Origin of the sequence: Pseudomonas sp. WS 5503 (assembly GCF_012985385.1) — a bacterium.
GTDB lineage: Bacteria > Pseudomonadota > Gammaproteobacteria > Pseudomonadales > Pseudomonadaceae > Aquipseudomonas > Aquipseudomonas paracarnis.
On the sequence record NZ_JAAQWI010000017.1, the window covers coordinates 57672 to 101969 of the forward strand.

Annotated in this window: 30 protein-coding genes; 23 read left to right on the top strand and 7 right to left on the bottom strand. The window is 60.5% G+C overall.

The features are described 5' to 3' along the window. Positions 1-111 precede the first annotated feature (111 nt). Positions 112-978: a transporter gene (locus tag HBO10_RS30310; RefSeq protein ID WP_034127375.1), complete on the bottom strand. Its 867-nt coding sequence runs from the start codon at positions 976-978 to the stop codon at positions 112-114. A gap of 82 nt (positions 979-1060) precedes the next feature. Next, positions 1061-2119, bottom strand: a complete 1059-nt coding sequence (locus tag HBO10_RS30315; protein ID WP_034127376.1) for a phenylacetaldoxime dehydratase family protein — start codon at positions 2117-2119, stop codon at positions 1061-1063. 586 nt (positions 2120-2705) lie between these two features. Between HBO10_RS30315 and HBO10_RS30320 the strand changes: the two genes are divergently transcribed. Further along, positions 2706-3641 (top strand): helix-turn-helix domain-containing protein, encoded by a 936-nt coding sequence (locus HBO10_RS30320; RefSeq protein ID WP_034127377.1) that lies wholly within the window; start codon positions 2706-2708, stop codon positions 3639-3641. Between the two features lie 529 nt (positions 3642-4170). Then, positions 4171-5076 (top strand): SEL1-like repeat protein, encoded by a 906-nt coding sequence (locus tag HBO10_RS30330; RefSeq protein ID WP_034127378.1) that lies wholly within the window; start codon positions 4171-4173, stop codon positions 5074-5076. Positions 5077-5262: 186 nt separating this feature from the next. On the opposite strand, the gene HBO10_RS30335 is transcribed toward HBO10_RS30330, so the two are convergent. Continuing rightward, positions 5263-6177 carry a LysR substrate-binding domain-containing protein gene (locus HBO10_RS30335; RefSeq protein ID WP_034127379.1) on the bottom strand — a complete coding sequence of 305 codons (915 nt, stop codon included), beginning with the start codon at positions 6175-6177 and terminating at the stop codon, positions 5263-5265. 269 nt (positions 6178-6446) lie between these two features. Between HBO10_RS30335 and HBO10_RS30340 the strand changes: the two genes are divergently transcribed. From HBO10_RS30340 to pgm, 4 genes are all read left to right on the top strand, one after another. Beyond that, entirely contained in the window at positions 6447-7469 is a 1023-nt protein-coding gene (locus tag HBO10_RS30340; protein WP_032891964.1) for a zinc-dependent alcohol dehydrogenase family protein, read from the top strand. Between the two features lie 706 nt (positions 7470-8175). Beyond that, a complete protein-coding gene (locus HBO10_RS30345) occupies positions 8176-9600 on the top strand; it encodes a hypothetical protein (protein ID WP_169922247.1) in 1425 nt (474 codons plus the stop codon). Between the two features lie 36 nt (positions 9601-9636). Next, complete coding sequence (locus HBO10_RS30350) at positions 9637-11040, top strand: PLP-dependent aminotransferase family protein (protein WP_034127380.1); 1404 nt, start codon at positions 9637-9639, stop codon at positions 11038-11040. A gap of 260 nt (positions 11041-11300) precedes the next feature. Then, positions 11301-12944 (top strand): phosphoglucomutase (alpha-D-glucose-1,6-bisphosphate-dependent), encoded by a 1644-nt coding sequence (pgm, locus tag HBO10_RS30355; protein WP_034127381.1) that lies wholly within the window; start codon positions 11301-11303, stop codon positions 12942-12944. 114 nt (positions 12945-13058) lie between these two features. Here pgm and HBO10_RS30360 read toward each other — a convergent pair whose 3' ends face one another. Then, complete coding sequence (locus HBO10_RS30360; RefSeq protein ID WP_034127382.1) at positions 13059-13754, bottom strand: pirin family protein; 696 nt, start codon at positions 13752-13754, stop codon at positions 13059-13061. A 217-nt stretch (positions 13755-13971) separates the two neighbouring features. Between HBO10_RS30360 and HBO10_RS30365 the strand changes: the two genes are divergently transcribed. Further along, positions 13972-16434, top strand: a complete 2463-nt coding sequence (locus HBO10_RS30365) for a UvrD-helicase domain-containing protein (RefSeq protein WP_034127383.1) — start codon at positions 13972-13974, stop codon at positions 16432-16434. A 445-nt stretch (positions 16435-16879) separates the two neighbouring features. Here HBO10_RS30365 and HBO10_RS30370 read toward each other — a convergent pair whose 3' ends face one another. Further along, the gene (locus HBO10_RS30370) at positions 16880-17152 is read right to left on the bottom strand and encodes a DUF1652 domain-containing protein (protein WP_014718395.1); all 273 of its coding nucleotides are present in this window, start codon (positions 17150-17152) and stop codon (positions 16880-16882) included. A gap of 257 nt (positions 17153-17409) precedes the next feature. On the opposite strand from HBO10_RS30370, the gene HBO10_RS30375 reads away from it, so the two are divergent. From HBO10_RS30375 to HBO10_RS30390, 4 genes are read left to right on the top strand one after another with little or no spacing between them, the layout of a single operon-like run. Continuing rightward, a complete protein-coding gene (locus HBO10_RS30375) occupies positions 17410-18219 on the top strand; it encodes a helix-turn-helix domain-containing protein (RefSeq protein ID WP_169922248.1) in 810 nt (269 codons plus the stop codon). A gap of 49 nt (positions 18220-18268) precedes the next feature. Continuing rightward, positions 18269-19675 carry an FAD-dependent oxidoreductase gene (locus HBO10_RS30380; RefSeq protein ID WP_034127702.1) on the top strand — a complete coding sequence of 469 codons (1407 nt, stop codon included), beginning with the start codon at positions 18269-18271 and terminating at the stop codon, positions 19673-19675. A gap of 26 nt (positions 19676-19701) precedes the next feature. Next, on the top strand, positions 19702-20043 hold the full coding sequence (locus HBO10_RS30385) for a cupin domain-containing protein (RefSeq protein WP_034127701.1): 342 nt from the start codon (positions 19702-19704) through the stop codon (positions 20041-20043). A 60-nt stretch (positions 20044-20103) separates the two neighbouring features. Further along, positions 20104-21183 carry a polyamine ABC transporter substrate-binding protein gene (locus HBO10_RS30390; RefSeq protein ID WP_034127700.1) on the top strand — a complete coding sequence of 360 codons (1080 nt, stop codon included), beginning with the start codon at positions 20104-20106 and terminating at the stop codon, positions 21181-21183. A 34-nt stretch (positions 21184-21217) separates the two neighbouring features. Here the strand turns inward: HBO10_RS30390 and HBO10_RS30395 are convergent, their stop codons facing one another. Next, positions 21218-22003 carry a helix-turn-helix transcriptional regulator gene (locus HBO10_RS30395; protein WP_054898104.1) on the bottom strand — a complete coding sequence of 262 codons (786 nt, stop codon included), beginning with the start codon at positions 22001-22003 and terminating at the stop codon, positions 21218-21220. A gap of 199 nt (positions 22004-22202) precedes the next feature. On the opposite strand from HBO10_RS30395, the gene HBO10_RS30400 reads away from it, so the two are divergent. From HBO10_RS30400 to HBO10_RS30445, 10 genes are all read left to right on the top strand, one after another. Continuing rightward, positions 22203-23567: an APC family permease gene (locus tag HBO10_RS30400; RefSeq protein ID WP_034127698.1), complete on the top strand. Its 1365-nt coding sequence runs from the start codon at positions 22203-22205 to the stop codon at positions 23565-23567. A 9-nt stretch (positions 23568-23576) separates the two neighbouring features. Then, on the top strand, positions 23577-24680 hold the full coding sequence (locus HBO10_RS30405; RefSeq protein WP_034127697.1) for a P1 family peptidase: 1104 nt from the start codon (positions 23577-23579) through the stop codon (positions 24678-24680). A 369-nt stretch (positions 24681-25049) separates the two neighbouring features. Further along, complete coding sequence (locus HBO10_RS30410) at positions 25050-26483, top strand: serralysin family metalloprotease (protein ID WP_054898106.1); 1434 nt, start codon at positions 25050-25052, stop codon at positions 26481-26483. Between the two features lie 48 nt (positions 26484-26531). After that, a complete protein-coding gene (locus HBO10_RS30415; RefSeq protein ID WP_034127695.1) occupies positions 26532-26900 on the top strand; it encodes a protease inhibitor Inh/omp19 family protein in 369 nt (122 codons plus the stop codon). Positions 26901-27000: 100 nt separating this feature from the next. Next, positions 27001-28752 carry a type I secretion system permease/ATPase gene (locus HBO10_RS30420; protein WP_034127694.1) on the top strand — a complete coding sequence of 584 codons (1752 nt, stop codon included), beginning with the start codon at positions 27001-27003 and terminating at the stop codon, positions 28750-28752. Further along, a complete protein-coding gene (locus HBO10_RS30425) occupies positions 28749-30062 on the top strand; it encodes an HlyD family type I secretion periplasmic adaptor subunit (RefSeq protein ID WP_034127693.1) in 1314 nt (437 codons plus the stop codon). The genes HBO10_RS30420 and HBO10_RS30425 overlap by 4 nt, the downstream gene beginning before the upstream one ends. A gap of 2 nt (positions 30063-30064) precedes the next feature. Beyond that, the gene (locus tag HBO10_RS30430) at positions 30065-31405 is read left to right on the top strand and encodes a TolC family outer membrane protein (RefSeq protein ID WP_034127692.1); all 1341 of its coding nucleotides are present in this window, start codon (positions 30065-30067) and stop codon (positions 31403-31405) included. Positions 31406-31547: 142 nt separating this feature from the next. After that, entirely contained in the window at positions 31548-34505 is a 2958-nt protein-coding gene (locus HBO10_RS30435) for an autotransporter serine protease (RefSeq protein ID WP_034127691.1), read from the top strand. Positions 34506-34710: 205 nt separating this feature from the next. Then, on the top strand, positions 34711-37818 hold the full coding sequence (locus HBO10_RS30440) for an autotransporter serine protease (protein WP_034127690.1): 3108 nt from the start codon (positions 34711-34713) through the stop codon (positions 37816-37818). A 192-nt stretch (positions 37819-38010) separates the two neighbouring features. Beyond that, complete coding sequence (locus HBO10_RS30445) at positions 38011-39435, top strand: lipase (protein ID WP_034127689.1); 1425 nt, start codon at positions 38011-38013, stop codon at positions 39433-39435. A gap of 120 nt (positions 39436-39555) precedes the next feature. Here HBO10_RS30445 and HBO10_RS30450 read toward each other — a convergent pair whose 3' ends face one another. Then, positions 39556-39780: a YgdI/YgdR family lipoprotein gene (locus tag HBO10_RS30450; RefSeq protein ID WP_003191162.1), complete on the bottom strand. Its 225-nt coding sequence runs from the start codon at positions 39778-39780 to the stop codon at positions 39556-39558. A 189-nt stretch (positions 39781-39969) separates the two neighbouring features. On the opposite strand from HBO10_RS30450, the gene HBO10_RS30455 reads away from it, so the two are divergent. Further along, the gene (locus tag HBO10_RS30455; protein WP_034127688.1) at positions 39970-41616 is read left to right on the top strand and encodes a VRR-NUC domain-containing protein; all 1647 of its coding nucleotides are present in this window, start codon (positions 39970-39972) and stop codon (positions 41614-41616) included. Beyond that, positions 41613-43868, top strand: a complete 2256-nt coding sequence (locus HBO10_RS30460) for an ATP-dependent DNA helicase (protein ID WP_034127687.1) — start codon at positions 41613-41615, stop codon at positions 43866-43868. Before HBO10_RS30455 ends, HBO10_RS30460 begins: the two co-directional genes overlap by 4 nt. Positions 43869-44298: the final 430 nt, after the last annotated feature.

Below are 44298 nucleotides of genomic sequence, written 5' to 3' on the forward strand. Positions count from 1 at the left end.
CTGGGGCTCAAGATAGTCCGCGCATCCAGCCGGCGGCTTGGTTGAGAAAGACATCGACTTGGTTGAGCCGGACACCCAGGCGCCAAGGGCGCGCGGTCGCAGTTTCTGGCGTTAAAAAATGTGCGCGTAGCGCAGGTTCATGCGGAAGTCTTCGCGGGTGCCGTTGTCCACCGAGAGGTCTTTGCCCAATTGCAGTTGCACTTGGTCGGTGGGGCTGACGAACTTGGTGGCCGTGAGACGCAAGTTGGTGGTGCCTAGTTCGTTGTCCTGATTGACATGCTCGACGTTTGTCTCGCCACCCCAGGTACGCCCCAAGCCAATACCAAAGGTGGTGGTGGCGTCCGGCATGTAACGCCCCATGATCTGCGCTGCGTAGGACACGTCCTGCTTCATGCGGTCGGCATTTGCACCGTAATCCGTATTGTCGCCATACCAGGTCGCGCCGCCGACCAGGTCCATCGCCCATTTCTCTGTGAAGTGCTTGACGTAGGCGCTCTGCAGTTCGAATTTCCAGCGGTTCTCCCCTAGGTTAAGCGCGTCGTCCTTGTCATACGTCCCCGAAGGCACATACACATAGGGGGCGATACTGAGGGTGTCGCGGGCTTCGTTGAACCGCCATTTCACCGGCGCGGTGAGGATCAAGTCGCCCACGCCTCGAGTACTGCCCAGTGCTGAGGCGTCACCTGCGCCGGAGACGTGCCCGAAAGGCAAGAGGAATTGCGGGTCGATAGTGACTGTGTCGCTGAGCGCATACACATGGAGCAGACGCAGGATGCCAACGTCGGAGCTCACCCTGAAGTCAGAGCTGACCTTGTGTCCGTTGGCGTAAGCCGAGTTCGTAGTGGCGTGCTGATAATAAATCGCACCGATAGTGGCGCCGACCGGATATTGCTCGTAATCGCCAGGCGCGACTTCACCCGCGTTGGCGTGGAGGGCGGGCAACAGGGTTGAGAGAGTCAGCAGGTGGATCTTGTTCATTGTTTATTCCTCGCACAGGGGACCGGGCCACCCGTGAAGGGTGGCAGGCGGTAGAAGCCGGGTTGTTAAACGCCGCGGGCGCTCAGGCTGTGGGCGGCAAGGCGTCGCGCAACATGCCGGTTTGCGAGTGACAGTTGATGTACTCGAAGACCTGGCTCTTGGCGTCGGACACGGACACCTCGTGGTACAGCCTCAACTTCGTCAAACCCGCGGCCACGCGAAAGAACGTCACGAAAATACGCAGGTGGGTAGGGTGGGATTCAGCCCAGCGTTCGAGTTTCTCCACCGAGCGCCAGTGACCGATGTTGTAGCTCAGGTCGAGAACGTTGCCGTCCAGGTCAATATTGCGCACGAACCTGTTGCTGTAGCAGCCCAGCGGCTGACCGTTGTCACGCAGGAAGTCCATGCCGTCCTGCAACGTCGGTAAAATTTCGTCGAGGTAGAGGGAGCGCTCGTCTGCCTCGGCATCCGCCCAGTCCTGGCCTGAACGAATCAGTGTGAGGTTGTCGTGCCCCAGCACCACGACGCGTCCGCCCTTGGCGGGGTCGCCCGCGACCACTTGCAGCTCGCTCGTGGGCTTCATCCAGTCGGTCTGGGAGATCGGGAAACGGTCGCGCATCGAGCCCCAATAGCCGTGCTCTTCGATCTCGCCACTGGTGGCATCCATGACTGCGCCGACACCGGGCAGGTTTTCCTGGAAGGCGTATAGCGTCTCGAACTGCTCGGCGCGTGGCGCGGTGATTTCGCGGAAGTAACCCAGGCCTTCACCCAGGCGATCCGGTGAACTCCACCAGTCATTCACCTGGGGTGAGCGCAACCAGCGGCAATGGGCGGCAGGGTCTTTCCAGTACCCGACCACAATCAGATTATCAAAGCCGCTGCTGTCGGTGTGCTGGGTCAAATCGTAGTTCTGCGGGCCCTCTGCCAGGCTGAAACTGCCGACGATGTGGCGCATAGCCTGCAAGGCCGCCTCGCGCTGGGCATCTCCTTGATATTGCACGCCCAGATAAGCCATCACCACTTGTTGCAGTTGCTCATCGGCGCGCGCCACCCACATCGGGAACGGCGGTTGATACTCTTCGGGTACACGGCGGGACAGGGTGCGTGGGCATTTCAGATGTGTGTCGATTGCAGATTCCATCTTGAGCTCCTCGTTATCTTCGTTCAGGCCTACGGGTGGGCGTCATCGCGTCGGCGGCAGGGGGCGCTTGGCGACCTGCCGTCGGTGCAGTAGCTGCATGGCCCCCCATTCAATCAACCAATAAGCCGACTCCTCAGGCGCGAGGTCGCGCCGTTGCAGAAGCCAGGAGGAATCAGCCAGTCGTGGTGCAGAGTGTCGATGCATGGCGTGCCTCATCAGCGGGGTATGAGCTGCTGCGAGGTGGAAATTAGGCCGGCAGAGAAGGCCGCGCTTTGTTAGGCGAGACAACCGCTTGGTTGGCAAAGACAGTCCTGCTACGGAGGTTCACCTGTGGTCTGCGCTGGTGCACACGGGCTGATGGCGTGATGTGATGTGCCCTTAAACGGGCATAGGCGCGAGACCTGTGGCGAGGGAGCTTGCTCCCGTGACGGCCTGACAGCCGCCTCCCTCTATCTGACACCCGTCGGTGCAAATGTGGAAGCTGGCTTGCCACTGCATTTGGCGTGTTAATTGCTTCGATGGCTGACAATCGGCCGCACGTTACAACTTCTCGAGCGCCTATTGCATCGTTGTCGAGGTCAGCGTCATGAACCCGAACACTCAGTATTCGACCCTTGCCGTCCCTGCAACACGTCGGTTTGATTATTGGAAAGAAGTGGTCTGTCGTCATTGCCTGGCGGCCGATAGCAAACCCTTGTCCCAGAGCCGCTTTGATGGCTCGCTCACCCTTAATTCAGTCGGCGCGCTGGACATCTGTACGCTGTCTTCGCCGCTGCATTACTGGGAGCGTTCCGAGCAGCACCTGCGCAGCGGTCCGGCCGAAGATTTATGGTTGGGTTTCGCTCGAAAGGGCCATGGGCAAATCGAACAAGGCTCAAGAAAAGCCAACCTGGCGACGGGCAACTTGTTTCTTTATGACGCAACCCAGGCGTTTCGCTTCAGCCTGGGTGGTACCGAAAACCACTTGATCCGTATTCCCAGAGCGTTGCTCACCGAACGCCTGCCGCGTATTGCCGAGTACACCGCGATGGTCCTCGACGACCGGCGCCCAGGCGTCGTGCCCTTGCGTGAAATGCTGTACCAGGCCGCGAGCACGCCTGCGTCGCTGCAGGATGAGCGCATCTCGAATCGTTACTCAAGTGCTGTGCTTGATCTGCTTGTAATCAGCCTGGAACTCCAGGACCTGAAAACCAGCCATCAGGAAATGGACCTCTACGGCCGCATCATGCAGTACATCCAACGCCACCTGACCGAGCCGGACCTGTCGATTGAAGCCATCGCCAAAGCCCACAATGTGTCCACCCGCACCGTTACTCGGGCCTTCGCACGCTACCAGAAAACCCCCGTTGCAGAGATCTGGAAAGAGCGCTTGAATGCCAGCCGAGAAGCAATCGAGCGTGGCCAGGTACGCAGTGTGTCCGAAGCGGCGCTGGACTTTGGGTTTTCTGATTTCTCGCATTTCAGCCATGCCTTTCGCAAGGCGTTTGGCGTGGCACCGAATACGCTTTTACGCCGCGATTGAATTGCAAGAAGGAGCGCTTGTGCCGGGTAGCGAGCCTCTGAAAAGCCAGGAATGAAAGAGGCTATCCGGATCCCCGCAAAGCATTTTGATTGGGCTCCAGGACAATGTTTTCAGGTCGATAACGCTTTTGTTTGCCCTCATTCGCATCGAGTGTGCGATTGATCGCCAATGGCGATTTCCGAAGGACTCCAGTCTGGCAGGCGCTGGTACTCAGTGTTTTTCTCTCGCAGGGATCGTTTTTGTGGTTTGGCCGAGATTCTTGATCTTATCGGTCAGCATCATTCGTTCAGTGCAGCACCGAGTGCAGCCAGCGCTACGGCATTGCGATTCGATATAGCGGGACGAGGTTGCTTCGGCGTGATCGCCACCGTGAGCGCCCCTTCTACGGCAGCTGTAACCGCGTGCGCCTGAGTGCCAGTGGGTGGTTGCACGGGTGTCTTTCCTCCAGCAAAAGCCACTATTTGGGCGATAACCTCTGCTCAAAGGCTGGCATAATGCCTTGCTTTTACCGCAAGGACGCACGGACGCCATGTTAAAACCAGCCTACCTTCTTTTGTTTTTCTTCACCCTCGCGGGCTGTCAAAGCCTGCTTCGACCTGCTGATTACGATTCCCTCCACGTTGGCTTTCGCTGCATGGGCCTTGCTGGTATAGAGCCCTTCAACCGAGACAACTTGCGTTATATCGAACGCTTCGCCGGTTACGGCAACGCCACCTGCATGGCCATGCTGGGCAAGCTGTATCAGGAAGGCGGGCACGGCGTCGATCAGGATTTTCGCAAGGCCCGTGCCTTGTTCGTAGAGTCCGCCAAGATTAAACCGGCCACCAATGTGCTGCTGGGTCAGATGGCCGAACGCGGCGAGGGTGAACCCGTGGACTATGCCAAGGCGCGCCAGTTCTATCGCCTGTCTGGCAACAATGCCGTGCTGGCGCTGGGGCGTTTAATGGAGGAAGGCAAGGGTGGCCCGCAGGATTTGCCGGGCGCCTTGGCACTCTATCTTGACGCAATCCGTTACTGTGGCGACGAAGAGTGGCAAGCCATGAATCGTCTGCGTCTGGCAGGACAACCGCTGACTGAAGACCAAATAAAACGTTATCAGCAAATCTGGCTGACGAGTTTTCTCAAGCTGCAGACTCGGCGGCTGGCTGTCCGGGAAGTGTTTGAAGCGGTCAATGCCACGGGCGAGAAGAAGAGCGTGCGGCTGTCCTATCGCTTCACGTCAGACAGCGGTACGCCGAAAGTAACGATGCTCACAGGTTCGGGCGACGCGAATGTCGACGCATGGGTCATGAAGGCCGCGTCGCAAATCACAATGGGTAACGCCGCGCCGCTGACCGACAGTTCGGGCGTGCGGGAGATCGTGGCGCCGCTGGTCTTCGTGCCTCAAGACACCCAGCGCATGATGGGGTTGTGCGGGAGAAAGCCCTGCGGTTGACGGGTTTCTCGCGATTTGTAGCGCTCATGAATATCTGCACGCTGAGAGTCCAATATGGAGAAGGCCAGGATGCGGTCAACTGCTTCCAAGAGGTCTCGGTGCACCGCGTCGTCGAATGGAGTGGATGAGTTTCCCAGGGATGAGAAGGGGCAGAAATGATCAGCTAAACAGCCTGCCACATGGTCCCTATAAACTTTCCGGATCGCCAAAAAACATCTGAATTCGCGACCTCAACCACCGCTCCCCCGGATCATTATCCTGCGAACCTCGCCACGCCATGTGCAGCTCAAACGAGCGCACCGGCAACGGCGGATCCTCGGCACGCAAACCACCCGCCGAGGTCAGCGCTTCCGCCGCATAATCCGGCACGGTGGCCAGAATGTCCGTACCCGCCAGCAACGTACCCAAGCCATTGAACTGTGGCACCGCGAGCACTACGTGGCGCTTGCGGCCGAGTTTTTCCAGCTCTTCATCGATAAACCCGCTCAAGTCGCCGGCAAAGGACACGAGCGCGTGGGGCCGTGAGCAGAAGTCATCCAGGCTCAGCGAGCCCGGTACGCTGTCGGCGCGCAGCAGTTTGGGCAGGCTGCGGCGCAGTACCTTGCGCTTGGCGTTGGCGGGCAGGTCGGCGGTGTAGCTGACGCCAATGGAGATTTCACCGGAGGCGAGCAGGCCGGGCATCAGGATGTAGTTGACGCGGCGTACTACCAGCACGATGCCGGGGGCTTCGGAGCGCAGGCGTTTGAGCAACTGCGGGAGCAAGGCGAACTCGACGTCGTCGGACAGGCCAATGCGAAACACGGCGGTGCTGGTAGCCGGGTCGAATTCGGCGGCGCGGCTGACGGCGGTGGAGATTGAGTCCAGCGCCGGGGAGAGCAGGGCGAAGATTTCCACGGCGCGGGCCGAGGGCTCCATGCTGCGCCCGGTGCGCACGAACAGGGGATCATCGAACAGCCCGCGCAGGCGCGACAACGCCGCGCTGATGGCCGGCTGGCCGAGGAACAATTTCTCGGCGGCGCGGGTCACACTGCGCTCATGCATCAAGGTTTCGAATACGATCAAGAGGTTAAGGTCGACACGACGCAGGTCGTTACGGTTCATCTTGTGTCCTGGAAGAGTCAGCAAACTTGATGTGAGCGGTCACGTAGCAACCCCCTGAGGTTCGATTCAGAAGGATGACCGGCATGAATCTTACGGGGAAAGGCTGGTACTCTGCACCGGCTAATTGATTTTTCCTACGATAGTTGAGGTGTGTTCCTCGCTCGCGGAATCAATGACAGGCATGTCGACTATTAATGGTGACCGGTGGTCTTACCCCCAAAGCCCAGATAAAGTTCATGGCATTAGAGGTTACTTTGACGAGGTTTGCGATGTCCCGCACGATCCGTTTTCACAAGTTTGGTCCGGCCGAGGTGCTCAAATGCGAAGAGCATGCGGCCGCGCAGCCCGCACCGGGCGAAGTGCAGGTGCGTGTCGACGCGATCGGCATCAGTTGGTACGACATTCTGTGGCGCCAGAACCTGGCGTCTTCTCATGCACGCCTGCCTTCTGGCTTGGGCCATGAGATGGCCGGGGTTGTGGTTGCCCTCGGCGACGGCGTGGATGACTTGGCAGTGGGCGATAAAGTCGCCAGTTTTCCGGCCGAGAGCCCCAATGATTACCCGGTGTATGGCGAGCAAATCGTCTTGCCCCGTTCGGCCCTGACCCGGTACCCGGATGTCTTGAGCCCGATTGAAGCCAGCGTGCATTACACGCCGTTGCTCATCGCGTACTTTGCGTATATGGACCTGGCGCGGGTCAAACCGGGCCAGTTTGCCCTGGTGACCGACGCCAGCCACTGTGCCGGCCCTTCGTTTGTGCAACTGGGCAAAGCCCTGGGTGTGCGGGTGATTGCTGCCACCAAAGACAGTGCTGAACGTGAATACCTGCTGTCCCTCGGGGCGGAAAAGGTCATCGTTACCGAAGAACAGGACCTGCTGATGCAGATCAACAAGTTCACGGACAACCGTGGCGTCGACGTGGTGTTCGATGGCCTGGGTGGCCCGCAGATGTCGCTGCTCGGTGACGTCCTCGCGCCGCGTGGCAGCCTGGTGCTGTATGGCCTGCAAGGTGGCAACCAGACGCCGTTCCCGGCCTGTGCGGCGTTCCAGAAGAACATTCAGTTCTTTGTGCACTGTATCGGCAACTTCACCGGCAAGCCGGAGCTGGGCATTATCCAGGACCAGGTGGCGTTGCAGCGTGCGTTGCGCGATATCAACCAGCTGACAGCCGACCGTGTGCTTGTCCCACTGAAAACCACGGTATTTCCGTTCAGTCAGTTCGTCGAAGCGCACCGATACATGGATGAATGCCCTTGCCGCGAACGGGTGGCGTTGCAGGTTGAAGCTGTTTGAGCTGTAGGAGTATTCGCAAATGAATACTCCGGCGCCTGAGCTGATGAGGCAAATGCGCCATTTGACAGGGCTTAACCCGCACCGGGGTTGAGCCGCCGCACGGGCGCTGCGCCCCGTAAACAATACCGTTATTGCCCTACGCCGCCCTGAAATCCAGTGCGGCGCTGTTGTGTGGGCGTCATTTAAGTTGGGTTGGCAGGCCATCTGAACTGCTTTTCGACGCTGTTCTGTATCTGTTAATCATTGTTTGAGTGCCGATAATTGAGCCTTCTTTGTCATCTCAAGGATTGAGCCATGATTGAATGCCGGGCATTAACATCTCGCGCTTGCGGAACTAACGAAGGTCTGATTTTTTTTTCGAAAAGTACAAAGTGTGCACCCCGTCGTTTTGCAAGAAGCCAGGATGAGTGGATGATTAATATTTGTCGGATGCTTCTCTAATTTCTTAGTTAAAGCAGTGTAGGACGTTGTCAGAGCCTTCCTAAGGCTGGCGGTCTTTGGCGCTGTAAGGCGCGCAGCTACGTGGTTCACGTCCTGGGATAGTCCTCGACTGTTCTTTTGGTTGTACCTGCACTTTTGTTGCAGAGTGCTAATGTTGAATCCATGTCGTGCTGCGCAACGGATGACAAGCCTACAAGTGTAATAGGTCGAGCGCTCCTGTGTGGTAGTTGCTCGAAACTAATATTTCAACTCAGGTAGTAGAACGATGAGCACTATTCACGAACAAGCCATGAGCTATGTTTACCAGCAAGTTTTGCAACGTTTAGTGGGGCACTTTACCCGTGCTGAACGTACGGTGCTTCAATTGCTGATCCAGCGAATCGTGGTGGCCGCCGGTGGCATGGAGCAAGTGGGGAATTACAAAGTACTGATCGGGCACGGCGGCGGCGCAGTCAGCAGCTACACCTTGGCGATGCTGCGCGCTGCGCAACTGACCATTGCTGGGCGCGCACCCAAGACTTTTCATTTGCGCGTGGCCACGTTGCGGCACGCGGGTATGACTCAGGCCACGCTCGATTCGCTGCACCACGGCTACGGCGCGCTATTTTTCCACGATGACCCACGGGTGGAACTGTTGATGGTGGAAAACCAGGAAGTGCTGCCCTTCAATCATCAACGGCCTGCGGCCAGTGCCGGGCGTGAAGTGAGCCGGCGCAACAAGCTGATGATCGGGCACCTGACGTCCGGCGACATTCGCGCCACCCTGTGCAACGACACTTTTTTGGCCCTCGGCGATTTCTACCAGCGGGTCGCCACCTGGAGCGGCGGTGTGCATGCTCTGGTCAGCGGCGACTCGGTGCGCAAGCAAAGCCAATATATCGCGTGGCTGAAAAAAAGCGCCTTGGCAACCGGCCTGACATTCGCACCTGGTAACCCATCGTCGCTCAGTGCATGGTTTGCACGCATGGAGGAATGGAGTGTCGGTTGCTACCGCCACCTGTATGGCGAGCACTACGCAGGCGCTGAGAGTCCTGGCCGGGGCGGGCACCGTCATGTGGCATATATCGGCATTGCCGACCTGCTTGACGACGTGGACGTTGCCCACGCGCCACTGCTCACTCAATTCCTCGCCCACAAGCGGGACCCATTCGAGTTCCACTTCAGCCATCCTGCTTACCCCAACCCTTTGCTCATTGCGCATTTGCATGGGTTGCAGGCCCAGTGCCTGCGCGAACTCTCCTACGAACATGGCGTCGAAGGGTTCCTGCGTCAGGCGGCGGACTACCTGCATCGAAGACAGGTGCCTGTTGCGTTGATCACCGAAGCGTGTGCTCTGCAGGGCCAGCTATTGGCTACAGCTTGTGCTCAGGCGTTCTCTGGCCTGGACGAAAGCCAATTGACCTGCCTGGTGTTCGCGCCCTTCGTCCAGCATGGCGAACGTCTGGAGGGTTACCTGCGTCAATGCCATCCCGGCATGCTGGTAGCGCTCCCCGAGCTCCACAAGGCCCTGCAGGGCAAGCCCGTCGCGGACATGCTGCACCAGTGGCTGACGGATATCAGTGGGTTGTCGCTGCCGTTGTTGCAGCATCTGTACCGCAAATGCCCGCTGCCGGGCAAACGCAGTGCGCGTGTATGTGAACCTCGTTTCAAGCGGTCCAAGGCTCGTATCACTCAAATGTCGGGACGCTAGTCGCGTGTATTCACCTATGGAAACTGGTGATCAGCGATGAACCTGAGGGGAGAGCGACAGGCAGACTTTGCCTATCAGGCGGTGTATCGCTACATGATCAACCTGATCAATGAAGTCAGCCGGGAAGCACCGGTCAAGCTACCGTCCCTGCGCCAGTTGGCGACGCGGTTGAACGTGTCAATCTCGACGATTCAGTACGCTTACTCGCTGTTGGAAAAAGAAGGGCGAGTGTACTCGGTGGCCAAGTCCGGCTACTTCGCCTGGCCCGTGGCCGCAACCATGCCCATCATGGCGGGTACGGACTTGCTCGAGCGCTTGTATACAGCCGCCCGGCGCCCGGCGATGGTTGTGCTCAGCAATGATGAACCGGCGCTGTTGGGGTCCCTCGATGGCGCGTTGCTGGCGCTGGAGCGCCAACTGGTGCGCCGGTATCCCCATCATCTGCAACCGTCGCAACCTTGTGGCGTGTGGGAGTTGCGTGCTGCATTGGCAGCCCGTTATACCGCGTCGCCCACCCATTGTTGGCAAGCTGATGAGGTGTATATCGGTGCCGACCTTCAGGGCGTCCTGGAAATCCTCGTTGACGCCCTGGACCTTAAAGGCACGGTGGTGGTAGTTGAATCGCCGTGCGATTACCTGGTCCTGCGCCTGCTACAGGCCGCTGGCGTGCGGGTCATTGAATGGCCCTGGCGTGCCGACGGTCGCCCGGACTTGACCACATTGGAGCACCTGCTGCGTCATGAACCGGTGCACCTCGTGCTGCTCTCATCCGTGGTCAGCATGCCTTCGGGTAACGCCATGACCGACCCCGAGCGGCTGCACGTAGCGCGTCTGCTCGACCAGCACGGCTGCTGGTTGCTGGAGAACGATACCTTTGGTGACCTGAGCTTTGCGCCGCCCGGATCGGCCTTGCGCAGCCTGGTCAACCCAGAGCGGCTGATCGTGTTTTCTTCGTTCGAAAAGGTTTTGGGCCCGGAAGCGCCCTTTGGTTACCTGCTGGCGCGGCAGATGAGCAATGAATTGCAACGCCAGTTCTTGCTGCGTTCGTTTCGACTGTCCGCCATTCGTCAACGCGCCATTGCGCGGCTGTACGAAAGCGGTCGGTTCGACCAGCACCTTCACACGCTGCGCCAGCGCCTGCATGAGCAGGCGCACGCCATGAGTCACCGCTTGGATGCGCGTATGCAAGGGTGTGTGCATTACCGCATGCCCGTGGCCGGGGCGAGTTTTTGGTTGCAGTCGACGGCGCCGGTGGATATGCGCCTGGTGTTTCAGCGCATGCTCGCCCAGCAGGTGGTGATTGCCCCAGGCGAACTGTTCAGCCTCAGTGGTTTGCATCACCAGCATATGCGCTTGAGCCATACCTTCAGCGGCCATCCCAACCTGGACATCGCCCTGGATACGCTGGCGCAGACGCTCCTGCAGGCGCAGACCGAGTAGGAGCGAGCTTGCTCGCGAAAAACGTCAACGATAACGCGCGCTGCCTGAATAAACGCGGCGCCTGTGAGTTTTTCGCGAGCAAGCTCGCTCCTACAACTATCCAATGTGTGAGCCGGCTTGCCTGCGATAGCGGCCTGACAGCCGATCAGGATGTAGCGTATGAAATTTCTCTTCAGACCGTCGGATCGATACCGTCGCGCAGTAGTCCAAGTCCCAGTAAACTGTCATTTTTTCCGAATCCTTCTTTGCGAGGTTTATGCATGACTATCAGTCCTTTTGCGGGCAAGCCGGCACCAGCCCAGTTGCTGGTGGATATCCCGCGACTGGTCACGGCCTATTACACCGGCCAGCCTGATGCAGCGATCTCCACTCAGCGCGTGGCTTTTGGTACCTCCGGGCACCGTGGCAGTTCGTTCGAACTGAGTTTCAACGAGTGGCATGTGCTGGCTATCAGCCAGGCCATCTGCCTGTACCGCGAAGCGCAGGGCATTACCGGCCCGTTGTTTGTCGGCCTGGATACCCATGCATTGTCGACGCCAGCCGGTGCCAGCGCCTTGGAAGTACTGGCGGCCAACGGCGTGCACGTCATGCTGGCCGAGGGCGACGAGTACACGCCGACGCCGGCGATTTCCCACGCCATCATCTGCTACAACCGTGGCCGTACCAGCGGCCTGGCGGACGGTATTGTGATTACACCGTCCCACAACCCGCCGCAAAGTGGCGGCTACAAGTACAACCCGCCTAACGGTGGCCCGGCTGATACCCATGTCACCAAGTGGATCGAAGCCAAGGCCAACGAACTGCTTGCCAACAAGCTGGCCGGGGTCAAGCGCATCACTCACGCCCAGGCGCTCAAGGCCGACACCACCCATCGCCATGACTACCTCAACAGCTATGTGGCCGACCTGATCAATGTGATCGACATGGACGCGATCCGCAGCGCCGACCTGCGCTTGGGCGTGGACCCACTGGGCGGAGCAGGGGTGCGCTACTGGTCGGCGATTGCCGAGCACTACCGCTTGAACCTGGAGGTGGTGAATACCGAGGTCGACGCAACCTTCCGCTTCATGAGCGTCGACTGGGACGGCCAGATTCGCATGGACCCGTCTTCCAGCTATGCCATGCAAAGCCTGATCGGTCTCAAGGAGCGTTTCGACGTTGCCTTCGCCTGCGACCCGGACCACGACCGCCACGGCATCGTCACGCCTTCCGGTGGGTTGCTGGCGCCCAACAACTACCTGGCGGTGTCCATCGACTACCTGTTCCAGAACCGCCCGGACTGGCGTGTCGATGCGGCCGTGGGCAAGACCGTGGTCAGCAGCGGCCTGATCGACCGCGTCGCGGCGCGCATCGGCCGTCGCCTGTACGAAGTGCCGGTAGGCTTCAAATGGTTTGCCGATGGCTTGTTTGAAGGTTCGTTGGGGTTTGGCGGCGAAGAAAGCGCCGGTGCCTCGTTCCTGCGCAAGGACGGCAGCGTGTGGAGTACCGACAAGGACGGCCTGATTCCGGCCTTGCTGGCCGCGGAAATGACCTCGCGCAAAGGCCAGGACCCAAGCCAGATCTACCGTGGCTTGACCGATGCCCTGGGTGAGCCGTTCGCCATTCGCGTCGATGCCAAGGCCACTCCCGCGCAAAAAGCCCTGTTGGGCAAACTGTCACCGGAGCAGGTGACGTCCACGCAATTGGCCGGGGAGAGCATTCAACAGATCCTCAGCCATGCGCCGGGCAACAACCAGGCAATTGGCGGTTTGAAAGTCATGACCGAAAACGGCTGGTTTGCCGCACGGCCCTCGGGCACGGAGGACATCTACAAGATCTACGCCGAGAGCTTCATTGGCGAAGAACACCTCAAGCAACTGGTGGAGGAGGCGCAGGTGTTGGTTGACGGCGCGATCAGCCAATAACTCACACTGTATGTAGGAGCGAGCTTGCTCGCGAAAAACGTCAACGATAACGCGTGCTTCCTGAGTGAACGCGGTGCCGGTGAGTTCTTCGCGAGCAAGCTCGCTCCTACATGATCAGGCCAGGTCCACCAGCACGATTTCGCTGTCCTCGATTGCGGTCACCCGCAACACTTGTTCATCCTCAACCGCCACACCGTCTCGTGCCTGTGCCCGCACACCATTGACGTCAATCACGCCCGTGGCTGGCACCAAGTAGGCACGGCGACCGCTGTCCAACCGGTACTCCGCGCTTTCCCCGGCCTTCAGGTTCGCGGCCACCAAGCGTGCATCGGCACGAATCCGCAAGCTTTCACTGTCGCCAGCCTTGCCGCTGGCCAGCGTCACAAAGCCCTCGCGGTTGCCTTGCGGAAACGGTTTGGCGCCCCAGGACGGTGGCAAGCCGGCTTCATTGGGAATGATCCAGATCTGAAAGATCTTGGTTGGCGTGGCCTCCAGGTTGTATTCGCTGTGGGCAATGCCGGTTCCCGCGCTCATTACCTGCACATCGCCGGCTTCGGTGCGGCCTTTATTGCCCAGATTGTCGGCATGGCTGATGGCGCCTTCGCGCACATAAGTGATGATTTCCATGTCGCGGTGCGGATGTTGGGGAAAGCCGCTGCCGGGGGCGATGATGTCGTCGTTCCACACCCGCAGGTTGCCCCAGTGCATGCGCTGGGGGTCGTGGTATTCGGCAAAGGAAAAGTGGTGATGAGCGTCAAGCCAGCCATGGTGGGCGCCGCCCAGGCTGGTGAAAGGTCGAAGTTCAAGCATGATCGTCTCCTGTTGATGAGCCCATCATCCCGCAGCGCATGATCGATAAAAAGCGTAAAAAATGCCGGTTTATGATCCGTTTTTTCGATGATTATTCCCGGTGTTCACTTTCACTTCATCGCCTAACTGCATGACAGCAAAGCAATTGGCTGGAACTGAGCGGCGTTTCCGGCGACCATGGCGCCTTGGTCAAAACAAGCTCACCGCAGGAGTCCGCGTGTCGCAACAACAGCCTGATCTGCCCCCCGAACTGCGCCCCTTGGCTGAAATGCCGCTGTTGAAACGGCTGGCCGCGCGCCTGTTCGGCCATGGCCTCACCCGTTTGCGCGCGCAGCACAGGTTTTCCTGGTTACATGGCCAGGCCGACGGTTTTCGCAGTGGGCATGAGGCGGGCGTTGAATACGGTTACCGCGAGGGTAAGGCTGATGGCATCGAGGAAGGCCGGCAAGTCCTGCTGATTCGTGACTTTCGCCCTGATGAGCACAGCGCACCAGGCATAGATGACAGCCTGTTCGACGACTGGCGATTGCCGCTCACTGCAGAGGTGAAGAAGCGCATGAAGGCCGATGTCGCGCGCCTGCTGCCAGCCCATGCGCAGCCAAGCGCGGCGCAATGGAAGATGATCTTCAGCGACACCCCCTCGACCTCAGTGATTGCGGGTGCCGGCGCCGGCAAGTCGACGTCCTTGGTGCTGCGCATCCTGCTGCTCAGCCATTACCTGGGCTTTGAACTGAGTTCGATGACGGTGGTGACGTTCACCCGCGAGTCGCGCAAGGACTTCATCAACAAACTTATGGAAATTCTCAGCCTGTGGGGCCAACCCCTTGGCAGCAAGGAAGCCCAGGCGGTGGTGCGCACCTTTCACTCGCGCATCCTGCCCATGGTGCGCAGCCTGCCGGGCTTTGAACGGCTGCAGGCTTTTGAGAACCTCAGCGATGGTTTTGAAGACGCCGACAGCAACGCCTTCGACCTGCGTATCAGTGACGCCCAGCGGCAGCAGATGAACGCTTGTTATCACCGCTTGTATGGTCGCCATCAGCGTTTTCGCGAGTTGATTGCCCCCTTGGCCCGTCATGGTCTCCAGCTCAAAGAGCTAGAACGCGATCATCCGGACGTGCAAAAGCGCATGGCCGTGACTGAATTGGCGGCCAAGCGCGATGAAGAACTCTGTGATGTGATCGAAGACCTATGGTTTCGCGCCGGTGCCTGGCCGATCAAGGGCATCGAACCCAGCCGTCAGACCTTTGAAATCAACGGCGGGCAATTTCATTGCCACGGCTACATCCGGGAGCTGGATGCCTGGGTGGTGCTGGGGTTCGATGGGCGCGAAAATTCTCAAATCAGTCGGCCGAACTCGAAACTCTCGGTGCGCGCGGAATGGGCGGTAAAGCGCACGTTGTTTCAAGCTTTCTGTAATAAGCCACTGATATGGCTGGATAATTACGAATCTTCAAAGCGTCTTTTGAGCAGCCTGGGTGGCGATGCCACGGCCGGGCCGGGCTTTGATTACAAGGTTAAAGGTGAACTCGCTTCGGCCCCCCTGTTGGACAGTTTTGTCATGGCGGCCGGGTTTATCGAGAACCTCGGCCTGGATGTGCCTACGGCGGTTGGCCAGATGAGCTTCGCCAAGGACGACCCGGACCGGCTGTTCTTCGAGGCCCTGAGCATCTTCTGGAAGGCGCTGGAAGATCACCTGCTGGAGCAGTCGCCGCCGATCATGACCTACAACCGGATGTTTTCCCTGTTTGGTGAAAACACCCCTGAGAACCTCAAGCTGCTGAGTGATCCCTTGCTGCGGCCGATGTCGCACCTGATGATCGATGAATTCCAGGACGTATCGCCGCAGATCGTGTCCTGGATCCGCGCCAGCCTGCGGGAAATTCGCAGCCGTGGGCCGGCCATGCACGTCGGGCGCGGTGCGCAACGCTCATCGTTGCTGTGCGTGGGGGACGACTGGCAATCCATCTACGGCTGGCGTGGCAGTTCGCCCAAGTACTTCATGGAGTTCAACAAGGAGTTCGTTTCGCCCAGCACCACCCGCGTGATGCTGGGGGAGAACTACCGCAGCCACCAGCACATCATCGACGCTGCCGAACATATCGTCCGTAGCGCGCCGGCCATCCCCGGCAAAAAGGCCAGGGCCAGTGGCGAGCCCAAGGCGCTGGTGCCCGTAACGGTGTTGGAACGTGACGACGCGGCACTGGCGCAGCGGTTGCTGGAGCATTATCAGCGGGGCGATTCAATCCTGATGCTTTATCGAAGAAGTAGCGATAAGTTATTGATTGGCGAGCATATTCAGTCTGTAGTTAATGTGGATTCTAGCTTGGCGCCTCAGGCGCGCAGGTTGAAACAGCTGACGTATCACAGTGCCAAGGGGCTGCAGGCGGACGCGGTATTTTTGCTGGGCGATTGTCAGCATGTCACCAGCTCGCCGTACAAGAACCAGGTGTATCGCATGGCGGGCTTGGGTAAGGATGGCGACAGCGAGCCTTATGACAATGCCCAGAGAGACGAAGTGTTGCGACTGGCCTATGTGGGGATTACCCGGGCGGTCAGCCATTGTTATTGGTATGTGGAAAAGCCGGAAGGCCAGGGTGTGAATGTGCCCAGGGCGTCTGAGCGGGTGGATGGCAGGAAGGTGTTTTTTGATGATCAGCGTGCAGTGAAGGGGGCTGGCTGACCTTCGATGAAGGCCCGACGCCGACGCGTCTCTACCTGACAACACGGGGTCGAACATGTGGGAGCTGGCTTGCCTGCGATTGCGGCCTGACAGTCAGCACAATTGGATTGTGTACATATCCATTCCTGCGGTAACGGCCACTTAGGGTTCCGCTCAACAGCGGGTCACTTTTGGAAAGGCCCAAAAGTAACCAAAAGGCCTTCGCCCCACCACTCGGCACCTCGCCTAGGCTCGGTGTGCCCGAACGCAGGCTTGAATCCGTGGGCCGCCGCCACGCGCCATCCATGGCGCGGGGCGGCTAACCCGGCGTCCTGCCGGGTTACCCACGAATTCAAGCCTGCGTTCGGCCAGCGTGGTTTAACGGGGTGCCTGAGATCAAGATCAAGAGCGGCTCGCTTCGCATCGTGGTTACCGTCAAAGTGGGCGTTATTACGCTATTGCCGCCTCACGCCCGCAACGAAACCGGCGGCACGAAACTCTCCAATTCATCCTCCACGGCCTCGATGATGCGCTCCACATCAGCCGCGTTCATCACCGTAGCGCACGGGATCCCCGCGATGGCGATCAATGTCTCGCCGCTGGCCCGGTCGAACAGGCGGGCGATCATGCTGCCGGGGGCGTCCATGCTGCCCTCGAAGCCCATCGGGTGAAAATGCCAGCGCATCAGCTGGCAGGCGTTGGGAAATGTCACTTTGTTCATGTTGCCCACCTTGTTCATTGAGCGCTTCCTTTAGCTCGCGGCAGGGGCCAGGACCTTCACTGGTCATGACAGCTAAGGGCTTAAAAATAGCATTCGTTCGCAACTGCAAGGTGACTTTTTTCGGCCCGTTCGGCGGTTCTTTCGCCTGGTTTTGATATAGATCATGTCCTACAAAGGAATAGGCAAAAGGCCATTAGTCAGACGCTCGATCTGACCATTGAAGGGAAGGGTAAAGTTCGGCATTCTCGAGCATTTTCTCCGCCGTAGAGCCCGATATGTCCGACATCGCTCCAGACGATGAGTGTCACAATTCCCACGCTACCGGCGCGCTGGTGCTGCGCCATCACCTGTGCTGGCGACATCGCGATCTGGACGGGGTGATGGCTTACTACCACCCCGAGATCCAGTACCACGATTTCTTCCAGAACCGTGTGGTGGGCTATGCCGAGTTGCGCGAGTACTTGCAGGCCAGCATGCCCCGTGAGGCAGATGAAGCGATTGAGCACACTGATCGCATCCGAGCCGATGGCGATACCGCGTTTATCCAGTACCGCATTACCTTGCGTGGCGGCCAGGGCCTGGTGTCGTTTCGTACCAGTGAGGCCATTACGGTGCGCGACGGGTTGATCTGGCGGGTGCATGAATATGCGTCCCTGGTGCACGAGCAACCGACCCAGGCGCTGCGTACCACGGTCAGCCGCCTGGGTTTGTCGCCCCAGCAGTTGGGTTATATGGCCAATGACCTGCAACAATATTTCGAGCGTCAGCAGCCGTACCTGGACCCGGACTTGGACCTGCAGCGGGTCGCCAAGGCCTGTGGCTACAGTCGCAACCAGATGTCCTACCTGCTGAACCAGGTGCTGGGGCAGAGCTTCTATCGCTACGTCAACCAGGCGCGACTCCAGCATGTACTGGCCGCGCTGGATCACGCCACCGCGCCGGTCAAAGTCGATGAGTTGGCCTTTGCCGCCGGTTTCAATTCACTCTCGGCGTTCTACAGCGTTTTTCGCCAGCACACCGGGCAATCGCCCAAGGCGTACCTCAAACAAATTTCTGTGCGTGCACGCGCGCAAGACAGCCCCTGACGCTGCACTCTAGGATCGGCCCTATCGAACCGAGGTAGGGGAACCTGGCATGCCGGCATGGCGCAGTATCAGTTTATGGATGGACCAGTTGGACGACCCGCTGGTAGCGCGCCCGTCGCTGGAGCACGACCTGGACGTCAATGTGGCGATTATCGGCGCCGGCTATACCGGCCTGTGGACCGCCTATTACCTGAAGCGCCAGGCCCCTGAGCTGAAAATTGCAATCATCGAGGCGCAAACGGCCGGTTTCGGTGCATCCGGGCGCAATGGTGGCTGGTTGATGGGCAACCTCTTGGGAGAAGACCGTCTGCTGGCTGAGCTTGCCCCCCAGCAGCGTCGCGCTTCGTTTGACCTCTTGCATGGCATTCCTGATGAAGTGGCACAGGTGCTGGTCCGCGAAGGCATTGACTGCGACTACCGCAAAGGCGGCGCCTTGTATTGCGCCGCACGCTACCCCGAGCAGGAAGGCAGCCTGCGCCGCTATCTGGACAAGCTGTACGCCCAGGGCCTCACCGAAGACGACTACCGCTGGCTCAGCCCGCAGCAATTGGCCGAGCAGGTCCGCATTGCCAAGCCTTATGGCGGCATCTATGCCCCCCACGTCGCGACGATCAACCCGGCGAAGCTGGTGCGTGGCCTGGCGCGGGCGGTTGAAAGCCTGGGCGTGACCATTTACGAAAACAGCCCCGTGACCCATTGGCAGTCCGGCAGCCTGCGCACTGCCAAGGCCTGCGTGCGCGCCGCCTGGGTGGTGCCTGCTGTCGAGGGTTACGCCAATACCTTGCCGCCGTTGGGCCGCTACCAGTTACCGGTGCAGAGCTTGATCGTCGCCACCGAACCGCTGCCGGCCAGCACCTGGGAGGGCATCGGGCTCAGCCAGGGCCAGGCCTTTGGCGAGAGCAGCCGACAAGTCACCTACGGCCAGCGTACGGCCGACAATCGCCTGGTGTTCGGCGCCCGTGGTGGCTATCAATTTGCCGGCAAGTTACGGCACAACTTCGACCTGACGGACAGCGAAGTAGAGTTGCGTCGCTACCTGTTTGGTGAACTCTTCCCACAGCTGAAAAAGGCCAGGATTACCCACTCCTGGGGCGGCAACCTGGGCATGTCGCGCCGTTTTCGTCCGCACATGCTCTGTGACCACGCCACTGGCATCGCATTGTCCGGCGGTTATGGCGGGGAGGGCGTGGGCGCCACCAACCTCGGCGGCCGTACCCTGGCCGACTTGATCCTGGGCCGCGACACCCCGTTGACCCGACAACCCTGGGTGATTCGCGAAGGCGGACTCCAGGCGCTCAAGGCCTGGGAGCCGGAGCCGTGCCGCTGGCTGGGTTACAACGCGATCATTCGCAGTTTTGTCCATGAAGACCAGGTGTTGGCCAACCCCAACACCCCGCCCTGGCGCCGCAAGCTGGCAACCGGCGTTGCCGGTTTCATGGAAGGCTTCATGCACTGACTCGTTCCACCCACAGGGGAAAACCCATGAGCATTACGCAATTCAAAGACACGCTGAACACCGCTCTGCCAGATTCATCACCGGTGGCGGTGCCCCTGGGCGCGCCCATCGCCGTGGCCTCGACCCTGAGCGTGGAGCGCAACGACGGGGTCGAGACCGGCATCTGGGCCTGCACCCCGGGGCGCTGGCGTCGGCAGATCAAGTCCCAGGAGTTTTGCCATTTCATCCAAGGGCGCTGCACCTTCACGCCTGACAACGGGGAAACCCTGCACATACAAGCCGGTGACGCACTGATGTTGCCAGCCAATAGCACCGGTATCTGGGATATCCAGGAAACCGTGCGCAAGACCTACGTCCTGATTCTGTAACGCTTTGATCCTTGATCGCCTGCCATAAAAACAGCCCTAAAACCGCCAGGAAATCGAACCATGAAAGCCATTGCCCTGTTGCCCTTGATGTTGCTGGCTACTATCAGCCAGGCTGCCGAGACCGTGAAGATCTATAACTGGTCGGACTACATCGCACCGGACACCACCAGGAATTTCCAAAAAGACACCGGCATCGGTTTCACCTATGACCTGTACGACAGCAACGAAACCCTCGATGGCAAGCTGATGACCGGTAAATCGGGTTACGACGTGGTGTTTCCCTCCAACCATTTCATGGCTCGGCAGATCCAGGGCGGCGCCCTTAAAAAGCTCGACAAGAGCCAGCTGCCCAACTGGAAAAATCTCAACCCGGTGCTGCTCAAGGCCGTAGAAAACAACGACCCTGGCAATGCTCACGGCTTTCCGTACCTGTGGGGCAGCACCGGCATTGGCTACAACATCGACAAGGTCAAGGCGGTACTCGGCGACAACGCCCCGGTGGACTCCTGGGACTTGATCTTCAAGCCGGAAAACATGGCCAAGCTGCAAAAGTGCGGGGTCGCCATCCTCGACAACGGCCCCGAATTGCTGCCGGCCGCGCTCAATTACCTGGGCTTGCCGCACCACAGCAAAAAAGCCGAGGACTACAAGAAGGCCGAAGCCCTGCTGATGCAAGTGCGGCCTTACGTGGCGTATTTTCATTCCTCGAAATACACCGCCGACCTGGCCAATGGCGATATCTGTGTAGCCGTCGGTTTCTCCGGCGACATCCTGCAGGCCGAAAGCCGCGCCAAGGAAGCCAGGAACGGCGTGAATATCGGCTACAACATTCCCAAGGAAGGCGCGGCGATCTGGTTTGACATGGTCGCCATGCCCGCCGACGCGCCGGATGAGAAAGCCGGCTATGCCTTCATGAACTATCTGCTGCGCCCCGACGTGATGGCGAGTGTCACCAACTACGTGCACTACGCTAACGGCAACGCGGCGGCCGACAGCCTGGTAGACCCGGCGATCAAGGCCGACACCAAGGTGTATCCGAGCCCGGAGATGATGGGCAAGCTGTTTGCACTGCAAGCCATGCCGTTGAATATCGACCGGGTGCGTACTCGGGTATGGAATACCATACGGACGGGGCGTTGACAGGCGCCAACCACGCTTTCAGCTCGAATGAGGTTTATGGGTTCTCCAGGTCATGCCCCAATGACTGGATGAATAGTGAAAACAACTCGGGCTGCGACGAAATGTCCAGCTTGGCGTACAGATGCCTGCGGTGCACTTTTACGGTGTCCGGCGAGATCTTCAAGCGTTCGGCCATGGCCTTGGAGGAGAACCCTCGCAACACCAGCCGGGCGATTTCCAGCTCGCGGTCCGACAGCACACCGCTGCCGAAATGACTCAGGGCATCGCGAATCTGGCTGTCCATGGCCGGTGCCCGCTGGGTGCTTTGCTGCCAATGCTGGTGCATGAGCGGCAACACCCACGCCGACAGCGTGGTCAACAGCCCGGTTTCTTCGAAGCTGAAGCGCCGCTGCATGCCCAGCGACAGCGACAGCGTGCCCACGCCGGGCAGTTGCAGGATCACTTGCACTTCGTCTTCCAGCACATTGTCGTGGAAGTAATTGAGGAAGTACTCACTCTGGCGAAAATGGTCCGGCGCCACTTCCTCCAGGCGGTATACGCCGCTGGCATAGTTTTCGCGGCAAGCCTGGTAAAACGGGTCGAGCAGGTACAGGCCGTTGAGGTACACCAGCATTGACGCCGGCTTGCTGCTGGGTTGGGCGTCGTACTCCTCCAGGGCCTGGGGCGGGCCATCCAGCGGGTAGAAAATCGCCAGGGCATTATCGAAGGGCAAGCACTGGTGCAATAACAGCACCAGTTGCTTCCAGAACCGCTCGGTGCCGATCTGTGACAGGGTGCGGCCCAACCCCGCGTGCATACCGATTTCCCGGAACAGGCTCATCTCAACATCCCCACCCTCAAATGATCGGCCAAGGGTTAGGCTTCTGCAGGGCACCGTCAAGGGGAGTACGCCAATAGGGGAATTGGCCGGCAGCCCCACCAGCCGATAACGTCGACACTGTCCAACGGGAAGCATATCCCGAGGAACAATCATTTTTCGTTTCTGCCTCACACCAAAAACAACGACAGAGGATAACGATATGAGTGCCACCCCCGCGCCCGATGGCGTGCTCAAGCCCACCCTGAGCGTCTTTGATGTCGTGGCGATTACCGTTTCAGCGGTAACGCCGGCCAGTTCCGTCTTCGTGATCGCCCCGTTTGCCATCCAGCAGGCGGGCAGTGGCGTGTTCCTGGCGTTTGTGATGGCGGCGTTGCTCGCGTTGATGTTCGCCTTCTGTTACGCCGAACTCGGCCGCGCCCATAACAGCGCCGGTGGCGAGTATGTGTATGCCAAGCGCGTGTTTGGTGGCATGGCCGGTTACGCCACCTTCCTGACGGTGTTGGTGATGTTGCTGTTTATCCCGCCGGTATTGGCGACCGGTGCGGCGACTTACCTGAATAACGCTCTCGGCACGACATTCGATTCGCAAACCGTCGCCCTGGTGATCGTGGTGTGCAGCTACGCCCTGGGCATCCTCAACATCAAGCTCAACGCCTGGATCACCGGCACCTGCCTGCTATTGGAAGTGGCGGCGTTGCTGGTGATTGTGGTGATCGGCTTCGGTAACCCGGTGCAACCGGCCAGTGTGTTGTTGCAGCCGCAGATCGTCGAAAACGGCGTGTTGCACCTGGCACCCTGGGCCTTGGTGATCGGCGCCGTCGGCATCGGCCTGTTCTCGTTCAACGGCTACGGCCCGGCGGTGTTGCTGGCCGAAGACATGAAGTGCGGCGGCAAGGGCGTGCACAAGGCGGTGCTATGGTCGTTGGGGTTGGTGGTGGTCATCGAGTTGGTGCCGATCACTGCGCTGTTGATCGGCGCGCCGTCCCTGAGCGCAATGATCAGCAGCCCCGACCCGATCGGCTATCTGTTGACCAGTCATGGCAATGAAACCTTGTCGCGGCTGGTGAGTGCCGGGATTTTCCTGTCGGTGTTCAACGCCATCGTTGCCATCGTGATCCAGATTGGCCGCGTGGTGTTCAGCAGCGGTCGCGATGCGCTGTGGACGCCGAGTATCAACAAGCTGTTCACGCGTATTCACCCGCGCTGGGACTCGCCGTGGCTGGCGACGCTGTTCCTGGCGATACCCTCGGCGCTGTTGAGCTTCAGTTCTAACCTGGCCGACCTGACCTCGTTCAGCGTGTTGCTGATCATGCTGGTGTACCTGGTAGTGGCGCTGAGCGCGCTGATGAGCCGGGTGCTGCTGCGTGATCGCGAGCATCCCTATCGCATGCCGTTATGGCCGCTGCCGGCATTGCTGGCGGTACTGGGTGCCGGTTACCTGCTGGTCACCTTGATCCTGGAGGCCTCGGTACGCGACATCATGATTATCATCGGCTTGCTGGCCCTGTCGGTGATCTTGTATTGCATCAGTGGCCGGTTGAGTCCGGCGTTCCAGAAACTGTAAGGAGTGGGTATGCGTGCACGTCAATTGGGCATTACGTTGGGGTTGGGCATGCCCGGCGAATTGAATGCCATCACCGATGTTCCCGGGGTTCGCGTCGGTCACTCGACGGTCAAGGCCTGTGTTGACGGTAAGCAGGTGCGCACCGGCGTCACGCTGGTCCAGCCGCGAGCCGGGGAAGCGCGGCAGCAACCGTGTTTTGCCGGCTACCACGTGCTCAACGGTAACGGCGACGCCACGGGCCTTGAGTGGATCAGCGAGGCGGGGCTGTTGACCACGCCGATGGCCATCACCAACACCCACAGTATCGGGGTGGTGCGCGACAGCCTGATCGCCCTGGAGCGCGAGCGCCTGGCGGACCCTGCGGTGTACTGGTGCATGCCGGTGGTCATGGAAACCTACGATGGCCTGCTCAACGATATCTGGGGCCAGCACGTGCGCCCAGAGCATGTGCGCCAGGCTCTGGACCAGGCCGAAAGCGGCCCGGTGCAGGAAGGCGCGGTGGGCGGTGGTACCGGCATGATTTGCCACGAGTTCAAGGGCGGCATCGGCACGGCGTCACGGCGGTTGCCAGCAGAGCAGGGCGGCTGGACTGTCGGCGTACTGGTGCAGGCCAACCATGGCAAGCGCCAGGAGCTGCGGGTCGATGGCTACCCGGTGGGCCGTCACTTGATGGGCATTGCTTCGCCCTTTGCCGAGCGAGGCACCCCTGGCATGGGCTCCATTGTGGTGATCATCGCCACGGACGCCCCCTTGCTGCCCCACCAATGCCAGCGCCTGGCACAGCGCGCGTCCATCGGCATTGCGCGCACCGGTGGCGGCACCGAGGATTCCAGCGGCGACCTGTTCCTGGCGTTTGCCACCGGCAACCGTGATTTGCCGCCAGCCGACTATGGGCGCAAGGACCTGCCCCTCAGCACCGGGTTGCAGATGGTCAACAACGACCATATTTCGCCGCTGTTCAGCGCGGCGGCAGAGGCGGTGGAGGAGGCGATCATCAACGCCATTCTGGCAGGTGAAGACATGACCACCCAAGACGGCGTCGAGGTGCCGGGCCTGGCTGGCGAAACCCTCTTGGCAGCCCTGCAACAGTGTGGCTGGAGTATGTCCCGGTAATGGGGGACAGCGCACTTTAATAGTGCGAATAGTGGCTCTTTAATGTTGCTAATGACACCGTGACAATATATTGGATCCATTAATCAAGTGAGCCGTTCGCTTAGAGCGGCTTTACTTGTATTTAATATTTAAATAGTGGTGTGCGCCGATTCGGCCACATAAACGCAACGGCCCCCAATAAACACTGCGTGGGACTTCCGCAACTTGAACCTGCGTCACAATTGTGCGATGGAAATAGATGTAGACGAAAGATTTCAAGTTGTGTCAGTTTTCTTACGCCTTCAAAAGAGGTGAGTGATAGGACTATCCTCGCCCGCGAGGTTCCTATCGAACAAAGACTGATGCACTTGCAAACAAGGAAGTACGTTTATGTCAAAAGTAAAAGACAAGGCTATTGTATCTGCCGCGCAAGCCAGCACTGCTTACTCGCAAATCGATAGCTTCAGCCATTTGTATGACCGTGGCGGTAATCTCACGGTCAATGGCAAACCGTCCTACACCGTGGACCAGGCAGCGACCCAGCTGCTGCGGGATGGTGCTGCGTACCGGGACTTTGATGGCAACGGCAAGATCGATCTGACCTACACCTTCCTCACCTCGGCTACCCAGAGCACCATGAACAAACATGGCATCTCGGGGTTCAGCCAATTCAACACCCAGCAGAAAGCACAGGCCGCACTGGCCATGCAATCCTGGGCGGATGTTGCCAACGTGACCTTTACCGAAAAGGCTTCCGGCGGTGACGGCCACATGACCTTCGGCAACTACAGCAGCGGCCAGGACGGCGCCGCGGCCTTCGCTTACCTGCCCGGTACCGGTGCAGGCTACGACGGCACTTCGTGGTACCTGACCAACAATAGCTACACGCCGAACAAGACCCCGGACCTGAACAACTATGGCCGGCAGACCCTGACCCACGAAATCGGCCACACCCTGGGCCTGGCTCACCCTGGCGACTACAACGCCGGGAACGGCAACCCGACCTATAACGACGCAACCTATGGACAGGACACGCGTGGCTATAGCCTCATGAGTTACTGGAGCGAGAGCAACACCAACCAGAACTTCAGCAAAGGCGGCGTCGAGGCTTACGCTTCCGGCCCGCTGATCGACGACATTGCGGCGATCCAGAAGCTCTACGGTGCCAACTTCAACACCCGCGCCACTGACACCACCTACGGGTTCAACTCCAACACCGGGCGTGATTTCCTCAGCGCCACTTCCAATGCCGACAAGCTGGTGTTTTCGGTATGGGACGGTGGCGGCAACGACACCCTGGACTTCTCCGGTTTCACCCAGAACCAGAAGATCAACCTCACTGCCACCTCGTTCTCTGATGTGGGCGGCCTGGTGGGCAACGTGTCCATCGCCAAGGGCGTCACCATCGAGAACGCGTTCGGCGGTTCGGGTAACGACCTGATCATTGGTAACCAGGTTGCCAACACCATCAAGGGCGGGGCCGGCAACGACCTCATCTACGGCGGCGGCGGTGCAGACCAGCTGTGGGGCGGCGCTGGCAGCGACACTTTCGTGTACGGTGCCAGTTCCGACTCCAAGCCAGGGGCTGCGGACAAGATCTTCGACTTCACCTCCGGTTCGGACAAGATCGACCTGTCCGGTATCACCAAGGGTGCGGGCGTGACCTTCGTCAACGCATTTACCGGGCATGCCGGCGATGCTGTACTGACCTATGCCTCAGGTACCAACCTGGGCACCTTGGCAGTGGACTTCTCCGGGCACGGCGTGGCGGATTTCCTCGTCACCACCGTTGGCCAGGCGGCTGCCAGTGACATCGTAGCCTGATGCAAAGCGCGCGGTGCTTCGGCACCGCGCTCCAGGCTGGAGTTGGATATGCCACGGTTTTCCCCTTTGATCGCCTGTGTTGTGCAGGTGTTGTTCGTGTCGGCAGGAGCCCACGCAATGGCTAGCAGTCTTGTATTACCCACCTCCGCGCAGCTTGCCGGGCAGTGGGAACTGAAGCAGCAGGATCAGGTGTGCGCGCTGAAGTTAGTGGAGCAAGCCAACGCCCTGGAGGGCGATATTGCCTGTGCCGAGCAATGGCTGGGCGACAAGCCGCAGACATGGTCACCCACGCCGGATGGTATCTGGCTGTTTAACGCTGATGGCTCTGGGATCACCCATTTGAATCGCCAGAAAGAGGGCGACTATCAAGCCCGCACTAAAGCAGGCGAAGTTGTAACCCTGCAACGAAAACTTTAATTAAAAGTTATAAGCATATAACTCGATTTGTTAGGCGGCCGTACCCTACTCGGTAGGGGTGACCCTTTTGCGTAATTCGCTGCAAGGAAAAACAATTAATATGGCGAAGTCCCATGGGGTGGCGCCCTTATTCAGGGCGCTGGGTGAATACAAAAGTATTTTGATCAGCGTTGGCTGTTTCACGGCATTGATTAACCTGTTAATGCTGGTGCCCTCGATTTACATGCTGCAAGTGTATGACCGTGTGCTGTCCTCCCAGAATGAAACCACCCTGGTGATGTTGACGCTGATGGTCGTGGGCTTCTTTGCGTTTATCGGCCTGCTGGAAGTGGTGCGCAGCTTCATCGTGATCCGCATTGGCAGCCAGTTGGAGCGACGTTTCAACTTGCGCGTGTACAAGGCCGCCTTCGAGCGCAACTTGCAGCGTGGCCAGGGGCATGCCGGGCAATCCTTGGGCGACCTGACTGCTTTGCGCCAATTCATCACGGGGCCTGCGCTGTTCGCATTCTTTGATGCGCCATGGTTCCCGATCTACCTGTTCGTGATTTTCCTGTTCAACGTGTGGCTCGGCGTGCTGGCCACGGCCGGCGCGGTACTGTTGATTGGCCTGGCGTGCCTTAACGAATACCTGACCAAAAAGCCATTGGGCGAGGCCAGCGGTTTTTCGCAGCAGTCGACCCAACTGGCCACCAGCCATTTGCACAACGCCGAAACCATCCAGGCCATGGGCATGCTTGGTGCGCTGCGCCAACGCTGGTTTGGCGTGCATTCGCAGTTCCTGGGTTTGCAGAACAAGGCTAGCGACACCGGTTCGATCATCACCTCGTTGAGCAAATCCCTGCGCCTGTGCCTGCAATCCTTGGTGCTGGGCCTGGGCGCCTACCTGGTGATCAAAGGTGACATGACCGCCGGGATGATGATCGCAGGCTCCATCTTGATGGGCCGCGTACTCAGCCCCATCGACCAATTGATTGCAGTGTGGAAGCAATGGAGCTCGGCCAAGCTGGCCTACCAGCGCCTCGACGAACTGCTGCGCGAATTCCCGCCAGAGGTCGAGCACATGGCTTTGCCTGCGCCCCACGGCCAGGTCAGTTTCGAGCAGGTCAGCGCCGGCCCGCCGGGGCGACGCATGGCGACCCTGCATCAGGTCAGCTTCAACCTGGCTGCCGGCGAAGTGCTGGGCGTGCTGGGCGCGTCGGGCTCCGGCAAGTCCACCCTGGCTCGCGTGCTGGTGGGCGTATGGCCGACCCTGGCCGGCACCGTGCGCTTGGACGGCGCGGATATTCACCGCTGGAACCGCGACGACCTCGGCCCGCATATCGGCTATTTGCCCCAGGACATCGAGCTGTTCAGCGGCAGCATCGCCGACAACATCGCGCGCTTTCGCGAGGCCGACCCGGAGCTGGTGGTCAAGGCCGCACAACAGGCCGGTGTGCATGAATTGATCCTGCGCCTGCCTCAGGGTTACGACACCGTGCTGGGCGACAACGGCGGTGGCTTGTCCGGCGGCCAGAAACAGCGGGTCGCCCTGGCTCGCGCCCTGTACGGCGGGCCGCGGCTAATCGTACTGGACGAACCCAACTCCAACCTCGACACCGTCGGCGAAGCCGCATTGGCCAGCGCCATCATGCAAATGAAAGCCCAGGGCAGCAGCGTGGTGCTGGTCACCCATCGTTCCTCGGCATTGGCCCAGGCCGACAAATTGCTGGTGCTCGGCGAAGGCCAACTGCAAGCGTTCGGGCCCAGCCAGGAGGTGCTGCGGGCGTTGTCCGGGCAGCAGGAAGCGCCGAAAGAAAAAACCGGTGTCAGTTTCAGTCGTCAGTACCAGGCCGGAAGGAATCCAGGCGCATGAGCAGCCTTACCGTTGAACCTCAAATCAAAGAACGCGATGCCGGCTTTTTCGTAAAAATGGGCTGGGTGATGACCATTGTCGGTGCCGGTGGGTTTTTCCTCTGGGCCAGCCTTGCACCGTTGGACCAAGGCATCCCGGTACAAGGCACCGTGGTGGTGTCGGGCAAGCGCAAGGCGGTACAAACCTTCAGCCCCGGTGTGGTCAGCCGCATCCTGGTAAAAGAGGGCGAACTGGTCAAGCAAGGCCAGCCGCTGTTCCGTCTTGACCAGACCCAGAACCAGGCCGATGTGCAATCGCTGCAAGCCCAGTACCGCATGGCCTGGGCCAGCGTGGCGCGCTGGCAGAGCGAGCGTGACAACCTGCCCGGTATTACCTTTCCTGCTGAGCTGAGCGCCAATCCCGATTCGGCCCTGATGCTGGTGCTGGAAGGTCAGCGCCAGTTGTTCAGCAGCCGTCGCGACGCGTTTGCCCGTGAACAAGCCGGGATCCGCGCCAGTATCGAGGGGGCTACCTCTCAGTTAAGTGGTATGCGCCGTGCCCGCAGTGACTTGACCGCCCAGGCCCAATCCCTGCGTGCGCAACTGAGCAACCTGCAACCTTTGGCTGACAACGGCTATATCCCGCGCAACCGGCTGATGGACTATCAGCGCCAGTTGTCCCAGGTGCAGCAGGACCTGGCGCAAAACGCCGGGGAAAGCGGCCGGATAGAGCAGGGCATTGTCGAATCGCGCCTCAAGTTACAGCAGCACAGCGAGGAGTATCAGAAGGAAGTGCGCAGCCAACTGGCCGACGCGCAACTGCGCGCCCTGACCCTTGAGCAACAACTGACCTCCGCCGGCTTCAATCTGCAACACAGCGAAATCAACGCGCCGGCCGATGGCATCGCGGTCAACCTCAGCGTGCATACCGAAGGCGCCGTGGTGCGCGCCGGTGAAACCTTGTTGGAGATCGTGCCCCAGGGCACACGCCTGGAAGTGGAAGGGCACCTGCCGGTGCATTTGGTGGACAAGGTCGGCACGCACTTGCCGGTCGACATCCTCTTCACCGCCTTCAACCAGAGCCGCACGCCACGGGTGCCGGGCGAAGTCAGCCTGATCTCCGCCGACCAGATGCTCGATGAAAAAACCGGGGCGCCGTATTACGTGCTGCGCACCAGCGTCAGCGAAGCGGCCATGGAAAAACTCAACGGCCTGGTGATCAAGCCCGGCATGCCCGCCGAGATGTTCGTGCGTACTGGCGAGCGTTCCTTGCTCAATTACCTGTTCAAGCCGCTGCTGGACCGCGCCGGCTCCGCGTTGACCGAGGAATGAGCATGAAGCCAGTGTTCATTTCGCTGTTGCTGGTGTGTGGCAGTGCCCAGGCAGCCATGGGGCCCTTCGATGTGTATGAGCAGGCGCTGCGCAACGACCCGGTGTTCCTGGGCGCCATCAAGGAGCGCGACGCCGGCCTGGAAAACCGCACCATTGGCCGCGCCGGCTTGCTGCCGCGGCTGTCCTACAACTACAACAAGGGCCGCAACAACTCCGAAGCGCACCTGCCTGACGGGCGCGGCGGCAGTTACCGCGACGACCGCAACTACAACAGCTACGGCTCGACCTTCAGCCTGCAACAGCCGCTGTTCGATTACGAAGCCTATGCCAACTACCGCAAGGGCGTAGCCCAGGCGCTGTTTGCCGATGAAAGCTTTCGCGACAAGAGCCAGGCGTTGCTGGTGCGGGTGTTGAGCTATTACACCCAGGCGCTCTTTGCCCAGGACCAGATCGACATCGCCAGGGCCAAGAAGAAGGCGTTCGAACAACAGTTCCAGCAGAACCGGCATCTGTTCCAGCAAGGCGAGGGCACTCGCACCGATATCCTGGAAGCCGAGTCGCGCTACGAGTTGGCCACCGCCGAAGAGATCCAGGCCCTGGATGAGCAGGACGCCTCGCTCCGGGAGCTGGGCGCGTTGATCGGCGTGCAAAGCGTCAACATCAGCGATCTGGCACCCCTGAACCAGAGCTTCGCCGCGTTCACCCTGACCCCGGCCAACTACGACACCTGGCATGAGTTGGCGCTGACCAACAACCCTGTGCTGGCGTCGCAACGCCAGTCCCTGGAAGTGGCGCGCTATGAAGTGGAACGCAACCGCGCCGGGCATTTGCCGCGAATCACCGCGTATGCCACCTCGCGCAAGCAGGAGTCCGACAGCGGCAACACTTATAACCAGCGCTACGACACCAACACCATCGGCGTCGAAGTAAGCATGCCGCTGTATGCCGGTGGCGGTATCTCGGCTTCCACCCGCCAGGCCAGCCGCGCGATGGAGCAGGCCGAGTACGAGCTGGAGGGCAAGACCCGCGAAACCCTGATCGAACTGCGTCGCCAGTTCAGCGCGTGCTTGTCAGGCGTGAGCAAGTTGCGCGCCTATCAGAAAGCGCTGGCATCCGCGGAGGCGCTGGTGGTGTCGACCAAGCAAAGCATCCTCGGCGGCGAGCGCGTCAACCTCGACGCACTGAACGCCGAACAGCAGTTGTACAGCACCCGCCGCGACCTGGCCCAGGCCCGTTATGACTACTTGATGGCCTGGACCAAATTGCACTACTACGCGGGCAACTTGCGCGATACCGACTTGGCCAAAGTGGACGAAGCCTTCGGCCCGGATGGAAAACTGTAGGAGCGCGTGTTTTGTGGCGAGGGAGCTTGCTCCCGCTCGACAGCGAAGCTGGAGCCGGCTTTTTTAGGGAGCGCTTCGCACTCCAGCGGGAGCAAGCTCCCTCGCCACAGGGCAGGGAATAACAATAATAGGGAGTGTGCACATGATCACCGATTCACCGCGTTTCAAACCCTTCACCGCAGGTTCCTTGCTCTTGCTGTCCGTTGCGGCACAGGCGCAATACACCGAGACCGGCCAGCCGGGTAACCCCGCCAGTTGGCGCTCGGCCGAGTACCAGAGCGACTGGGGCCTGGGCCGCATGAAAGCCGATGAAGCCTACGCCGCCGGGATCAGCGGCCAAGGCGTGAAAATCGGCGCGCTGGACTCAGGGTTCGATGCCAATCACCCCGAAGCCTCCAAAGACCGTTTCCACCCGGTCACCGCCACTGGCACCTATGTCGATGGCAGCGCCTTCAGCACCACGGGCGCGCTCAACCCGAACAATGATTCCCACGGCACCCACGTCACCGGCACCATGGGCGCCGCCCGCGACGGCGTGGGCATGCATGGCGTGGCCTACAACGCGCAAGTTTTTGTGGGCAACACCAACGCCAACGACAGCTTCCTGTTCGGCCCGACGCCAGACCCCAAATACTTCAAGACCGTGTACACCGCTTTGGTGGACTCCGGCGTGCGCGCCATCAACAACAGCTGGGGCAGCCAGCCAAAGGACGTCAGCTACCAGACCCTGGACAACATGCACGCGGCGTACGCCCAGCATTACAACCGTGGCACCTGGCTGGACGCGGCAGCGGACGTGGCCAAGGCTGGCGTGATCAATGTGTTCAGCGCCGGCAACAGCGGCTATGCCAACGCGAGCGTGCGCTCGGCCTTGCCGTATTTCCAGCCGGAACTGGAAGGCCACTGGCTTGCCGTGTCCGGGCTGGACAAGGCCAATAACCAGAAATACAACAAGTGCGGCATTGCCAAGTACTGGTGTATTTCTACCCCCGGCGCGCTGATCAACAGCACCATTCCCGACGGTGGTTACGGGGTCAAGTCCGGCACCTCGATGGCAGCGCCCCATGCCACCGGCGCGTTGGCGCTGGTGATGGAACGTTATCCCTACATGACCAACGAGCAAGCCTTGCAGGTGCTGCTGACCACCGCCACGCAGCTCGACGGCTCGATCACCCAGGCGCCCAATGCGATTGTCGGCTGGGGTGTGCCTGACCTGGGCCGGGCGATGCATGGCCCGGGGCAATTGCTCGGGCCTATGGAGGTGAACCTGGCCGCCGGGCAGGGCGATGTGTGGAGCAATGGCATCTCCGACCAGGCGCTGCTTCAGCGCCAGGCCGAGGACCGCGCCGAACACACTGCCTGGCAGCAAACCCTGATCGACAAGGGCTGGCAAAACGGCGTGGGCGCCACTGCCAGCCAGCAGGACCAGACCGATTACGCCATTGGCAGCGCCCGCGACCAGGCCGCTGCCAACCGCGTGTACGAGGGCAGCCTGATCAAGGCCGGTGCCGGCAGCCTGCTGCTCAGCGGCGACAGCACCTATCGCGGTGCGACCCTCGTCAACGGTGGTCTGTTGGCCGTCAATGGCTCGCTGGCTTCGGCAGTGACGGTGAATGACAGCGGCACCCTCGGCGGTTCCGGGCGTATCGCCGCGTTGTCGGTAAACAACGGCGGCCGTGTGGCCCCGGGCAATTCCGTGGGCACCTTGCAAGTGGCAGGGGACGTAAACCTCGGCGCCGGCTCTACCTATGCCGTGGAGCTGACGCCTACCAGCAGCGACCGTATTGTCGCGGGCGGCAAGGCGGTCTTGGGCGGCGGCACCGTCACCTTGGCGCTGGAAAACAGCCCGACCTTGCTCAGCCAGAGCCAGGCCCAAAGCCTGATTGGCCGGCAGTACTCGATTCTCGAGGCGGCGGGCGGTATCCAGGGCCAGTTCGGGCAAGTGCTGCCCAACTACCTGTTCCTCGGTGGCACCCTCGACTACGCCGCCAATGCCGTGCAACTGAATGTTGGGCGCAATGGCGCCAGCTTCGCCAGCGTCGGCGCCACCCGCAACCAGCGCAACGTTGCGGCGGCGGCCGAGCAATTGGGCGCTGGCAACCCAGTGTATGAAAGCCTGCTGCAGTCGCAGTCAGCCGCCACCGCCCAGCAGGGTTTGCAGCAACTGTCCGGGGAAATCTACCCCGCCGTGGGTGCGATGCTGATCAACGACAGCCTGCAACTGCGTAATGCCGTGGGCGAGCGCCTGCGCCATGTGCCAGTGACCGGTGAAAGCAACCTGTGGTTCAAGGCGCTGGGCGCCTGGGGCAAGACCGACAGCCGCACTGAAACGGCGGGTTCCACCACCTCCATCGGTGGCCTGTTGGCCGGCGTGGATGGCGCGCTGGATGAGCAGACCCGCGTGGGTGTGGTCGCCGGCTACAGCGACAGCTCGCTGAATATGGGCAGCGGTACCCATTCATCGGCGTCCATCGACAGCTACCACTTTGGCGCGTACGCCGGGCGCGAGCTGGGTGACTGGCGCCTGAGCGTCGGCGGTGCCTACAGCTGGCATCGCGGCGACGTGAAGCGTGACCTGCAATGGGGTGATGTCAGCGGCAAGCAAAAAACCAAGCTGGACGCGACCACGGCGCAAGTCTTCACCGAAGCCGCGTACCGCATCCGCCTGCAAGCGGTGGCCCTGGAGCCGTTTGCCAACCTGGCCTATGTGCATCTGAACAGCGAGTCCTTTCACGAAAAAGGCGACGGCGCTGCCCTGGAACGCGGCAGCGACCGGCGTGATGCAGTGCTTAGCACCCTTGGCGTGCGTGCCTTGAAAACCCTGGCCCTCAATGACCACCAGCAACTGGACCTATCCGGTTCGTTGGGCTGGCAACACAGCCTGACGGCGGTGGAGTCCGAAGAGCACCTGGCGTTTGTCGCAGGCGGGCCTTCATTCGCGGTGCGCAGTGCACCGTTGCTGCGCGATGCCGCCCTGGTGGGCGTGCAGGCCAGCCTGGCGCTGAATGCATCGACACGGGTCAACCTGGACTACAACGGCCAACTGGGTGGGCGCGCGAAAACCCAGGGCGTGGGCTTGAGCCTGAACTGGCAGTTCTGAATACACCGCGAACCTGATCGTTCCCACGCTCCGCTGATCGTTCCCACGCTCCGCGTGGTAACGCCTCTTGTAACGCTCCGCGTCACGCTTTGGGACGCAGAGCGTCCGGGGCCGCATTGCCACGCGGAGCGTGGGAACGATCAGCGGCGGTGTTCTGGAGAAAGTGATTTACACACGTGCAATAAGAAAACTAAGGAAGGTCACCGTGAAAAAACGCAAGTCAGGGTTAACTACCGCCATCCACACAGGCCCGGGCTATCCGCTCAAGGCGCTGAGCTGCGTGCCATACGGCGCGTTGCTGTGTTGCCTGGCAAGCCTGGGGACCGCCCAGGCTGCACCCTATGTGGAAACCGGCAAACTGGGCGACGCCGCCAGCTGGCGCAGCAATGAGTTCAAGGCCGACTGGGGCCTGGGTGCCGTGCACGCCGACACCGCCTATGCGGCCGGCTATACCGGCAAGGGCGTCAAGCTGGGGATCTTCGACCAGCCGGTGTATGCGCCACATCCGGAATTCGCCAGCCCCAACAAAGTAGTGACCATTGTCACCGAGGGCATCCGCCAATATACCGACCCGTATATCCCGGTGAAGGCCGGAGATGCATTCCGTTACGACGGCACTCCGTCCCTGGGCTCCAATGGCAAGCTGGGCAACCACGGCACGCATGTCGGCGGGATTGCTGCGGGTAACCGCGATGGCGGGCCGATGCATGGCGTGGCGTTCAATGCGCAAATCATCAGTGCCGAAAACGGTGACCCGGGCCCGGAAGACGGAATTATCCTGGGCAACGATGGCGCGGTGTACAAAGCCGGTTGGGATGCGCTGGTTGCCAGCGGCGCTCGCATCATCAACAACAGCTGGGGTATCGGCATCGGTGATCAGTACGCCAAGGGCGGGCGCGATCCGGCGTTTCCCAATTTCACCGTCAACGAAGCCCAGGCGCAATTCAATACCATTCGACCGATCCTCGGAACAATTGCAGGGGGGGCTTATCAAGGCGCCATCGATGCGGCCCGCAGCGGTGTGCTGACCATCTTCGCCGCGGGTAATGACTACAACCGTAACAACCCGGATGCCATTTCCGGTCTGGCGTACTTTGTGCCGGAGATTGCCCCGAACTGGCTGTCGGTGGCCGCGTTACAGCAAAACCCGGACACCGCAAGTGCCAACCCCTATGTGATCAGCACCTTCTCGTCGCGCTGTGGCTATGCGGCGAGCTTTTGCGTATCGGCGCCCGGCACCAAGATCTACAGCTCGATCATCAACGGCACCAACCTGGACAACCTCACCAACGACTACGCCAACTTCAACGGCACATCCATGGCCGCGCCTCACGTAGCCGGCAGCGCAGCGGTGCTGATGGAACGCTTCCAATACATGAGCGGCGACCAGATATCCACCGTGCTCAAGACCACCGCCACCGACCTCGGCGCGCCGGGCATCGACTCCCTCTATGGCTGGGGCATGATCAACCTGGGCAAGGCGGTCAACGGCCCAGGGATGTTTATCACCGCCGAGGATATCCCGGCCGAGTTCCGTATCGACGGCGCCTACGGCAGCGGCCAGTTCGTGGCGGACCTGCCGGGCGTCGGCGCGGTGGTGGATGCCGGCAAACCCACCCAGCGTGTGTGCGATGACTTGCACTGCGGGCGGGATGTGTGGAGCAACGACATCTCGGGCCATGGCGGCCTGACCAAGCAGGGCATCGGTACCTTGGTGCTCACCGGCGCCAACACCTACAGCGGGCCGACGCTGGTCAACCAGGGCTTGCTGGCGATCAACGGTTCGGTCACCTCCGACGTCACCGTGAGCCAGAGCGGCGTGGTCGGTGGTTCGGGGCGTATCGGTTCGCTGAGCGCGAAAAGCGGCGGTACTGTGGCACCGGGCAATTCCATTGGCACCTTGAACGTGGCGGGCAACGTCAACTTTGAACCGGGCTCGACCTATGCGGTAGAACTGTCGCCCACCAGCAGCGATCGTATCGTCGCGGGCGGCACGGCCACCCTCAACGGCGGCACCGTGACCCTGGCCCTGGAAAACAGCCCGACCTTGTTGAGCGCGCCCCAGGCCCAAAGTCTGATCGGCCGCCAATACAACATCCTGCAAGCGGCAGGTGGCGTCACCGGCAGCTTCGCGGCAGTGGTTCCCAACTACCTGTTTGTCGGCGGTACCTTGAACTATGCCGCCAACGGCGTGCAGCTGGATGTGGCACGCACCAACAGCTTCGCCAGTGTGGCCGCCACGCCGAACCAGCGCGCCGTGGCCGCAGCCGTCGAGCAATTGGGCGCGGGCAACGGTGTGTATGAAAGCCTGCTGCTGGCACCCACGGCCGCTTCGGCCCAGGGCGCGTTTCAGCAACTGAGTGGGGAAGTCTACCCGGCGCTGGAAACCGCACTGGTCAATGACAGCCGCTACGTACGCGAAGCGGTGGGCGAGCGTCTGCGCAATGGCGAGATGGGCGCTACCAGCCAAGCCATCGACAGCCGTGGCAACGTGTGGGTCAAGGCATTGGGCGCATGGGGCAAGACCGACAGCCGCAACGACACGGCGGGCTACACCACCTCTATCGGCGGCATGCTCGCCGGTGTGGACGGCGCCGTCGATGAGGCCACACGCATTGGCCTGGTGGCCGGTTACAGCGACACGTCGTTGAACATGGGCAGCGGCACCCACAGCCGCGCCTCGGTCGACAGCTACCATTTCGGCGCCTATGCCGGGCATGAAATCGGCGCCTGGCGCCTGAGTGGCGGCGCGACCTACAGCTGGCACCGCGCCGATGTCAAACGCGACCTGCAATACGGCGATGTCAGCGGCAAGCAAAAAGCCAAGGTCGATGCCCACAGTACCCAGGTGTTCACGGAAGCTGCGTACCGCATCAACCTGCAACCACTGGCCCTGGAGCCGTTCGCAAACCTGGCCTACGTGCACCTGGCAACTGACAGCTTCAAAGAGAAGGGCGACGCCGCCGCGCTGAGAAGTGGCGACGACAGCCGTGACCTGGTGCTCAGCACCCTGGGTATGCGGGCCTTGAAGACCTTCAATATCAACGACCATCAGCAACTGGAAGTCTCCGGCACCCTGGGCTGGCAGCACAACCTGAGCAGCACCGATTCGGAACAGCACTTGGCGTTTGCCTCGGGCGGCCCTTCGTTCACGGTGGAAAGTGCGCCAATGGTGCGCGATGCGGCGTTGGTCGGGGCACGGGTCAGCCTGGCATTGAGCAAGGATGCGCGGGTGAACTTCGATTACAACGGCCTGCTGGCCAGCAAGGAGAAGGTGCACGGTGTCGGCTTGAGCCTGGACTGGGCGTTCTAAAGGCCAGGTGCAGTTGGTTGTGGCGAGGGAGCTTGCTCCCGCTCGGGTGCGCAGCGCCCGCAAGTTTTTGGGGCCGCTGCGCAGCCCAGCGGGAGCAAGCTCCCTCGCCACACAAGCTCGCTCCTACAGGTGGTAACGGATAACAGGTGTTTTGGCTTTCTCTACAAATCCAACAACAGAGAGGCACTACCAATGGGTATCTTTGACTATAAAAACCTCGGTACCGAGGGCTCCAAGGCGTTGTTCGCCGATGCCATGGCGATCACGCTTTATTCCTACCACAACCTGGATAACGGCTTTGCCGTCGGCTACCAGAACAATGGCCTCGGGCTGGGGTTACCGGCCACCCTGGTCAGCGCGCTGATTGGCGGCAGCAATGCCCAAGGGGTCATCCCCGGGATTCCCTGGAACCCCGACTCGGAAAAAGCCGCCCTTGAGGCGGTGCAAGCAGCCGGCTGGACGCCCATCAGCGCCAGTACCCTGGGCTATAGCGGCAAGGTCGATGCACGCGGCACCTACTTTGGCGAAAAATTCGGCTACGGCACGGCGCAGGCCGAGGTGCTGGGCAAGTACGATGACGCTGGCAAGCTGCTGGAAATCGGCATCAGTTTCCGCGGCACTTCAGGGCCTCGGGAAAGTGTGATCACCGACTCCATCGGCGATGTGATCAACGACCTGCTCGCCGCCTTCGGGCCCAAGGATTATGCCAAGAACTACGCGGGGGAAGCCTTTGGCGGCTTGCTCAAGAACGTGGCGGACTTCGCCAGCGCCCAGGGCCTGGGCGGCAATGACGTAGTGGTCAGCGGGCACAGCCTCGGTGGCATGGCGGTCAACAGCATGGCCGACTTGAGCGACAGTACCTGGTCGGGTTTTTATAAAGATGCCAATTACGTGGCCTACGCATCGCCGACCCAGAGCGCCGGCGACAAGGTGCTTAACGTCGGTTATGAAAACGATCCAGTATTCCGAGCCCTGGATGGCTCGTCATTCAACCTGTCGTCCCTGGGCGTGCACGACAAGGCCCACGAATCGAGCACCGACAACATTGTCAGTTTCAACGATCACTACGCCTCATCCCTGTGGAACGTCCTGCCGTTTTCCATCCTCAACCTGCCCACTTGGGTTTCGCACTTGCCCACCGGTTACGGTGACGGCATGACCCGTATCCTCGACTCGGGGTTCTACGAACAGATGACCCGCGACTCCACGGTGATCGTCGCCAACCTGTCCGACCCGGCACGGGCCACCACCTGGGTGCAAGACCTCAACCGCAATGCCGAGGCGCACAAGGGCAATACCTTCATCATCGGCAGCGACGGCGACGACTTGATCAAAGGCGGCAGGGGCGCGGACTTTATCGAAGGTGGCAAGGGCAATGACACCATCCGCGACAGCAGTGGGCACAACACGTTTTTGTTCAGCGGGCAGTTTGGCAATGACCGGGTGATCGGCTACCAGGCGACGGACAAACTGGTGTTCAACGACGTGGCGGGCAGCAATGATTACCGCGATCACATCAAGGTGGTGGGCGGGGATACAGTCATTGGCTTTGGGACGGATTCGGTGACGCTGGTGGGTGTGAGCAGTCTGTCGGGGGAGGGGATAGTCATTAGCTAACGCATTCGGTGTGGGAGCTGGCTTGCCTGCGATGGCGGCGGTCGAGACAGCCATGCGGTGACTGAAAAATCGCTATCGCAGGCAAGCCAGCTCCCACATTTGATGGGTTTTGCTAGATGATCATTTTTCCTTACGCACCGTGGCCACATCATCGGCCTTGATACGAATACGCTTGCCGGCAATATCGGTGAACTCGTAGAAGCCGTCGGCGGTCTTGGCGTTGGGCGTGTCCTTGGTCAAATACTGCGTGCCGTTCTGCAAGGTCACCACGGTTTGCGTGGAGCAACCGGCCAATACCAGAAAAGTGAGTGCAACCAGTGGCAGACCCAAATTCTTCATGTTCATAACCCTTACCTTTAACCCTGAAAAGTCCCGCAGCGTCTGCTTGCGGGGCCATAAATATTACGCGATCAACCCACTCATCAGATTGTTTTTTTGCAAAAAGTTGCAGGCGCCATTTATCTATTACTGATTGCAACAACGGCTTTGCCCCGGCACTCTGTATGCATAACCAGTATTTGATTGCATTGCACCATGGCCAACCCCCTCGAAGACCCCTTGTATTACCTGCATAACTTCCGCCAAGTGCTGGTTTGGTTGGGGCAACGCTACGCCGATTTGCTCAATGCGCACGAACAGCAATTCATTCAGCAATTTGACAGGTTGCCCCAGGCCTCCCAGGCGTTGTTGGTGCGCATGGTGATGCGCAAGGGCGTGCATTTTCGCGCCACTAAACTCCATTACCTGGAAATCGGTTGCCCCCATGCGGCGGCAGGGCCATTGCGTGAGCTGGGATGGGTGGAGGATCAAAGCCCGCTGCCGTTTGCCACCCTCTTCGCGCTGCTGCAAAAGAGTGAATTGCTCGGCGCCTTCAAGCCTTGGATCGACCAACCCAAGGGTAACAAGGCCGATTGGCTTGAACCTTTGGCCGCGCAATTTACCGAGCCGCGCAGCTTTGCCCAGTGGTGCCCCGACGTAGACGACGCGCTCTACAGCCTGACGGTAATGGAGTTGTGTGATCGCCTGCGCCTGATGTTCTTCGGCAATCTGCACCAGGACTGGTCGGAATTCGTGCTGGCAGACCTGGGCATCTACACCTATGAAAAAGTCGAGTTCTGCGCCGAGTCGCGTGGGTTACGCAGCCGGGACGACGTGCATGGGTTCCTGTTCCTGAACCAGTGCCAGCAAGCCTTTGAAGCCGGTGAAGCGCTGGATACGGTGTTGGCGCAGGTCGCCACGTTGTGTACCGACAACCCCTGGCTGGAAAAGCGCCGCGCCAAGCTGTTGTTCCAGATCGGCCAGTATTGCGAACGCTGCGCCGAACTGGCGCTGGCCGAACAGATTTACCGCGGTTGCACGCACCCCGGTGCCCGGGCGCGGCTGATTCGCGTACTGGAGCGCCAGGAGGATTACGCCCAAGCCATGGCCCTGGCGACCGAGGCACAACAGGCCCCACACAGCGCCGCTGAACACCAACAACTGCTAAGGGTAGTGCCGCGCCTGCGGCGCAAACTTGGCGGGCCGGCGCTGCCCAGGGCCAAGCCCCAAGCGGTGGCGCGCCTGGACCTGGCACTGATGCAGGAACCGCTGCTGTCGGTGGAATCCAGTGTGCTGGCGCACCTGAGCGAACCGGATGCGCCCGTGCATTACGTCGAGAATGGCCTGATCAATTCGCTGTTCGGCTTGCTGTGCTGGGAGGCGATTTTCGCCCCGCTGCCGGGGGCATTCTTCCACCCGTTCCAGCGTGGGCCGGCGGATTTGCACAGCGAGGACTTTTATCAACGCCGAGAAGCCTTGTTTGCCGCGTGCTTTGCACAACTGGAGGATGGTCGCTACAAGGCTAGCATCCGCCAACGCTATGTAGAGAAATGGGGCATTCAGTCGCCTTTTGTGTTCTGGAACCTGCTCAACGAAGAACTGCTCGAGCAAGCCCTGGCCTGCCTGCCCGCCGAACACTTGCGCCATTGGTTTGCGCGCCTGTTGCAGGATATCCGTGCCAACCGGGCCGGGATGCCGGACCTTATCCAGTTCTGGCCCGCGCAAAATACCTATCGCATGATCGAGGTCAAAGGCCCCGGCGACCGTCTGCAAGACAACCAGTTGCGTTGGCTGCAATTCTGCGGCGAGCACCAGATGCCAGTCACCGTCTGCTACGTGCGCTGGGCGGAGCAACCCGCTTGAGTTACAGCGTGGCCGTGCGGGCGCTGTGTGAGTTCACGGCCAAGGTCGGTGACCTCGACCTGCGCTTTACGCCGTCGCCCAGCGCCCAGGAAGGCATCGTCGGCCATCGCACGGTAGCGTCACGGCGCAATGCGCACTACCAGAATGAAGTGGCGCTTGAAGGCGAGTACCAGCAACTCAAAGTACGGGGCAGGGCGGACGGCTATGACCCGGACAGCAACCGCCTCGAAGAGGTGAAGACCTACCGCGGCGACCTCGCTGCCCAGCCCGCCAACCATCGGCAACTGCACTGGGCCCAGGTCAAAGTGTATGGCTGGCTGATGTGCCAGAAGCTCGGGCTCAGTGAGATCGACCTGGCGCTGGTGTACTTCGATATCGTCGGCGAAGGCGAAACCTTGCTCAACCAGCGATTCGATGCGCCAGACCTTGAGCAGTTCTTCAAGCAACAATGCGCGCTGTTCCTGGACTGGGCCCGGCAGGAGATGCAGCACCGCGCGGCACGCAACGCTGGCGCGCAGAGCCTGGCATTCCCCCATGCCGACTTCCGTACCGGGCAGCGCACCTTGGCCGAGTCGGTTTACAAAGCGGTGAGTACCGGCCGGTGCCTGATGGCCCAGGCGCCCACCGGCATTGGCAAGACCATCGGCACTATCTTCCCGCAGCTCAAGGCCTTGGCGCCGCAGCAACTGGACAAGGTGTTCTTCCTCACCGCCAAGACGCCCGGGCGCAAGCTGGCCCTAGATGCCGCCCAGGTGCTGTACGACAGCAGCCCCGAGCTGTCACTGCGTGTGCTTGAACTGGTGGCCCGGGACAAGGCGTGCGAACACCTGGACAAAGCCTGCCATGGCGACTCCTGCCCGTTGGCCAAGGGCTTTTACGACCGCCTGCCTGCCGCTCGCCAGGCCGCGTCGCAGGTGCGCCTGCTCGATCAACAAAGCCTGCGCAACGTGGCGCTGGCCCATCAGGTATGCCCGTACTACCTGAGCCAGGAAATGGCGCGCTGGAGCGACCTGATCGTCGCCGACTACAACTATTACTTCGACTTTGGCGCGATGCTGTTCGGCCTCGCCCAGCTCAACCAATGGCAGGTCTCGGTGCTGGTGGATGAAGCCCACAACCTAGTCGAGCGAGCCCGCTCGATGTACAGCGCCAGCCTGGATCAATACAGCCTCAAGACCGTTCGCGACAGCGCACCCGAGGCGCTGAAAAAACCCTTGCAGCGCCTCAACCGTGAGTGGAACGCGTTGCACAAGGATCAACTGGCGCCTTATCAGGCCTACGCCGCCAAACCCGACAAACTGCTCCAGGCCCTGAGCCTGTGCACCAGCGCCATGGGCGATTACTTCAACGATCACCCCGATGCCCTCACCGGTGACCTGCAAGCCTTCTACTTCGAAGCCCTGCAATGGGCCAAGGTGGCGGAGCTGTTTAACGAGCACTTTATTTTCGATATCACTAAGCGCTCGTTCACCGCCAAGCGCAGCAGCTCGACCCTGTGCCTGCGCAACGTGGTACCGGCCGAGTTCATCCGGCCCAGGCTGACCGCTGCGCGCAGCAGCGTGTTGTTTTCCGCGACCTTGAGCCCACGGCACTATTACGCCGATTTGCTGGGCCTGCCAGCGAACACCGCCTGGGTCGACGTTGAATCACCGTTCAAGGCCGAGCAGTTGCAGGTGAGCATCGTTGAGCGGATCTCCACGCGGTTCGTGCATCGCCAGGCATCGCTGGAACCCATCGTGGCATTGATCGCCCAGCAGTTCGCCGCGCAACCGGGTAACTATCTGGCGTTTTTCTCCAGCTTCGATTACCTGCAACAGGTCGCGCAGCTACTGGCTGAGCGACACCCACAGATTGCGCTGTGGCTGCAATCCCGAGGTATGGCCGAGGCCGAGCGCCAGGCCTTTCTCGACCAGTTCACCCCGCATAGCCAGGGCATCGGCTTTGCGGTACTGGGCGGAGCGTTCGGCGAAGGCATTGACTTGCCCGGCGCGCGCTTGATCGGCGCGTTTATCGCCACCCTGGGCTTGCCCCAGCTCAACCCGGTGAACGAGCAGATGAAACTGCGCATGGGCGCGATTTTCGGCGCGGGGTACGACTACACGTATCTGTACCCGGGTATTCAAAAAGTCGTGCAGGCGGCGGGGAGGGTGATTCGCAGCCAACAGGATCGGGGGGTGGTGATGTTGATTGATGACCGGTTTGGGGAGCAGTGGGTGCGGCAGCTGCTCCCCAAATGGTGGGCATTTAAATGATGGTCCACACCCTGCGCAATGACTCATCCAAGACTACGGCGCCCGCCCGAGTGAAACTGGTCGAAATCACGTAATTACGAAGGGTGTTGTTGGCGCTATCAAACACCTGAAACCGGGCATTGCCTACTGTCAGAATTAACAGGTACCGATCCAGGGGCATCCCGCACGACCTGTTAATTCTGACAGTAGGCACGCCGCGATTTCAGGCGTTTGATAGCGGTAAGCCAACAGCGCACGACCGTGAGGATTCTCGCCATGCCCAAGAACAAAACACTTGACCCCCTCCTGCCGCCCATCGTTGTCCCGCTGATGGAACCGGCCATTGATGGTGATATCGAAGGGGCGCATGGCGGTATCGGCCTGCGGCATACCGAGGTGCCGTTGGTGGTCTACCTGATCAACCCCAAAGATGGCGTCACTCCGGGCAGTG

Bases quoted from the DNA above. Each gene is read 5' to 3' on its own strand.
- HBO10_RS30375 (WP_169922248.1), top strand. From the start codon at position 17,410: ATGTCCGACATCGCTCCAGACGATGAGTGTCACAATTCCCACGCTACC.
- HBO10_RS30450 (WP_003191162.1), bottom strand. From the start codon at position 39,780: ATGAACATGAAGAATTTGGGTCTGCCACTGGTTGCACTCACTTTTCTG.
- pgm (WP_034127381.1), top strand. From the start codon at position 11,301: ATGACTATCAGTCCTTTTGCGGGCAAGCCGGCACCAGCCCAGTTGCTG.
- HBO10_RS30405 (WP_034127697.1), top strand. From the start codon at position 23,577: ATGCGTGCACGTCAATTGGGCATTACGTTGGGGTTGGGCATGCCCGGC.
- HBO10_RS30390 (WP_034127700.1), top strand. From the start codon at position 20,104: ATGAAAGCCATTGCCCTGTTGCCCTTGATGTTGCTGGCTACTATCAGC.
- HBO10_RS30315 (WP_034127376.1), bottom strand. From the start codon at position 2,119: ATGGAATCTGCAATCGACACACATCTGAAATGCCCACGCACCCTGTCC.
- HBO10_RS30360 (WP_034127382.1), bottom strand. From the start codon at position 13,754: ATGCTTGAACTTCGACCTTTCACCAGCCTGGGCGGCGCCCACCATGGC.
- HBO10_RS30335 (WP_034127379.1), bottom strand. From the start codon at position 6,177: ATGAACCGTAACGACCTGCGTCGTGTCGACCTTAACCTCTTGATCGTA.
- HBO10_RS30420 (WP_034127694.1), top strand. From the start codon at position 27,001: ATGGCGAAGTCCCATGGGGTGGCGCCCTTATTCAGGGCGCTGGGTGAA.
- HBO10_RS30415 (WP_034127695.1), top strand. From the start codon at position 26,532: ATGCCACGGTTTTCCCCTTTGATCGCCTGTGTTGTGCAGGTGTTGTTC.
- HBO10_RS30400 (WP_034127698.1), top strand. From the start codon at position 22,203: ATGAGTGCCACCCCCGCGCCCGATGGCGTGCTCAAGCCCACCCTGAGC.
- HBO10_RS30395 (WP_054898104.1), bottom strand. From the start codon at position 22,003: ATGAGCCTGTTCCGGGAAATCGGTATGCACGCGGGGTTGGGCCGCACC.
- HBO10_RS30320 (WP_034127377.1), top strand. From the start codon at position 2,706: ATGAACCCGAACACTCAGTATTCGACCCTTGCCGTCCCTGCAACACGT.
- HBO10_RS30425 (WP_034127693.1), top strand. From the start codon at position 28,749: ATGAGCAGCCTTACCGTTGAACCTCAAATCAAAGAACGCGATGCCGGC.
- HBO10_RS30430 (WP_034127692.1), top strand. From the start codon at position 30,065: ATGAAGCCAGTGTTCATTTCGCTGTTGCTGGTGTGTGGCAGTGCCCAG.
- HBO10_RS30445 (WP_034127689.1), top strand. From the start codon at position 38,011: ATGGGTATCTTTGACTATAAAAACCTCGGTACCGAGGGCTCCAAGGCG.
- HBO10_RS30330 (WP_034127378.1), top strand. From the start codon at position 4,171: ATGTTAAAACCAGCCTACCTTCTTTTGTTTTTCTTCACCCTCGCGGGC.
- HBO10_RS30340 (WP_032891964.1), top strand. From the start codon at position 6,447: ATGTCCCGCACGATCCGTTTTCACAAGTTTGGTCCGGCCGAGGTGCTC.
- HBO10_RS30310 (WP_034127375.1), bottom strand. From the start codon at position 978: ATGAACAAGATCCACCTGCTGACTCTCTCAACCCTGTTGCCCGCCCTC.
- HBO10_RS30435 (WP_034127691.1), top strand. From the start codon at position 31,548: ATGATCACCGATTCACCGCGTTTCAAACCCTTCACCGCAGGTTCCTTG.
- HBO10_RS30455 (WP_034127688.1), top strand. From the start codon at position 39,970: ATGGCCAACCCCCTCGAAGACCCCTTGTATTACCTGCATAACTTCCGC.
- HBO10_RS30370 (WP_014718395.1), bottom strand. From the start codon at position 17,152: ATGAACAAGGTGGGCAACATGAACAAAGTGACATTTCCCAACGCCTGC.
- HBO10_RS30380 (WP_034127702.1), top strand. From the start codon at position 18,269: ATGCCGGCATGGCGCAGTATCAGTTTATGGATGGACCAGTTGGACGAC.
- HBO10_RS30410 (WP_054898106.1), top strand. From the start codon at position 25,050: ATGTCAAAAGTAAAAGACAAGGCTATTGTATCTGCCGCGCAAGCCAGC.
- HBO10_RS30350 (WP_034127380.1), top strand. From the start codon at position 9,637: ATGAACCTGAGGGGAGAGCGACAGGCAGACTTTGCCTATCAGGCGGTG.
- HBO10_RS30385 (WP_034127701.1), top strand. From the start codon at position 19,702: ATGAGCATTACGCAATTCAAAGACACGCTGAACACCGCTCTGCCAGAT.
- HBO10_RS30345 (WP_169922247.1), top strand. From the start codon at position 8,176: ATGAGCACTATTCACGAACAAGCCATGAGCTATGTTTACCAGCAAGTT.